Origin of the sequence: Chitinilyticum piscinae, assembly GCF_015223195.1 — a bacterium.
Lineage (GTDB): Bacteria > Pseudomonadota > Gammaproteobacteria > Burkholderiales > Chitinibacteraceae > Chitinilyticum > Chitinilyticum piscinae.
In genome coordinates this window covers 113,238-169,376 of the sequence record NZ_JADFUA010000006.1, presented here as the reverse complement: position 1 = coordinate 169,376, position 56,139 = coordinate 113,238, and the positions used below count along the sequence as shown (strand labels likewise).

At 62.0% G+C, this 56,139-nt stretch carries 57 protein-coding genes and 1 tRNA gene (2 of these 58 running past the window's edge); 27 read left to right on the top strand and 31 right to left on the bottom strand.

All coding sequences use genetic code 11. From position 1 onward, the window contains the following. The 8 genes from INR99_RS11790 to INR99_RS11755 all read left to right on the top strand — a co-directional run. Positions 1-861, top strand: partial view of an FAD/NAD(P)-binding protein gene (locus tag INR99_RS11790; RefSeq protein ID WP_194116537.1) — the 3' portion only. Its footprint begins 18 nt before the window's first position; 861 of the gene's 879 nt are visible here — the last part of the coding sequence; its start codon lies beyond the left edge, outside the window; it ends in the stop codon at positions 859-861. After that, complete coding sequence (locus tag INR99_RS11785; RefSeq protein WP_194116536.1) at positions 858-1,373, top strand: hydrogenase maturation protease; 516 nt, start codon at positions 858-860, stop codon at positions 1,371-1,373. Before INR99_RS11790 ends, INR99_RS11785 begins: the two co-directional genes overlap by 4 nt. Further along, the gene (locus tag INR99_RS11780; protein ID WP_194116535.1) at positions 1,374-3,236 is read left to right on the top strand and encodes a proton-conducting transporter transmembrane domain-containing protein; all 1,863 of its coding nucleotides are present in this window, start codon (positions 1,374-1,376) and stop codon (positions 3,234-3,236) included. Positions 3,237-3,250: 14 nt separating this feature from the next. Then, entirely contained in the window at positions 3,251-4,957 is a 1,707-nt protein-coding gene (locus INR99_RS11775; protein WP_228098265.1) for a hydrogenase large subunit, read from the top strand. 3 nt (positions 4,958-4,960) lie between these two features. Further along, entirely contained in the window at positions 4,961-5,887 is a 927-nt protein-coding gene (locus INR99_RS11770; RefSeq protein WP_194116534.1) for a respiratory chain complex I subunit 1 family protein, read from the top strand. 13 nt (positions 5,888-5,900) lie between these two features. Continuing rightward, positions 5,901-6,443: a 4Fe-4S binding protein gene (locus INR99_RS11765; protein ID WP_194116533.1), complete on the top strand. Its 543-nt coding sequence runs from the start codon at positions 5,901-5,903 to the stop codon at positions 6,441-6,443. Positions 6,444-6,545: 102 nt separating this feature from the next. Continuing rightward, the gene (locus INR99_RS11760) at positions 6,546-7,073 is read left to right on the top strand and encodes an NADH-quinone oxidoreductase subunit B family protein (RefSeq protein ID WP_034639288.1); all 528 of its coding nucleotides are present in this window, start codon (positions 6,546-6,548) and stop codon (positions 7,071-7,073) included. Between the two features lie 24 nt (positions 7,074-7,097). Beyond that, a complete protein-coding gene (locus tag INR99_RS11755; protein ID WP_194116532.1) occupies positions 7,098-7,499 on the top strand; it encodes a response regulator transcription factor in 402 nt (133 codons plus the stop codon). Positions 7,500-7,723: 224 nt separating this feature from the next. Here the strand turns inward: INR99_RS11755 and hypE are convergent, their stop codons facing one another. The 8 genes from hypE to hypA form a co-directional block, all read right to left on the bottom strand. Further along, on the bottom strand, positions 7,724-8,767 hold the full coding sequence (gene hypE / locus INR99_RS11750) for a hydrogenase expression/formation protein HypE (RefSeq protein ID WP_194116531.1): 1,044 nt from the start codon (positions 8,765-8,767) through the stop codon (positions 7,724-7,726). 267 nt (positions 8,768-9,034) lie between these two features. Beyond that, entirely contained in the window at positions 9,035-9,472 is a 438-nt protein-coding gene (locus tag INR99_RS11745; protein ID WP_194116530.1) for a hypothetical protein, read from the bottom strand. 74 nt (positions 9,473-9,546) lie between these two features. Then, positions 9,547-10,077: an REP-associated tyrosine transposase gene (locus INR99_RS11740; RefSeq protein ID WP_194116529.1), complete on the bottom strand. Its 531-nt coding sequence runs from the start codon at positions 10,075-10,077 to the stop codon at positions 9,547-9,549. A 72-nt stretch (positions 10,078-10,149) separates the two neighbouring features. Beyond that, complete coding sequence (gene hypD, locus INR99_RS11735) at positions 10,150-11,271, bottom strand: hydrogenase formation protein HypD (RefSeq protein WP_194116528.1); 1,122 nt, start codon at positions 11,269-11,271, stop codon at positions 10,150-10,152. A 7-nt stretch (positions 11,272-11,278) separates the two neighbouring features. Further along, complete coding sequence (locus INR99_RS11730) at positions 11,279-11,524, bottom strand: HypC/HybG/HupF family hydrogenase formation chaperone (protein WP_194116527.1); 246 nt, start codon at positions 11,522-11,524, stop codon at positions 11,279-11,281. A gap of 664 nt (positions 11,525-12,188) precedes the next feature. Beyond that, positions 12,189-14,489 (bottom strand): carbamoyltransferase HypF, encoded by a 2,301-nt coding sequence (gene hypF / locus INR99_RS11725; protein WP_194116526.1) that lies wholly within the window; start codon positions 14,487-14,489, stop codon positions 12,189-12,191. Position 14,490: 1 nt separating this feature from the next. Then, positions 14,491-15,387, bottom strand: coding sequence for a hydrogenase nickel incorporation protein HypB (hypB, locus tag INR99_RS11720; protein WP_265588337.1), 897 nt, complete (start codon positions 15,385-15,387; stop codon positions 14,491-14,493). 41 nt (positions 15,388-15,428) lie between these two features. Then, complete coding sequence (gene hypA / locus INR99_RS11715) at positions 15,429-15,770, bottom strand: hydrogenase maturation nickel metallochaperone HypA (RefSeq protein WP_194116525.1); 342 nt, start codon at positions 15,768-15,770, stop codon at positions 15,429-15,431. Positions 15,771-15,968: 198 nt separating this feature from the next. On the opposite strand from hypA, the gene INR99_RS11710 reads away from it, so the two are divergent. Both INR99_RS11710 and INR99_RS11705 read left to right on the top strand, forming a co-directional pair. Further along, positions 15,969-16,241, top strand: a complete 273-nt coding sequence (locus INR99_RS11710) for a hypothetical protein (protein WP_194116524.1) — start codon at positions 15,969-15,971, stop codon at positions 16,239-16,241. A 189-nt stretch (positions 16,242-16,430) separates the two neighbouring features. Further along, the gene (locus INR99_RS11705; RefSeq protein ID WP_194116523.1) at positions 16,431-16,589 is read left to right on the top strand and encodes a hypothetical protein; all 159 of its coding nucleotides are present in this window, start codon (positions 16,431-16,433) and stop codon (positions 16,587-16,589) included. Positions 16,590-16,662: 73 nt separating this feature from the next. On the opposite strand, the gene ssb is transcribed toward INR99_RS11705, so the two are convergent. Together ssb and INR99_RS11695 are read right to left on the bottom strand one after the other, a co-directional pair. Then, positions 16,663-17,184, bottom strand: coding sequence for a single-stranded DNA-binding protein (gene ssb, locus INR99_RS11700; RefSeq protein WP_194116522.1), 522 nt, complete (start codon positions 17,182-17,184; stop codon positions 16,663-16,665). Beyond that, complete coding sequence (locus INR99_RS11695) at positions 17,185-18,567, bottom strand: MFS transporter (protein WP_194116521.1); 1,383 nt, start codon at positions 18,565-18,567, stop codon at positions 17,185-17,187. A gap of 246 nt (positions 18,568-18,813) precedes the next feature. Here INR99_RS11695 and INR99_RS11690 point away from each other — a divergent pair, with 246 nt between their 5' ends. Then, positions 18,814-19,437 (top strand): hypothetical protein, encoded by a 624-nt coding sequence (locus tag INR99_RS11690; RefSeq protein WP_194116520.1) that lies wholly within the window; start codon positions 18,814-18,816, stop codon positions 19,435-19,437. 651 nt (positions 19,438-20,088) lie between these two features. On the opposite strand, the gene INR99_RS11685 is transcribed toward INR99_RS11690, so the two are convergent. Together INR99_RS11685 and INR99_RS11680 are read right to left on the bottom strand one after the other, a co-directional pair. Continuing rightward, a complete protein-coding gene (locus tag INR99_RS11685) occupies positions 20,089-20,514 on the bottom strand; it encodes a hypothetical protein (protein ID WP_194116519.1) in 426 nt (141 codons plus the stop codon). 106 nt (positions 20,515-20,620) lie between these two features. Further along, complete coding sequence (locus tag INR99_RS11680; protein ID WP_194116518.1) at positions 20,621-21,172, bottom strand: NUDIX domain-containing protein; 552 nt, start codon at positions 21,170-21,172, stop codon at positions 20,621-20,623. A gap of 99 nt (positions 21,173-21,271) precedes the next feature. Here INR99_RS11680 and INR99_RS11675 point away from each other — a divergent pair, with 99 nt between their 5' ends. The 4 genes from INR99_RS11675 (at position 21,272) to INR99_RS11660 (ending at position 26,271) form a co-directional block, all read left to right on the top strand. Further along, complete coding sequence (locus INR99_RS11675) at positions 21,272-23,965, top strand: cation-translocating P-type ATPase (RefSeq protein WP_308431485.1); 2,694 nt, start codon at positions 21,272-21,274, stop codon at positions 23,963-23,965. A gap of 84 nt (positions 23,966-24,049) precedes the next feature. After that, positions 24,050-24,841: a HesA/MoeB/ThiF family protein gene (locus tag INR99_RS11670; protein WP_194116517.1), complete on the top strand. Its 792-nt coding sequence runs from the start codon at positions 24,050-24,052 to the stop codon at positions 24,839-24,841. 1 nt (position 24,842) lies between these two features. Next, positions 24,843-25,844, top strand: coding sequence for a gluconate operon transcriptional repressor GntR (gene gntR / locus INR99_RS11665; RefSeq protein WP_194116516.1), 1,002 nt, complete (start codon positions 24,843-24,845; stop codon positions 25,842-25,844). A 22-nt stretch (positions 25,845-25,866) separates the two neighbouring features. Further along, entirely contained in the window at positions 25,867-26,271 is a 405-nt protein-coding gene (locus INR99_RS11660; RefSeq protein WP_194116515.1) for a hypothetical protein, read from the top strand. A 107-nt stretch (positions 26,272-26,378) separates the two neighbouring features. Here the strand turns inward: INR99_RS11660 and INR99_RS11655 are convergent, their stop codons facing one another. Next, positions 26,379-26,708: a YbjQ family protein gene (locus tag INR99_RS11655; RefSeq protein WP_194116514.1), complete on the bottom strand. Its 330-nt coding sequence runs from the start codon at positions 26,706-26,708 to the stop codon at positions 26,379-26,381. 316 nt (positions 26,709-27,024) lie between these two features. On the opposite strand from INR99_RS11655, the gene gntK reads away from it, so the two are divergent. Further along, positions 27,025-27,564, top strand: a complete 540-nt coding sequence (gene gntK, locus INR99_RS11650; protein WP_194116513.1) for a gluconokinase — start codon at positions 27,025-27,027, stop codon at positions 27,562-27,564. A gap of 2 nt (positions 27,565-27,566) precedes the next feature. Continuing rightward, the gene (gene gntU / locus INR99_RS11645) at positions 27,567-28,904 is read left to right on the top strand and encodes a gluconate transporter (RefSeq protein WP_194116512.1); all 1,338 of its coding nucleotides are present in this window, start codon (positions 27,567-27,569) and stop codon (positions 28,902-28,904) included. A 406-nt stretch (positions 28,905-29,310) separates the two neighbouring features. Here the strand turns inward: gntU and INR99_RS11640 are convergent, their stop codons facing one another. Next, positions 29,311-30,195 (bottom strand): helix-turn-helix domain-containing protein, encoded by an 885-nt coding sequence (locus INR99_RS11640; RefSeq protein WP_194116511.1) that lies wholly within the window; start codon positions 30,193-30,195, stop codon positions 29,311-29,313. A 218-nt stretch (positions 30,196-30,413) separates the two neighbouring features. On the opposite strand from INR99_RS11640, the gene INR99_RS11635 reads away from it, so the two are divergent. From INR99_RS11635 to INR99_RS11615, 5 genes are all read left to right on the top strand, one after another. Beyond that, complete coding sequence (locus tag INR99_RS11635) at positions 30,414-31,037, top strand: 4'-phosphopantetheinyl transferase family protein (RefSeq protein WP_194116510.1); 624 nt, start codon at positions 30,414-30,416, stop codon at positions 31,035-31,037. Positions 31,038-31,276: 239 nt separating this feature from the next. Continuing rightward, complete coding sequence (locus INR99_RS11630) at positions 31,277-33,115, top strand: adenylate/guanylate cyclase domain-containing protein (protein WP_194116509.1); 1,839 nt, start codon at positions 31,277-31,279, stop codon at positions 33,113-33,115. Continuing rightward, entirely contained in the window at positions 33,112-33,735 is a 624-nt protein-coding gene (locus INR99_RS11625) for a hypothetical protein (protein WP_194116508.1), read from the top strand. The genes INR99_RS11630 and INR99_RS11625 overlap by 4 nt, the downstream gene beginning before the upstream one ends. Beyond that, positions 33,732-35,414 carry an SUMF1/EgtB/PvdO family nonheme iron enzyme gene (locus tag INR99_RS11620; protein ID WP_194116507.1) on the top strand — a complete coding sequence of 561 codons (1,683 nt, stop codon included), beginning with the start codon at positions 33,732-33,734 and terminating at the stop codon, positions 35,412-35,414. The genes INR99_RS11625 and INR99_RS11620 overlap by 4 nt, the downstream gene beginning before the upstream one ends. Before the next feature lie 205 nt (positions 35,415-35,619). Beyond that, entirely contained in the window at positions 35,620-36,213 is a 594-nt protein-coding gene (locus INR99_RS11615; RefSeq protein WP_194116506.1) for a hypothetical protein, read from the top strand. A 500-nt stretch (positions 36,214-36,713) separates the two neighbouring features. Here the strand turns inward: INR99_RS11615 and INR99_RS11610 are convergent, their stop codons facing one another. From INR99_RS11610 to INR99_RS11570, 9 genes are all read right to left on the bottom strand, one after another. Further along, positions 36,714-38,339, bottom strand: a complete 1,626-nt coding sequence (locus tag INR99_RS11610) for a M10 family metallopeptidase (protein WP_194116505.1) — start codon at positions 38,337-38,339, stop codon at positions 36,714-36,716. Between the two features lie 345 nt (positions 38,340-38,684). Further along, a complete protein-coding gene (locus tag INR99_RS11605; RefSeq protein ID WP_194116504.1) occupies positions 38,685-41,141 on the bottom strand; it encodes a PEP-utilizing enzyme in 2,457 nt (818 codons plus the stop codon). A 212-nt stretch (positions 41,142-41,353) separates the two neighbouring features. Next, entirely contained in the window at positions 41,354-42,289 is a 936-nt protein-coding gene (locus tag INR99_RS11600) for a TIGR01777 family oxidoreductase (RefSeq protein WP_194116503.1), read from the bottom strand. Between the two features lie 63 nt (positions 42,290-42,352). Continuing rightward, positions 42,353-42,820 (bottom strand): DUF2269 family protein, encoded by a 468-nt coding sequence (locus tag INR99_RS11595; protein WP_194116502.1) that lies wholly within the window; start codon positions 42,818-42,820, stop codon positions 42,353-42,355. 13 nt (positions 42,821-42,833) lie between these two features. Beyond that, on the bottom strand, positions 42,834-44,102 hold the full coding sequence (locus tag INR99_RS11590) for an SDR family oxidoreductase (RefSeq protein WP_194116501.1): 1,269 nt from the start codon (positions 44,100-44,102) through the stop codon (positions 42,834-42,836). A gap of 58 nt (positions 44,103-44,160) precedes the next feature. Continuing rightward, the gene (locus INR99_RS11585) at positions 44,161-44,571 is read right to left on the bottom strand and encodes a thiol-disulfide oxidoreductase DCC family protein (RefSeq protein ID WP_194116500.1); all 411 of its coding nucleotides are present in this window, start codon (positions 44,569-44,571) and stop codon (positions 44,161-44,163) included. Next, on the bottom strand, positions 44,568-45,116 hold the full coding sequence (locus INR99_RS11580; protein ID WP_194116499.1) for a GbsR/MarR family transcriptional regulator: 549 nt from the start codon (positions 45,114-45,116) through the stop codon (positions 44,568-44,570). The genes INR99_RS11585 and INR99_RS11580 overlap by 4 nt, the downstream gene beginning before the upstream one ends. 89 nt (positions 45,117-45,205) lie before the next feature. Next, complete coding sequence (locus tag INR99_RS11575; protein WP_194116498.1) at positions 45,206-45,607, bottom strand: hypothetical protein; 402 nt, start codon at positions 45,605-45,607, stop codon at positions 45,206-45,208. A gap of 122 nt (positions 45,608-45,729) precedes the next feature. Further along, a complete protein-coding gene (locus INR99_RS11570) occupies positions 45,730-46,128 on the bottom strand; it encodes a hypothetical protein (protein WP_194116497.1) in 399 nt (132 codons plus the stop codon). Positions 46,129-46,246: 118 nt separating this feature from the next. On the opposite strand from INR99_RS11570, the gene INR99_RS11565 reads away from it, so the two are divergent. Then, positions 46,247-46,321: transfer RNA gene (locus tag INR99_RS11565), tRNA-Thr, on the top strand. Here INR99_RS11565 and INR99_RS11560 read toward each other — a convergent pair. Then, positions 46,300-46,848 (bottom strand): GNAT family N-acetyltransferase, encoded by a 549-nt coding sequence (locus INR99_RS11560; protein ID WP_194116496.1) that lies wholly within the window; start codon positions 46,846-46,848, stop codon positions 46,300-46,302. The two genes, INR99_RS11565 and INR99_RS11560, sit on opposite strands and share 22 nt — an antisense overlap. A gap of 148 nt (positions 46,849-46,996) precedes the next feature. On the opposite strand from INR99_RS11560, the gene INR99_RS11555 reads away from it, so the two are divergent. After that, the gene (locus INR99_RS11555) at positions 46,997-47,416 is read left to right on the top strand and encodes a globin family protein (protein WP_194116495.1); all 420 of its coding nucleotides are present in this window, start codon (positions 46,997-46,999) and stop codon (positions 47,414-47,416) included. A 26-nt stretch (positions 47,417-47,442) separates the two neighbouring features. Here INR99_RS11555 and INR99_RS11550 read toward each other — a convergent pair whose 3' ends face one another. Then, complete coding sequence (locus INR99_RS11550; protein ID WP_194116494.1) at positions 47,443-48,237, bottom strand: TatD family hydrolase; 795 nt, start codon at positions 48,235-48,237, stop codon at positions 47,443-47,445. Between the two features lie 95 nt (positions 48,238-48,332). Here INR99_RS11550 and INR99_RS11545 point away from each other — a divergent pair, with 95 nt between their 5' ends. Then, on the top strand, positions 48,333-49,286 hold the full coding sequence (locus INR99_RS11545; protein WP_194116493.1) for a TerC family protein: 954 nt from the start codon (positions 48,333-48,335) through the stop codon (positions 49,284-49,286). A gap of 163 nt (positions 49,287-49,449) precedes the next feature. Then, a complete protein-coding gene (locus INR99_RS11540; RefSeq protein WP_228098264.1) occupies positions 49,450-49,914 on the top strand; it encodes a methyltransferase family protein in 465 nt (154 codons plus the stop codon). On the opposite strand, the gene INR99_RS11535 is transcribed toward INR99_RS11540, so the two are convergent. Beyond that, positions 49,915-50,337, bottom strand: coding sequence for a hypothetical protein (locus INR99_RS11535; RefSeq protein ID WP_194116492.1), 423 nt, complete (start codon positions 50,335-50,337; stop codon positions 49,915-49,917). It abuts the gene before it with no gap. Between the two features lie 115 nt (positions 50,338-50,452). After that, on the bottom strand, positions 50,453-51,514 hold the full coding sequence (locus INR99_RS11530; protein WP_194116491.1) for a DUF475 domain-containing protein: 1,062 nt from the start codon (positions 51,512-51,514) through the stop codon (positions 50,453-50,455). Positions 51,515-51,675: 161 nt separating this feature from the next. On the opposite strand from INR99_RS11530, the gene INR99_RS11525 reads away from it, so the two are divergent. Further along, a complete protein-coding gene (locus INR99_RS11525; protein WP_194116490.1) occupies positions 51,676-52,533 on the top strand; it encodes a PIG-L deacetylase family protein in 858 nt (285 codons plus the stop codon). Positions 52,534-52,795: 262 nt separating this feature from the next. Here INR99_RS11525 and recQ read toward each other — a convergent pair whose 3' ends face one another. The 4 genes from recQ to fliR form a co-directional block, all read right to left on the bottom strand. Beyond that, positions 52,796-54,583 carry a DNA helicase RecQ gene (gene recQ, locus INR99_RS11520; protein ID WP_308431484.1) on the bottom strand — a complete coding sequence of 596 codons (1,788 nt, stop codon included), beginning with the start codon at positions 54,581-54,583 and terminating at the stop codon, positions 52,796-52,798. 73 nt (positions 54,584-54,656) lie between these two features. Beyond that, a complete protein-coding gene (locus INR99_RS11515; protein ID WP_194116488.1) occupies positions 54,657-54,884 on the bottom strand; it encodes a hypothetical protein in 228 nt (75 codons plus the stop codon). Positions 54,885-54,950: 66 nt separating this feature from the next. After that, complete coding sequence (gene folE2, locus INR99_RS11510) at positions 54,951-55,736, bottom strand: GTP cyclohydrolase FolE2 (protein ID WP_194116487.1); 786 nt, start codon at positions 55,734-55,736, stop codon at positions 54,951-54,953. Between the two features lie 102 nt (positions 55,737-55,838). Further along, a protein-coding gene (gene fliR, locus INR99_RS11505; RefSeq protein WP_194116486.1) for a flagellar biosynthetic protein FliR crosses the window boundary here: on the bottom strand, positions 55,839-56,139 show its 3' end. It continues 488 nt past the right edge of the window; the window shows 301 of its 789 coding nt (coding positions 489-789); its start codon lies beyond the right edge, outside the window — the gene reads right to left on this strand; the stop codon is at positions 55,839-55,841.

Here is a 56,139-nt window from a genome sequence, read left to right as displayed (position 1 = left end):
AATCACGAGCACGGCAACTGCAAGACCACCGGCCTGTGCCCGATTGTGACCTTCCCCGAAGTGGTGAACATCGACGAGATCCGCGACGAGATCCCCGAGGTCAAAACCTTTTACCTGTCCTTTCCCAACAAGGATGTCGAGCGCGAGTTCCGCATCAAATCGGGCCAGTTCATCATGTGCACCGTGTTCGGTGCCGGTGAATTTGCCGTGTCGCTGCCACCCAGCCCGGAAAACGATCGCTTCCACATCTCGGTGCGCGCGGTGGGCAAAGTGACGCACGCCCTGCATGCGCTGAAGCCCGGTGACAAGCTGGGCGTGCGCGGCCCGTTCGGCAACGGTTTTCCGTTTGACGAGATCAAGGGCAAGAACATCATCTACGTGGCCGGCGGCATCGGCCTGATTCCGCTGCGCAGCTCCATCGTGCATGCACTGCAGCACCGCGAGGATTTCGGCCGCATCATCCTCTTGTACGGCGCGCGCAGCAGCAAGGACCTGATGTACCAGCCGGACATCCGCGAATGGCAGCAAAACGCCGGCTTCGAGACCTTCATCACCATCGATCGTCCCGAGGAAGGCTGGACGGGCGAAGTGGGCTACGTGAACCAGCTGATCGAAAAGGCGAATGTGCCGGTGGACAACAGCGTGGCCTTTGTCTGCGGCCCACCGGTGATGTTCAACAGCGTGATCGGTGAGTTCCTCAAGCGCGGCATGAGCGAGGACGCGATCATCTCGACGCTGGAACGCCAGATGAAATGCGGCATCGGCAAATGCCAGCATTGCGCGGTAGGCCGTACGCTCGTCTGTACCGACGGGCCGGTCTACACCTACCGCCAGATCAAGACACTGGGCGAGCAGATATGAGCCGAACAGATTCAAGCTTTTCGGCCGGTCTCTCGCACATTTTCACGCGGCCAACCGGCATCGTCGGCATCGGCAATACCCTGCGCAGCGACGATGCCGTGGGCTGCTACATCGCCGACCAGCTGGAAGCCTGCCTCGCTGACGGCACACCGCATCAGGTGCTCAATGCCGAGGACGTCATCGAGAACTACGTGTTCCGGCTGGCCGAGAGCCCGGTCGAGCACATTCTGGTCGTCGATGCCGTGCAGGGCAGCGGGCAGCCGGCGGGGTCGCTGGTACTGGGCCGGCTGACCGAGCTCGAAACAGGCAGCGGGGTCTTTCTTGGTCAAAGCACCCACAAACTGGCGCTGTCGATGGCGAGCAGCATTCTGGAACAGCACGGCAAGCAGGTGTATCTGCTGGGCATTGCCGCAGAAAACATCGATTTTGGCATGCAGATGAGCCCGGACATCCAGGACAGCGCCGAGATGGTCATCGCATTGCTGGCGGGACACGCAGGAAGGAGTCACTAAATGGATCAGTCAATTTACCAGAGCCTGCAGACCGGAATCGGGCTACTGCTCGGCTGCGCCGTCATCACCCCCTGGCTTTCCGGCAAGCGCCAGTGGGCCGGCGCGCTCAATTTTCTCGCCACCCTGGCCGCCGGCCTCGTGTTTAGCGGCCTGGCCATCCAGGTACTCAACGGCAACAGTGCACCGGCAAGCTTTGATCTGCACCTGGGCGGGCTCGCCATCCCGCTGCTGATCGACGGCTTTTCCGCAGTGTTCATCGTCCTGATTTCGCTGGTCGCGGCCGTGACCGCGTTTTACTGCATCGGCTACATGGAGATGGATCATTACCGCCATTACAGCCTGCGCAGCTTCCATTTCTGCTACCCCGTCTTCATCGCCGGCATGATCGCACTGGTCACGGTCGATGACCTCAGCACCGGCTTCACGATTGCCTGGCAGATGATGACGCTCGCGTCCTTCTTCCTGATCCGCTTCGACCACAAGGACCCGGTCATCGTCAGAAGCGCCAACAAATACCTGATCCTGATGGAACTGGCCTGGGCAGCGGTACTTGCTGCCGGGCTGATGATTCCGGGCTGCGGCTGGGGTACGCCGCTGCACCAGATTGCCGATCAGCTCGGGATGCTGGATACCGGCCTGCGTACGCTGATGCTGGCGCTCGTGCTGCTGGGCTTTGGCATGAAGGCCGGCATGTTCCCGCTGGGCCAGCTCTGGCTGCCCGATGCCCACTCGGTGGCCCCCTCGCCGATCAGCGCACTGCTCTCGGGCGTGATGCTCAAAACCGGCATCTACGGCATGATCCGCACGCTGTTCTGGATGACCCCGGAGAGCATGCCGGCCCGCGAGCTGCAGTACTGGGGGCTGGCCGTGGCACTGATCGGTGTGGTCACACTGTTCATCGGCACCTCCCAATCGCTGAAACAGGTCGATGCGAAGCGCCTGAATGCCTACAGCTCGATCGGCCAGATCGGCTACATCATTCTGGCGATTGGCGCGGCGCGCTTCTACCTCGGCCCCGATGCCGCGCTGCATACGCTGGCGCTGCTGGCCATCCTCGGTGCCTTCCTGCATGTGCTCAATCACGCCATCTTCAAGAGTCTGCTGTTCCTCTGCGTGGGCAGCGTGCAGTACACCACCGGCACCAAGGATCTGGACAAACTCGGCGGTCTGTTCGCACTGATGCCGGTCACCGCCATCATCGCCGGCATCGCCGCGATTGCGGTATCGGGCGTTCCCGCCTTCTCGGGCTTTACCAGCAAGTGGGCCATCGTTGCCTCCACCCTGCTGTCGGGCAAGGCAGCCGGCATCTTCGTGATCTTCGGCGTGGTTGCGCTGGTCACCAGTGCGATGACGCTCGCCACCTACGTGAAGCTCTACGGCATGACCTTTACCTCGGTCGGCGTGGAGTGGAATGAAAAGAACAATGTGCATGAAGTCAGCAAGGCCATGCTCGCGCCCAAGGCCATTCTTGCTGCGGTCTGCCTGCTGCAGGGCTTCTTCCCCTGGCTGTTCGTGGCCCTGTTCGGCCGCGTGCTGGCGACATCGGAAGGAACCCTCTCGCAGGCACTGGGCACGCCCGCCGTCTTCGACACGCTGGCACAGAGCTATTCCGGCATCCGTTTCCTGGGCAGTGCCGGGACACCTGTGGCCTTCTCGCTGCCGCTGGTGATGGTGGCCATGCTGCTTGTGGCAGGACTCGTCGCGCTGTGGCTGCGCCGCGCCGGTGGCGCCGAAGAGCGCAGTGCGCCGGTCTGGCTGTGCGGCTACCAGACGCTGAACAACGCCAACCGCTATCTGAGCAGCCACATCTTTGATGCATTCAAGAAATTCATGAAGTGGACCGGCGGCAACGTGCGCGCTTGATTGGGAGCAAGGTGATGTCAAAACGAAAAGAACTCGAAGCCAAACTGATCGCCCACCTGCGTGACGATGTGGTGTGTGTCGAGAAAACCGACCCGCGCACGATCTTCATCGACGTGAAGCGCGCCGGAATCCGCGAAGCCAGCAAAATCATCACCACGGCAGGTGCGCGCTATCTGTGCAGCGTCGGCTACGACAACATCGAGCGTGACGGCACGCTGGGCATGATCCACACTTTCGCGCTGGACGACAGCGACCAGTTTGTCTGCTGCCGCACCAGCGCACCGGTGGGCGACCCGGTGATCGAATCGATCACCCCCGATCTGCCCTCGGCCGGCTGGTCCGAGCGCGAAGTCACCGATCTGCTGGGCCTGCGCTTTGCCGGCCATCCGAAACCGAAAAAACTGGTGCTGGCGGACGACTGGCCGGACGGCATCTACCCGCTCAGAAAGGATGTGCCGCACAACTTCGTCCCCAAGGGCGCCGAGGATGTCGCCTACGAGCTTGACGAAGCACCGCCTGGAACCAAGATCGTCCCCGTGGGCCCCTTTCACCCCAGCCTGCACGAGCCCGAGCACTTTGCCGTGTATGTCGACGGTGAAACGATCAAGGGCTGCGACTATCGCGGCTTCATGACCCACCGCGGGATTGAAAAGCTCTGCACCACGCAGATCAGCTACAACGAAGTGCCCTTCATTGCCGAGCGCATCTGCGGCATCTGCGGCTCGGTGCATGCCACCGCATTTTCGCAGGCGGTGGAATCAGCCGCCGGGCTGGTCATCCCGCGCCGGGCCGAATTCATCCGCACCATGATGCTGGAATTCGAGCGCATCCACTCGAATCTCTTGTGGCTCGGCGTAGCCGGCCACCTGATCGGCTTCGACACCGTGTTCATGCAGGCCTGGCGCGTGCGCGAACAGATCATGTGGCTGTGCGAGCGCCTGACCGGCAACCGCAAGACCTACGGCATGATTCTGGTCGGCGGCGTGCGCCGCGACATCACGCCGGAAATCGCCGACGACATCCGCCGCGTGATGAAAAACATCGAGGATGACCTGACCATCATCCACCGTGCGATCGAGAAAGACACTTCGATCCACAAGCGCACCAAGGGTGTGGGCACCATCACCAAACAACAGGCGCTGGACTGGAGCCTGGTGGGGCCGGTAGCCCGGGCGCGCGGCGTGGATATCGACGCGCGGCGTGATCACCCCTATGCCGCATATGACGAAATGAAATTCGAAGTACCGGTGCTCGATAGCTGCGATGTGTGGGCGACACTGGTCATCCGCGTGGTGGAAACCTTCGAAGCCATCAAGATCGTGCGCCAGTGTCTGGACAAGATGCCCGGCGGCGAATTCTTTGTGGAAATGAAGGACAAGATTCCGGCGCAGCGCCATGCCATTACGGTCGTCGAAGCGCCGCGCGGCGAATCGGTGCACTACGTGATCACCGGCGAAGACAATCGCCCCGAACGCTGGCGCGTACGGGCCCCGACCTTCCCCAATCTGCAGGCCGTACCGCTGATGCTGCTCGACGAACAATTCGGCGACTTCCCCATCATCATGGGCAGTATCGACCCCTGTTTCTCGTGCACCGACCGGGTGGCGGTGGTCGATCTGCAGACCGGGCAATCAAGCTCGATCACCAAAGCCGAGCTCGACGCGCTGTCGCGCCGAGCGCAATCACCGTCGCACTCACTGCAAACCATGCTGAGGGGCTAAACCATGACCTCCACCCCGCTCCCCACATTGCTATCCATCCTGCAGGTGTTTCTCAACCTGCTGATTTTCCTGGCACTCGCGCCGCTGTTTGACGGTATCGTGCGCCGCGTCACCGCACGCGTGCAAAACCGCCAGGGGCCGCCGCTGGTGCAGTCGCTGTATGACATCCTGAAACTGCTGGGCAAGGAAAACATCGATTCAACCGGCATCCTGCCGTTCCGACTCGCGCCGCTGATCGCGTTTGCCTCGATGCTGTGCGTAATCGCCATCCTGCCGATGGCCGGCCGCGCCACCGCACTCACCCAGTATGCCGACGCGATCTCGCTGGTGTATCTGCTCACGCTGGGCGGTGTGGCGGTGCTGCTGGGCGCGTTTGCCAGCAAGAACATCTACGCCCTGATCGGCGCCAGCCGGGAAATGACGACGATGATCATGGTCGAGCCGATTCTGTTCATGATCCTGCTGCTGGGCGTACTGAAAACCGGCAGCCTCGATCTCGGCGCCGTGATCTACGGCACGCCGATGGCGGCATTCGGCCTGCCCGGCGTGGTGATGATCGTGGTCAGTCTCTTTGGCCTGCAGGCCTTTGTCGCCCGCCAGCCCTTTGACATGGCCGAGGCCGAGCAGGAACTGCTGGGCGGCCCCTTCATCGAGTACAGCGGCCCGAACTACGCGCTGTTCAAGTACTACATGATGCTCAAGCAGATGTTCTACGCCTATCTGCCGATCGCCATGTTCGTACCGCTCCTGGGCACCGGCTTCTATCTCGCCGACCTGGCGCTGCAGCTGGCGCTGACTGCGCTGGTGTTCCTGCTGATCGGGCTCTTGTCCGCCACCCACCCGCGCTACCGCATCGATCAGGCCATCCGCTATTTCGGCGTGCTGTTCCTGATTGCGCTGGGCGCGATTGCCGTCGCCGTCGTCCTCTGATTGGGAGATCATCATGTGGCTAACCAGCAAAATCAAACAGATCCTGATGGTGATGAAGCCGGGCGTGGTCACGCTCGACTACCCGAACGAGCGCCCGCCCGTGCCCGCCAACCTGCGCGGCCAGCCGGTATTTGATCACCAGAAATGCATCGGCTGTGGCGGCTGTTCGGATCACTGCCCGGCGCGCTGCATTCTGGTCCGCGACGTGTGTCAGGAATTGCGCGTGATGCTGTATGACGGCTCGCGTTGCACCTACTGCGGCCGCTGCGCCGACATCTGCCCGGAAAAAGCGATCACGATGAGCAACAGCTTCGAGATTGCGTGTGACCAGAAGGAAGACATCACCACGCGGATGGAGCTGTTCATGATGACGTGCCAGCGCTGCGGGCGCTGCTACGAGATGGAAAAGACCAACGCCATCGACCGCATCAACCTGAAGGGCTTCCGCTACGACAACCTCGAACAGCGCGCGCTGATCCGCAAAACCAGCGAAACCTTCGATCCCGCGCTGCTGAAGGAATCCGACAACTACCAGCGCCCGAGCGACAAGGAGTAAATCATGTTGAAAAATCTCTGCAAACGCATGTTCGGGGCCATCAATTTGACGGTGCATCACTGCAACATGCTGGATCGTTGCGTGTGTGACGAGGAGTAAGCCATGCTCAAAAATCTCTGCAAACGCATGTTCGGGAAATCGATCTGGGTTTATCACTGCAACACCGGCGCGTGCAACGGCTGCGACATCGAAATCCTGAACATCCTCACGCCGTTCTACGACGTCGAGCGCTTCGGCATCAAGCTGGTGGCCTCGCCGCGGCACGCCGATGCGATGCTGATTTCCGGCGCGGTCACCCGCCCGACACTGCCGCTGGTCAAGCGTGCCTACGAGGCGATTCCGAACCCGAAACTGGTGTTCGCCATCGGCTCGTGCGCCACCGGCGGTGGCGCGTGGTTTGATACTTACAACGTCACCGGCGGTGCCGATAAGGTATTGCCGGTGAATTACTATATCCCCGGCTGTCCGCCCCGCCCCGAGGCGATTCTGTATGGCGTGGCGCTGGCACTGGGTCTGGTCGACAAGCAGGCCGCGCCGGTGGAACTCAAGCAGATGGAATTCCCCATCGACATGTACGAGCGCAACGAAGCCTGGGAAAAGCGCAACGTGATCTACGAACTGCTGAAGTAAGCCGCCAGCCGAGTGACCATCACCATGAAAAAAATTCTGTTGATCGACAACGACAGCGCGCAGTGCGAACAGCTTGCCGCCCAGCTGGGCGAACAGGGCTACACGGTGTGCTGCGCGCACTCTTCTGTTGAAGGCCGCAAACTGGCGCTGGCCGAAAAGCCCGACGCCATCGTGACGGAAGCCATGCTGGAGACCGACACCGCCGGCTTCGAGCTGGTCTACCAGATCCGCGACGAACGCCCGGATTCCCGCTACCGCGAGATTCGCCACACGCCCATCCTGCTGCTCACCGGCATCGACCAGCACACGCACTTCCGCTTTTCACTGAACGAAAAGCAGAGCTACCTGCCGCCAATTGCCGGCATGCTGAGCAAACCGGCGCAGCTGGACACGCTGCTGGAAAAATTGCAAGAGATGGTGGGCTGAAACAAAACAGACCGGCGCAAGCCGGCCTGTTACTGTGCAGGTTTGCCGATATATACACGGCATCCCATATAGCCGCAGCCATTTACACAGAAAGGCTACAGAGCAATACCCAAATAAACCAGGTCTTTGGGGGTTGAGTAAAGCGAAGCCCAACGCACAAGAGATGCCATATTGGACTTCGCACTCGCTCAACCCATGCCACGCAGTCGAGCTCCTGAATACCCTCAGCAAATCCGCGGCAGCTGCTCGCCGTTGATCCAGTCGACCATGCGGCGGCCGCCAAATACCGTTTCCATCTGCACGAAGGCATTCGTGTCCGCGATCACCTCACCGATGATGGCCGCGTCGCGACCCAAGGGATGCGCGCGCATCGCGGCCAGCAGGGTTTCCGCATCCTCCGCCGCGCAATAGGCCACCAGCTTGCCTTCATTGGCCACATACAGCGGATCCAGCCCCAGCAGCTCGCACGCGGCGGCAACCTGGCTGCGCACCGGAATCGCCTTTTCATGGATCAGCATGCCGTGCCCGCTGGCCTGGGCGAATTCGTTCAGCACCGCGGCCAGGCCACCGCGGGTCGGGTCGCGAAGTGCATGAATATTTGGAACCGCATCCAGCATCGTCGCCACCAGGCCATTCAATGCCGCCGTGTCGGACTGGATGGTGGTCTCGAAGGTGAGATTCTCGCGTTGCGACATGATCGCCACGCCGTGATCGCCCAGCATACCCGACACCAGTATCTTGTCGCCCACTTTGATATTTGAGGGCTTCAGATCAATACCCTCTGCAACAACGCCAATACCGGTGGTGGTGATAAACACCCCGTCGCCCTTGCCGGCCTCGACCACCTTGGTGTCGCCGGTGACGATCGGCACGCCCGCCTCGCGCGCGGCCTGCGCCATGGATTGCACGATGCGCAGCAAATCCGCCAGCGGAAAGCCTTCCTCCAGAATAAAGGCGGCTGACAGATACAGCGGCTTCGCGCCCATCATCGCCACATCGTTGATCGTGCCGTGCACCGAGAGACAGCCGATGTCGCCACCGGCAAAAAACAGCGGCGAGACGACGTGCGAATCGGTCGCCATCACCATCTTTCCTGCGCCCACCGGCAGTGCAAAACACGCGCCATCGCCCTGTTCGGCAAGGATGGGGTTAGTGAAGTGGCGGGCGAACAGCTCGTCGATCAGCTGTGCCATCGCCCGGCCGCCGCTGCCGTGGCTCATGTCCACGCGGCCGTTTTTCAGATCAAGGGGGCGGGTGTAGGTTTTCATGGAAGAACCTAATGAGTTGTAGATCGGTGTGTAGTGTGGGTGGCGCGCAGCGCCGTTGGTGATAAATGATGGGTATCGCTGCGCTCCACCCATCCTACGGGCTGGTTTTATTGTTGTAGGGCGTATTCGCCGCAAAGCGGCAATACGCCGGAGGGATGTCATGCGGCGCAATGCCTGCGGCGATTGCGCCCTACTTGCTACGGCTCGATTACGCCGTACGCGGTGCACAAGCCATAGCCTACAGAATTTCCAACTTACCGCGTTGATTTATGCAACAAGGCCCATGAGAACTCTATATTCACTTGGTGGATAATATATCTTCTGTGGCGATCGGTATTCAATTCTAAAAAGCACTCCATCCACCAGGATAAATTTTACCTCAATGCGCCCTTCGAAAAAAACAACTTCAGCAGTTGCTAATACTCCATCCGAGGAAGTAGATTTAAAATGCTTAACCTGTCGTTTTTTGGCCAAATTAATCCCGAATCGGCATGTATAAAAATTTGTATATCCGTGCGATCTTGGGTCATTTAAAGGCTTAATAAAACGCCGAACAATCGTGAAATTAGACATCTGAAAATCAAGTATTTTTTGTCCATCTTCATCTAGTGACTTTCTTAGATGCTCAAGTAAATTTTCTTCAAACGGAGTAAGTACATACAGGCCAAAGAAGGACTTAATTTTAATACTTAGTGGTATACCCATATGATTCTTGACTCTATTGACACTGAAAGTTATTTATGCCAGAACGTAGGATGGGTTGAGCGTAGCGATACCCATCATAGCTCCCCAAACTCACCATCAGCATCAAAACCATCACCCCAATTGACCGGCAACAACCCCAGTTTCACATAACGATGAAACGAAGACCAAGGCCAGTCGCAAACGTGTTGTACGTGGCGATGCTTCACCGGATTGAAATGCAGATAATCCAGATGACGGGCAAAATCGTTGTCATCGCGAATCAGGTGTTCCCAATATCGCCGCTGCCAGATGCCCCGCTCGCCTTTGCTGCGCCGACTGGCCGAAATGCGTTCCACACGCGCAAGCGAACGGGAGAACCCGGTTTTGATCAGCCGCCAGCGCAAAGCGTAATCCGCATCGCCTGCCGGTAAAGTGAGGATGGCATGCAAATGCTCGGGCAATACCACAATGCCGTCAATCCTGAATGGATAAACCCGCATCACCTGCCGGAATGATTCGCGCAATACCTCAATCTGCTCCACCAGCAACTGCCGGTTACGCTCGGCGAGATTGACGGTGAAGAACCAGGTGCCACCGCAGGTACGATCACGACGATAGTTGGTCATGAAAGCTCACAAGGAATATTGGCCAGATTGGCGATGGGTATCGCTGCGCTCCACCCATCCTACCCGATTTGTTCAAGCCTCAACCCTGAACCGCCCATACGTATAGTGCGCCGCGCATGCGCCTTCGGATGACACCATGCATGCGCCGAGCGGGTGGTCGGGGGTGCAGACGGTGCCGAACACCTTGCAGTCCGCCGGGCGCTTGTGGCCTCTGAGAATCGCGGCGCATTCACAGGCCTTGTGGTCGGGCACTTGCGCGTAGCCGACCCGGTAGCGCAATTCGGCGTCGAATGGCGCGAATTCGGGGCGGATTTTCAGCGCGCTGAGTGGCACTTCACCCAGGCCGCGCCAATCGAAGGTTTCGCGCAATTCGAATACCTGTTCGCACAGGACCTGCGCCTTGCGGTTGCCCTCGCGCGTTACCGCGCGGGTGAATTCGTTTTCCACCTCCGCGCGGCCGTCGTTGATCTGGCGGATCAGCATCAGGATGGCCTGCATCACGTCCAGCGGCTCGAAGCCGGCGATGACCACGGGTCGTTGGTAGCGCGCGACAAAGCCTTCGTACTGCCCGGAGCCGATCACGGTGCTGACGTGCGCGGGGCCGACGAAGCCGTCAATGGCGACTGCTGCGGGATCGTTCTGGCTTTCCATGATGTGCACCATCGCCGCCGGCGTCAGCACGTGGTTGCACAGCACGCTGAAGTTAGAAAGCTGCAGGCGCTGCGCCTGCAGGATGATGGCGGCGGTGGGCGGCGTGGTGGTCTCAAAACCAATGGCGAAGAACACGACCTCGCGCTGCGGGTTGTCCTGCGCGATGCGCAGCGCGTCGTCACAGGAATACACCATGCGGATGTCCGCCCCCTGCGCCTTGGCCTTCAACAGCGACAGGCCGTTGCTGGCCGGCACGCGCAGCGTGTCGGCATAGGTGCAGAGAATCACGTCGTGCTGCGTCGCCAGTGCAATCGCGCTGTCGATGCGGCCGATCGGCAGCACGCACACCGGACAGCCGGGGCCGTGGATCAGCCGCACGTTACTGGGCAGCAAATCCTGCAGGCCATAGCGCGAAATGGCGTGGGTATGGCCGCCGCAGAACTCCATCAGCCGGTACTCGCGCGCGGGGTTGACAGCCGCGGCAATCGCTTTCGCCAGCCCGCGGGCCAGCTCGCCATCACGAAATTCGTCGATGTATTTCATGCCGGCCTCACTGGTAGGGGGTGGGATTGGCGGGGTCAATCTTTGCCATCTGCGCGAACAGCGCGAGCGTTTCCTCGGCCTCGACCGGATCGAGCTTGCCGATGGCAAAGCCGACGTGGACGATCAGGTAGTCGCCAACCGCGACCTCCTCGACCAGCGCGATGGAAACGTCCTTGTGAACGCCGCCCAGTTCGATACGCGCCCGGTCGCCGTCAAGCAGCTCGGTGACACGCGCGGGGATTGCCAGGCACATGGGGATACCTCGTTTGCATGATTGAATGGTTCTGACAGGGCAACCAGCGCGGCCAGAACGATGTTTGCAGGAATTGCAGCGCCTGCGGCGCGGAATTTGAGTGCCGGGGGTGCCCGGCGGCACGTCAGGGGGCTTGTCTTGCCAAGCCCCCCGACACCCCCAAGTCGCGCCCGCTCCGTCGCCCCGCTACGCGGGGTACCCTGTGATGCTCGTTGCTGGCAGCGACGGGGGGCAACTCGGGCTTCGCCCTCAAACACTCCCCCCGTCGAAACCCTGCCAGCAACTGCGCTTCTCGGCGACTGCGAGGGCACTCGCGCTCTTAATACGAGCGGTGGTTTAACAACCGTTGATAACAGCGAACCATGATTAGAAAGCGAACACCCTGAAAGCCGCCGAGAAGCACAGCCATGACCAGGGTTTCGGCGTGACGAGTGTTTGAGCCCCGCGGGGGCGAGTTGCGGCACGCCGCTGGGCATGGCGAGCATCGCAGGCCACCCCGCGCAGCGGGGCGGCTGACCGGGCTCGCCTTTCTTTGGGTACTTTCTTTGGCGAAGCAAAGAAAGTACCCCGTGGGCGCGGCGGAAGCGCGCATGCAAACCCCGCGCCGCAGGCGCTAAACCGCCATCCACCATCGACAAGAGCGAGCCGCAATTGCACAAAGTGCTCATACCAGGCTCCTCTGCGCCACCCACGCCTGCCCCAGCGCCAGCCCGCCATCGCCGCAGGGCACCAGCTGATTCGTGTAAAAGCACAGTCCACGCGCCTGCAGCTTCTGCCGCACGCCGCGCAACAGGATCGCGTTGAGGAAACAGCCACCGCCACCGGCCACCGTGCGGATGCCGGTACGTTCGGCAGCCTCTGCCACCCAGTCCGCCAGCGCATCGAGCAGCACAGAATGAAACAGCGCCGCGCCGTGTGCCGGATCGGGGCTATCAGCCAGCACCGCCAGCAGCGGCAGCAGATCCAGCACGCCGTCAGTAATGCGGTACAGGCCAGACACGGACGCACACACGCCATGCCGCGCGGCCAGCCCTTCCAGCTGCATGGCAGCCTGCGCTTCGAAACTCATCACCGGCGCAACACCGAGCAGCCCTGCGGCGGCGTCAAAATAGCGGCCCATGCTGCTGGTGGCCGGCTGCGGGCGGCTCAAAAGCTGATTCAAAAGGCTGGCGGCAGGCTGCGCGGCAAAGCGGCTGGCGATCTCGTCGCCGCGCCCCAGCTCGGCCAGCACGCTGGCGGCCATCCGCCACGGCTCGCGCGCGGCCTTGTCCCCGCCGGGCATGGGCAGCGGGCGCAGATGGCCAAGGCGTTGATACGTCGCGCCGTCGACCAGCAGCAGCTCGCCGCCCCAGGCGGTGCCATCGTCTCCTAAACCGACGCCATCGAGCGCCAGCCCCAGCACCGGCTCGTCGAGCTGATGCTCGGCCAGCACCGCGGCGATGTGCGCGTGATGGTGCTGCACTGCGATGCACGGAATCTGCCATTGATCGGCCAGCTGCAGCGCCAGCTGACTGCTGTAGAAATCGGGGTGTTTGTCGTGCGCGATGCATTCCGGTTTCACTTGCAGCAGGTGCAGCAGGTGAGTGCTGGCCTCCTGCAGCGCCGTGCAGTTGGCGACGCGGTCGAGGTCGCCGAGGTATTGCGACAGATAGGCCTGACTTCCTCTGGTCACGCACAGCGTGTTCTTGAAAAAACCGCCCAGCGCCAGCACCGGCGGCAAAGCATGCGCCAGCGGCACCGCTTGCGGGGTATAGCCACGCGCCCTTCGGATGAATTGGCCTGCATCGTCATACCCGACTCGCAACACACTATCGTCGCAGCGAATCACGATATCGCGGTCGTGCATGAGGAAGGCATCGGCAATGCCGGCCAGCTGCACCAGCGCTTCCGCGTTGCCGGTCACCAGCGGCTCGCCCCTGGCGTTGGCGCTCGTCATTACCAGCAACAAATCCTGCGGCTCTGCCAGCCAGTCCGTGCCCGCAGGGCGGCCGGCGACCTCATGAAACAGCAGAAAATGAATTGGGGTATAGGGCAGCAATACGCCGATTTCAGCAAGCCCCGGCGCGATACCCGGCAAGGCATGCTCAGTCTGCGCGGCTTTCGGCAACAACACGATCGGCCGCGCCGCCGATTCGAGCCAGCGCTGCGCGCCCTCGTGCAGCTGTGCAATACCGGCGAGCGAGGCGGCATTCGCCGCCATCACCGCCAGCGGTTTTTCCTCGCGGTGCTTGCGTTCCCGCAGGCGTGCAACGGCGTCGGGATTACGGGCATCGCAGACCAGATGAAAACCGCCCAGTCCCTTGATGGCGACAATCTGCCCGGCCTGCAACAACGCCAGCGTTTCGGCAATCGCATCGCCGCCGATTTCGCCGCCCTCCCCGTCAAGCAAGCGCAGCGCAGGGCCGCAATCCGGGCAGGCGTTCGGCTCGGCGTGAAAGCGCCGGTGCAGCGGATTGCGGTACTCCATCAGGCACGGCACGCACTGGGCAAACGCCGCCATACTGGTCGAAGCGCGGTCATAAGGCAGGTGTCTGACCAGCGTGTAGCGCGGGCCGCAGTCGGTGCAGTTGATAAAGGCGTAGCGGTAGCGGCGATTGGCCGGGTCGAACAGCTCGGCCAGGCAGGCCGGGCAGACTGCGGAATCCGCGCCGATGCTCGCGCTGACGACGGATGCAGCGGTCGCGTCGCTATCGAGAATTTCAAACCCCCAATGCGGCTCGCCTGCCGCCACCATGATCATGTCGCAGGTGTCGATGCGCGCCAGCGGCGGCGCCTCGTCCTGCAGTCGCCGGGCAAAGTCCCGCAGGCGGGCCGGATCTCCGTCGATTTCCAGTGTTAAGCCCTGCCCGTCGTTGCGCACCCAGCCGGCCACGCCCAGATCGTGCGCCAAGCGATACACGAAAGGCCGAAAGCCAACACCCTGCACAATGCCACGAACGGTGAGGCGCAGGCGCTGGCGATCCATCTCAGCCCCGCTGTGCTTTGGCACAGCCGGCAGCAAGCCAGGCCAGCCAGTCGTCAAAACCCTCACCGCTGCGGGTCGAGAGCCGGATCACTTCCAGCCCCGGGCGCACCTGCCGCGCCATGCGAATTGCGGCATCCACATCGAAATCCAGATACGGCAGCAGATCGATCTTGCTCAGAATCATCAGGTCGGCAGCACGGAACATGTCGGGGTATTTCAGCGGTTTGTCCTCGCCCTCGGTAACCGACAGGATGGCAACCTTGTGCGCCTCGCCCAGATCGAACGCCGCCGGGCAGACCAGATTGCCGACGTTTTCGATCAACAGCAGGCTGTTGTCCTGCAGCGCATTCTCGGCCCGCAGCGTCGCCAGGGCACCGGCGACCATGTGCGCGTCCAGATGGCAGCCCTTGCCGGTATTGATCTGCACCGCCGGCGCGCCGGTCGCGCGGATGCGCTCGGCGTCGTTCGCCGTTTGCTGGTCGCCCTCGACCACCGCCACTGGCGTTTGCTGCGCCCAGCGCTGGATGGTTTCGACCAAGAGCGTGGTCTTGCCCGAGCCGGGGCTGGACACCAGATTCAGCGCGAAAATACCCTGCTGAACCAGCTGCCGGCGGTTGGCCTCGGCGAGTGCGTCATTGCTGGCGAGGATGTCGTGTTCGAGGCGCAGCGTGCGCTCGGGATCGACTTCGGGCGCATGCACCGCGCCCAGCGGCGCTGCTTCAGCTGCGTGCGCCGCGCCCTGCTCCAGCCGCCGGTAGGCGCCCAGCGGCCCGCTGGCGTGGCGTTTCCTGACCGGCGCAATGCCGTTGATCGTCGTTTCACCGTGACCGCAACCGCAAGTGGTGCACATAAGCCGCTCCTCGCCACCATCCGGCAATACATCAGCATGTATTGCCATGAAATCTTTTACATAAAAAGCCTAGCGCAACATACCCATCATCAGACAATCGCAATATCCAGCACCTGCATTTCCTCGCCCGCCGTCACGCGCAGCGCGAATCCGCCGCACTGCGGGCAGGGGAAACCGATGCGCTCCAGCGCCACGTCCTGCCGGCAATCCGCACAGTATGCTTGCCCCGGCGTTTGCTCGACCACAAATTCCGTCTCGGCCAGCGCCGTCTGGCGTGCCGCCAGCGTGCAACAGAACTGCAGTGTCTCCGGCTCGACATGCGCCAGCGCCCCCACCGCAAGCCGCACGCGCGTCACCCGCTGCGCGCCGGCCTGGTGCGCGGCATCCTCGACGATGCGGATCACATGTTCGGCAAGCGACAGTTCATGCATGACGCGGTTTCCTGATGGGCATACATCCCCAGACTAGCACCGCGCCATGGCAAAACCGTTGAGGCAAATCAGGGATGGGCAGCGCTGCGTCAACCGCCTGCGCAATGGTATCCCTGCCGCCGGGTTGACGCACTGGCTATGGCCTCGCTACGCAGCTGGCACCGCCGCAAGCGCTAGCGTCCTTTTCCGGCAAAGACCATGAACCAGCTTACCGAATCCACACCCGATGCTCCCCTAAAGACCCTGGGTCAGATCCTGATTGCTGAAGTTCGCGATGCCACCTTGCGCCGGATGGAGCTGATTATTGGCGGCAAGCTGAAATCAGCGACGGCACAGATGCTGCATCAGCAAATCACCGAAGGCTGCAGCCCCGAGCTGGCGCAACGCATTGCGACCGAAGCGATCGATGCGGCGCTCTTCCGCCTGCTGAATCTGCTCGATGAAAATGCCGCATTCAGCCTGCGCTGCTAGGGCGCCGAGGTAGCCAGCCTTAGCGATGGGCTGGGCGGCGAGCTGTTCGGAGACGAAGGCTGGATTGCGATGTTCAGCCAATACCCCGCAGCACCGCGCTGAGCGCCCCCCTGAATCTGCGACACCTCATGTCAGAATGGGTGGCACCAGCCGACCAAACACCATTATGCCGCTTCAGCGAGATCTGCCATGCTGCCACCGCGCTTCCTGCATCAACTGCAGCAATCCCGTGCTAGCGGAGATGACCCTGAGCTGCAGTGGGTTTGCCGCAGCTATCTGTGCGGAACCTGTTCCCTGCTGGGCCTGCTGGGGCTGCGGCTGAAACGCCTGCTTCACCGGCACCATTGATTGCGCTTACACCGCACCTGAGACAACAAACCCCTCGCAAGGAGGGGTTTGAGTGTGTGCGGCCAGCGGGCGATCAGAACGGGATATCGTCCTCGAAATCGTCGAAGCTGCGGGCAGGCTTGGCAGCCGGGGCCGGAGCCGCCTGGCGCGGTGCGGCCTGTTGCGGGGCCGGCGGTGCGCTGTATTCCTGGTTGTAGTCATTGCCGCCACCGTAGCCGCCCTGACCACCCCCCATCCCGCCGCCCATGCCGCCGTCACCGCGGCCACCGAGCATCTTCATTTCGTCGGCGACGATTTCTGTGGTGTAGCGGTCAGCGCCGGTCTGCTTGTCCTGCCACTTGCGCGTCTGCAGGCGACCTTCGACATACACCGAGCTGCCCTTTTTCAGGTACTGGCCGGCGATTTCCGCCAGACGGCCGTACATGGTGATGTTGTGCCACTCGGTTTTTTCCTGCTTCTGGCCGGTCTGCTTGTCCTTCCAGCTCTCGGTGGTGGCAATGCTGAAATTGCACACGGCGCCGCCGCTGGGCAGGAAACGGGTTTCCGGGTCGCGGCCGAGGTTGCCGATCAGCAGCACTTTGTTCAACGATGCCATTTAGTTTGTCTCCGCAATAAGCTGTTCTGCGGCCGCCTCGTCCCAGCCATCCTGCAGGACCTTGAGCAAGGCAACGCGCTCGTCTATCAGTACGACGGCTTCTTTCACGCCGTCAATGGCCGAGAGTTTAGCAGAGAGCTGCGCTGCATCGCCCTGCCATTGTTCGCCGATGTGGAACATTTGTGTACGCACCGGCAGCGGTGCGCGCATGCCCCAGGACACCAGCAGCCAAACCGCCATCAACAGCGCACACAGCGCAAACACCGGCTGCGGGCTGCCGTAATGCTGGAACAGCCAGCCCGCCAGCGCCGAGCCCAGAAACATGCTGGCCGACTGGCAGGTGTTGTACACGCCCATGGCCGTGCCCTTGGCCGCGGTCGGGGCGATCTTGGAAATCAGGCTGGGCTGGGTGGCTTCCAGAATGTTGAAGGCGATGAAATACAGTCCCAGCCACAACACGATGGCCGTGAGGCTGGGCAGCCACAGCGTCATGCCCAGCTGCGCCACCAGCATCAGCGCGATGGCAAACAGGAATACCCGCTTGAGCTGACGTTTTTTCTCGCCGTAGATGATGGCGGGCACCATCAGCACAAAGCCCGCCAGCACCACCGGCAGATACACCCACCAGTGATGCGCGACATCCAGCCCGCCCACGCGGGTCAGCAGCAGCGGCATCACGGTAAACATCGCCATCTGCGCCGCGTGCAGCGCAAAGACACCGTAATTCAGCCGCAGCAGCTGGCCATCACGCAGCACCAGCGGCAGGCGGCTGGAGCTGGTTTCGGCGTCCGAGTGAAAGCGTGTCACGGTCGGATCGGGAATGATGCGCCACACGCCGATCAGCCCGGCCAGCCCCAGCACGGCCACCAGCGCAAAAATCCCCGGCAGGCCCAGCCACGCCGCCAGCTTGGGCGCGGCGACCAGCGAAATGGCAAACGTGGTAGCAATGCTGCCGCCGATCATCGCCATAGCCTTGGTGCGGTGTTCTTCGCGGGTCAGATCGGCCAGCAAGGCGGTAATCGCCGCCGAAATCGCCCCCGCGCCCTGCACCGCGCGCCCGACAATCAGCCAGACAATGTGCTCGGACAGCGCGCAGATCAGGCTGCCGATGATGAACAGCGCCAGCCCCAGATAGATGACCTTCTTGCGCCCGATGCGGTCACTCCACATGCCAAAGGGCAATTGCAGCAGCGCCTGCGTGAGGCCATATGCCCCGAAGGCCAGCCCCACCAGCGCATGATTGTCCCCGCCCGGCAGCTGGCCGGCATACACGGCGAACACCGGCAAAATCAGGAACATGCCCAGCATGCGCAACGCATACAGACCGGAGAGGCCCAGCGTGGCGCGCAGCTCGAGTGCGGAAAGTCGGGGTGCAGCAGCCATGGTTAACTGAGAGAAATTCGCAAAGACGCGATGGTAACAGCTTGCGCTGCCGGTATGTCGGCGGCAAAACGGGTCCACCTATACACTGCAATGTATACCTTCAGATGCTTTTATATTAAAAGCGCTAAAGCATATACCCTTAAGGCAATTAGCAAACATTCACCAGAACTGCACCCTGTAGCCGCGCTCACAGCCCGTCGCAGTATCGGCGGATTACACTGCGCCCTCTGCCAGAGGAACCCCGACATGCCCCGCTTGCTGCGTACCGCCCTGCTTGCCCTGCTGCTACCGCTTGGCCCATCCATGCTGCATGCCGCAGACACTGCCAGCATGGCCGAGGTCGCGGCCAGCCTGCCCGCCGAAGAAGCCTACCCGGCCGACTACCTGCGAGCCCGCGACCTGCCCAGCCATGCCCCCGCCTTTGCCGACTATGCCGTGCCCGTGTATCGCGGCAAGCTGGCCACGCCGGACGTGCGTACGCACCCGCGCTCAAAGCTGTTTCGCACCAGTATCCGCCAGGGCGCCAAAGCCGGGCCGAATTTTGCCGGGCATTACACCCTGGTCTTCTGGGGCTGCGGCAGCAATTGCCTGGAGCTGGCGATCGTCGACGCCCAAACCGGCCAGGTGTTTCACCCGGAAAACCTGCAGGCGGTCGACAACCTCAACGTTGCGTTCGAGGATTTCGACGTTCTCCCGCCAGCGGACAGCTTCGCCATGGTGAAATACCGCCCGGACAGCCGCCTGCTGCTGGTGATCGGCGGCATCAACGAAGACGAACGCCTGCGCGGGATTTCGTATTTCGTCTGGGATGGCAAGGCGCTGCAGCGCAGCCTGTTTGTGCCCCGGCCGCTCGAATCGAGCAATGAGTAAGGCATCAATGTTGGGCTTCGCTGTGCTCAACCTGCCTACGAATCACCACCAGCCCCCAATAAGCACGCCACGCCCTGAAGCCGCCGAGAAGCGCAGTTGCGGCCAGGGTTCCGGTGCGACGAGTGTTTGAGCCCGAAGGGCGAGTTGCGGCGCGCCGCTGGACGTAACGAGCCCCCCAAGGGGATTTCCTGCGGGGCACATCGCAGGGCAGCCGCCGCAGGCGGCAGGCTGACCGGGCTCGCCTTTTCTTTGGTTCATTTCTTTTGGCGAAGCAAAAGAAATGAACCCGTCCGCCGGGCGGAACCGGCATGAAAACATCGTGCCGCAGGCACAAAAACGTCGGTTCAATTCATGCGGCGCAATGCCTACGGCGATTGCGCCCTACCGTACTGGGATTTATTGGATAAACCTGAGGGTTTGGACACCGCAAGGAGAACCCCGATAAGTATCACCAGACCACCCACCAGCAAGTGCCCAATTTCACCAGTCTGGAAAAATTGATACATCAGAACACAACCAACCAAAACGAAGGCCCCGGCAACCACTCGTCTACCCAGAAAATTAAACAGCCTCCAGAACATTTACCTCAAGCTCCATGCCATCAAAACCATCAAGCGGATATTTGGTATTTCCATCAGAACCTGCAACTATCTAAGGATACAAAACACAAGCCTCACAGACAGGATCAACAACCACAAGTTGATTATCGTAAACCCATTCAAACACCCGTTCCATTTCGCAGAAAAGCACTGAACCCACATCAACATGCAGCCACCCAATGCATCGACCGAATGACAAATCAATAAATCTGGCCGCCACCTCTTCATCAATCGAATCCACATTGATTTCATGAGTCAGGCAGTAAGCATGTAAATCGGCGATTGAGACCTCGCCCTGTTCGAGACAGAATTTTAAAATCTCAGCGTCAACGCGACCGAAACACCAATAAAGCCCATAAAACTTGATCGCCTTGCAATCAAAATCCCGAGCAAAGCCATTCTCGATTTCCTTCCCAAAACATTCTGGTGCTTGAACACCAGGTCTGGACCAGATCTCCAGCTCAAGAATTGATTCCATTCCAGCTCCGATGCCAATTATTATTTCAGCAGGCATTAAGTTGGGCTGAACAGCGCGAAGCCCAACATTATTACAACGCCAGACTTCGTCCCTCACCCCAGCCCGCTCAGCGCCCCGCCAACTTCTGCTGCAGCCAGAAAATCCCGCTGATGGTCTTGCCATCGGTAATGCGGCCATCGAGCACGGCGGCAGTCAGTTCGTCCAGCGTCATGGCAATGCATTCGACAAATTCGCCCTCGTCAAGCTGCGCCTCGCCCGCCTTCAGGCCCTGCGCGAGGAAGACGTGGATTTCCTCATTGGTGTAGCTGATCAGCGGGTGGATCACGCCCAGGTAGTCCCACGATTCGGCGGTGTAGCCGGTTTCTTCCAGCAGCTCGCGCTGGCCGCAGGCCAGCGGGCCTTCGTTTTCGTCCAGTTTTCCGGCGGGGAATTCGATGAACACGCGGTGCAGCGGGTAGCGGTATTGCCGCTCCATCAGGATGCGGCCGTCAGGCAGAACGGGCAGGATCATCACCGCGCCGGGGTGAACGACATATTCGCGTGTTGCGAGCGAGTCATCGGGCAGGCGCACGGTGTCGCGGTTGATGTGCAGCAGATTGCCGTCAAACACGCGAACGGATTCGATGGGATGTTCGGCGAGATGCAGGTCTTCGGTCATGGTGTGTAATCGGTAAGCAGACAGACAGCCAGTCTACCTCTTGTCCGTGCCGCATGGGGATTGCGCCGTGCCATGCAGCCACTGCCGGATACAGTGGAAGTGTCCCTAGCCACCGCGATCCGCTGCATGCACGTTTCCCATCTTGCCGATGCCGAGGCGCTGGCCGGCCTTGGCAGCACCGCCACAGGTCTGGATAGCACCACGGCCGCGCTGCGGCTGGCCGAATATGGACCGAACCGGGTCGAAGACATGGCCAGCGCACCGCTGTGGCAGCGGCTGCTGCAGGAATTCGGCCATTTTTTTGCGCTGATCCTGTGGCTGGCGGCCGCGCTGGCCTTCTTCGCGGAATGGCGGGTCCCCGGCGAGGGCATGTGGCAGCTTGGCGTGGCGATTGTGCTGGTCATCCTCATCAACGGTGCGTTTTCCTTCTGGCAGGAATACCGGGCCGAGCAGGCGCTGGCCGCCCTGCGCCAGCTGCTGCCCCTGCAGGTCAAGGTGCTGCGTGATGGCGTGCTGCGCACACTGCCTGCCGAAGCACTCGTGCCGGGCGACCTGATCGAGCTGGAAGAAGGCGATCAGGTGCCCGCTGACTGCCGGCTGATCGAGGCCCGCGGTGTACGGGTGAATCTCTCCACGCTGACCGGCGAGGCGCAGGCACAAAGCCGCAATGCCGGCAGCGACCAGCCCGGCCATGTGCTGGATGCCAGCAATCTGCTGTTTGCGGGCACGGCGCTGGTCGCCGGAGCATGCCGCGCCATCGTGTTTGCGACCGGCATGCGCACCGAATTCGGCCGGATCGCACATCTGACCCAGACCGCGGGCGAAACCGGCTCGCCACTGCAGCGCGAAATCGGCCGGCTATCCAGGCTGGTGGCGCTGTTCGCGCTGACGCTGGGCACGGTGTTCTTTGGCATCGGCATGCTGCTGGGCCTGCCCTTCTGGAGCAATCTGATGTTTGCCATCGGCATCATTGTGGCAAACGTGCCCGAGGGGCTGCTGCCCACCGTGACCTTGTCGCTGGCGATGGCCACGCAGCGCATGGCCAGGCGCAATGCACTGGTGCGCCACCTGCCGGCGGTGGAAACACTGGGGTCAACCACTGTCATCTGCAGCGACAAGACCGGCACACTCACGCAAAACCGCATGCAGGTGCGGCAGATTTTTGCCGGTGGCCGGCTGCTGGCCGCCACGGAAGCGGGCGCCGCCGGTTTGCTGCGGCTCTATACCGGCGCGCACTACGGCCATCAGCTCAAGCTGGTGGTGCAGGAAGGCCAGCCACGCTGGCTGGGCGAACCGATGGAGATCGCGCTGCTGGAATTTTCTGCCGCTGCGCCGATTCCTTCGGCGCAGGTGCTTGATGAAATCCCTTTTACCGGCGAACGCCGGCGCATGTCGGTGATTGTGAGCCATGACGCGGCCGACTGGCTGTACTGCAAGGGCGCGCCGGAAAGCGTGCTGCCGCTGTGCGCGACCTGGGAATCAAGTGCAGGCTTGCAGCAACTGGATACGGCGACGCGTCAGCAGATCACCGCCGCACAGGAGGCCATGGCCGCACAGGGGCTGCGCGTGCTGGCCTTTGCCTGGCGGCGGGTGGACGACGCGGCAGACCGGGAAGAATGCAATCTGGTGTTTTCCGGCCTGATCGGCCTGGCCGACCCACCGCGCCCGGAAGTGCCCGCCGCGATAGCCCGCTGCCATAGCGCGGGGATCCGCGTCATCATGGTCACCGGCGACCACCCGCGCACGGCCACCGCCATCGCGCGCGAAATCGGGCTGATCCGCGGCGAGGCGCCTGTGGTGATTCTCGGTGATGCGTTGCGGCTGATGACACCCGCACAGCTGCAGATTGCGCTGGATGCCCCGGAAATCCTGTTTGCCCGCATCAGTGCGGAACAGAAAATGCTGGTGGTCGAGGCGCTCAAGCGCAAGGGCGAGATCGTGGCCGTCACCGGGGATGGCGTGAACGATGCGCCCGCACTGAAGGCGGCCCACATCGGCATCGCCATGGGGCAAAGCGGCACCGATGTGGCCAAGAGCGCGGCCGATCTGATCCTGCTGGACGACAATTTCGCCAGCATCGTCAATGCCGTCGAGGAAGGTCGCGCGGTGTTCGAGAACATCCGCAAATTCCTCACCTACATCCTCACCTCCAACATCCCCGAGCTGCTGCCCTATCTGGGCTTTGTGCTGCTGGATATTCCCTTGCCGCTGACCATCATCCAGATCCTTGCCGTTGATCTGGGCACGGACATGCTGCCGGCCCTGGCGCTGGGGGCGGAAAGGCCACAGCACGCGCTGATGCGCCAGCCCCCGCGGGCGCGCGACGAGCGCCTGCTATCCTGGCCACTGCTCGCGCGCGCCTACCTGTGGCTGGGGCCGCTGCAGGCGGCGGCCTCGCTGGCCGTGTTCTTCACGGTTCTCAGTGTCTCGGGCTGGCATTATGGCGACGCACTGGGCCGGCTTGAGCCGCTGTACCTGCAAGCCACCAGCGCCTGCTTTGCCGCCATCGTGATCGCGCAAATGGTCAATGTGTTTCTGTGCCGCCATCCGCAACAACCGGTCTGGCATTTCAGCCTGGGCAGCAATCCGCTGCTGCTGGCCGGCCTGCTCTTCGAGCTGGGGCTGCTGCTGGCGATCATCTACCTGCCCATCGGGCAGGCACTGTTTGCCACCGCACCGTTTGCCGCTGGATTCTGGCTGATGATGCTGGCGCTGGCGCTCTTGATCGGGGCTCTGGAAGAAGCGCGCAAAGCCTGGCTGCGACATCGGTCAGCACTGCGCCACCACCCTTGACCCAGCGCAGCAGACTTGCACCCCGGTCGGCTGGCGTGCCGCTTTTCTGCAATAATGCCCTGCCTGTTTTCGGTTCACGCCATCATGACATTCTGCTCCACCCGTTCTGCCACGATCGATCTCGATGACGACAGCCTGCTGCGCTACAGCCGGCACATCCTGCTCGACGAGCTGGGGGTGGAAGGACAGGAACGCATCTGCGCCGGCCATGCACTGATCATTGGCGCCGGTGGACTGGGCTCGCCGGCGAGCCTCTATCTGGCCAGCGCCGGCGTCGGCACGCTGACGATTGTCGACGATGACCACGTCGATCTGACCAATCTGCAACGCCAGATCGTGCACACCGAAGATCGTGTCGGGGTGAACAAAGCCGAATCGGCCAAGGCAACGCTCGCGGCACTCAATCCGCACATCACCATCAATGCCATCGGCACACGCGCCACAGCTGCGGAACTGGCCGGGCTGGTTGCCAGTGCCGACGTGGTGCTCGACTGCTGCGACAATTTCGCCACGCGCCACGCAGTGAACCGCGCCTGCGTGGCAGCCAAAGTGCCGCTGGTGTCCGGCGCAGCGGTGCGCTTTGACGGGCAGCTGACCGTGTTCGACCCGCGCCAGGACGATGCACCCTGCTACCACTGCCTGTTCGGCGAGGACGGCGAAGCCAGCGACAGCCCGTGTGCGACCTTCGGCGTATTCGCCCCACTGGTGGGCATCATCGGCGCGGCGCAGGCCGCCGAGGCACTGAAGATTCTGTCCGGCTGCGGCACCCCGCTGCTAGGCCGGCTGCAGCTGCTGGAAGCCCGCGAGATGCGCTGGCGCGAAATGAAGTACAAGCGCGACCCGGCCTGCCCGGTGTGCGGTAGCCGGCACGGCTGAGATGAGCGACAAACCGCGCCGCCCGACCTTGCAGGATGTGGCCGACCGTGTCGGCACGTCGAAAATGACCATCAGCCGCTACCTGCGCGATCCGCAGCAGGTGGCCGAGGCGACGCGCGCGCAAATTGCCGGTGTGATGGCCGAGCTGGGCTACATTCCCAGCCGCGTGCCGGACATGCTGGCCAACGCCAAGAGCCGTGCCATCGGCGTGCTGCTGCCATCAATTTCCAACCAGGTGTTTGCCAGCGTGGTGCACGGCATCGAGCGCATCACGCAGCCGGCGGGCTACCAGTGCCTCTACGCACACTACGGCTATTCGGCGCAGCGGGAAGAAGACCAGATCCGCCAGCTGCTGTCGTTTCACATCGACGGACTGATCCTGTGCGAAACCGTGCACACCGATGCCACGCTGCGCATGCTCGAAGTCGCGGCAATTCCAGTGGTGGAAGTGATGGAGCTGCCCGCGCAGCCGATTGATCAGGCCGTGGGGCTGGATCACACTGCCGCCGCCCGCGCGATGGTCGAGGCCATGCTGGCGCGCGGCAAGCGGCACATTGCCTATCTGGCCGCACGGCTGGATCGCCGCACGCAGCTGCGCGAGGCAGGCTATCGCGCCGCGATGCTTGCTGCCGGGCTGACGCCCTGTGTGGTGGCCAGCGAGGCGTCGTCGAGCTTTTCGCTCGGCAGCGAACTGCTGCGTCAGGCGCGGGTAGAGCACCCGCAGCTCGATGGCGTGTTCTGCACCAACGACGACATCGCCGCCGGCGCCCTGCTCGCCGCGCAGGCCATGGGACTGACTGTGCCGGATGACCTGGCCGTCGCCGGCTGCAATGCGCTCGACATCGGCCGCGCGCTGGCCCCGCCACTGGCCAGCATCGTCACCCCACGCGAAGCCATCGGCGAACTGGCCGCGCAGCGCCTGCTGGCACGCATCAACGGGGAGCGCTTCAACAGCACCGTCATCGACGCGGGCTTTACGCTGTTTGCCGGCGGCAGCATCTGAAATCATCCGAGGAAGTGCACCAATGTCCTGGGCCATAAGCGCGGCAATTCTGTCCGGCAAGCTGGATTGGCCACTGGCCCCCGGCAGTTATCCCTATGAAGGCGGCTGGCAGGATCAATACGATCTGCCGGCATGGCTGAGACAAACCCGCCGTAGCGAAACACAGGATGACTTTCAGACCAATCTCGGCAGCTGGCAGCATTTCCGGGACTGGCTACTGCAGACCTTGCCCCCGCAAGCGGTATCGCAGCAAGGCTGGGCACTGCTGCTGTTTGCCGGGCAGATGGCGCAGGCATCTCTGGCCATGCTGAATCAGGCCGGTGGCCATGGCGATGCAGCGCTGCTGTCCTTCACCCGCCAGCTGCTGGAAGAGCTCAATGCGGATGAAACCGGAGTACTGCGCCTGTACGAATGGGGTAAATTCTAGACACGCGGGCATGCTGCCTGCGCACGAATTGAACTGAACCAGCCCCCCTTCGCCATCCTTGCCGAACGTGACAGGCTCTACGTTCTGCTGTTCGTACAGTTCGCTAATTACTCGCGTTCGACAATCACCGCAGTGCCATAGCACAGCACTTCGGTGAGCCCGGCCATCAACTCGGTCGCGTCGTAGCGCACACTGATAATGGCATTCGCTCCCATGCTGTCTGCGTGGCGGCACATCAGGCGGTAGGTTTCCTCACGTGCCTGCTCGCACAGCTCGGTATAGATGGTGATGTTGCCGCCGAACAGGGTTTGCAGCCCCCCGATAAAATTGCCGACAATCGAGCGTGAGCGCACGGTAATCCCGCGAACCATTCCCAGATTGCGCACTACACGATATCCGGGGAGAGTCAGTGCTGTGGTGATCATGTCCTGCTGCATCGCATTTTCCTTAAATTGATTGACAGTGATCGCTGCCCGCAAAACTCAAGGCATGGCTTCCACTTTAGCAGGCTCGCATAATTGCCAGCATCACTTATCGACACGCTCCTGTGCGCTTCTGAACCGCACAGAGTACGTAAGCCGCTCCACCATAACTACGCGATTTCCCGTACACAACCCTCTGCAAGCCTCGAAAAACCGTGGTGACGGTGATTTTCACCCGTAACTGCTCTTGCGTAACTCCGTAATTCGCCGCATGATGTTACCCGTAACAAGTTACCGGTAACAAGCCAACCAGAAACCCGGAGTCGATACCATGAGCACACCACAAACCCACAAGGTTTATGTCCTGATGGGCGTTTCCGGCAGCGGCAAATCCGCTGTCGCCAGCGCCATTGCCTGCCACACCGAATGCGCCTTTCTCGATGGCGATTTTCTGCACCCGCGCGCCAACATCCAGAAAATGGCCAGCGGCACGCCGCTTGACGACGACGACCGCGCGCCGTGGCTGGCAGCACTGAATGACGCCGCCTTTGCCATGCAGCGCACCAATGCCGTCTCGGTCATCGTCTGTTCGGCGCTGAAAAGGCGCTATCGCGACCGCCTGCGCGAAGGCAATCCGGGATTGTCCTTCATCTATCTGCGCGGCGATTTCGCGACCATTGAAGCACGACTGGCGGCGCGCCAGGGACATTTCCAGAAAGCGGGCATGCTGACCTCGCAATTTGCGGCACTGGAAGAACCGCAGCCGGATGAAGCTGGTGTGTTCGTGGTGGACATCAACCAGCCGCTCGAGGGCGTCATTGCGGATACCCTCTCCCATATCCGGTCACAAGCCAGCGATCAAGGAGCATAGCCATGGATACCCTTACTCTTGTCGTGACTGCACTGGGCTCGGTGCTGCTGCTGCTGTTTCTGGTGATGAAGGCGCGCATGCATGCCTTTCTGGCGCTGATGCTGGTGTCGATCGGCGCCGGCGTATTTTCCGGCATGCCGCTGGAAAAAATCGCCGACACCATGCAGAAAGGCATGGGTGGCACGCTGGGCTTTCTGGCGATTGTGGTGGCGCTGGGGGCCATGTTCGGCAAGGTGCTGCATGAAACCGGCGCACTGGACCAGATCGCGGTGAAGCTGCTGAATCGCTTCGGCGAACACCGCGCGCATTACGCGCTGGGCATTGCCGGGCTGGTCTGTGCGCTGCCGCTGTTCTTCGATGTGGCCGTGGTACTGCTGATCGGCGTGGTATTTGCCGTGGCACGCCGTACCGGCGGCAATGTGGTCAGACTGGCAATTCCCCTGTTTGCCGGTGTGGCCGGTGCTGCAGCCTTCCTGCTGCCCGGGCCGACACCGATGCTGCTGGCTTCACAGATGGGCGCCGATTTTGGCTGGATGATCGCCATCGGCCTGGCGGCCGCCATCCCGGGCATGCTGCTGGCCGGCCCGCTGTACGGCAACTTCATCAGCAAGCACGTCACGCTGAAGCTGCCCGAGGACGTGAGCGAACCGAGCCTGGGCCAGAACCAGATGCCGTCGTTCGGCTTCTCGCTGGCACTGGTGCTGTTCCCGCTGCTGCTGGTCGGCCTGAAAACCATCGCGGCACGCTTTGTCGAAGCGGATACCACGCTGTATCACTGGCTGCAGTTCATCGGCCACCCCTTCACCGCGATTCTGGCGGCGTGTCTGGTGGCGATCTACGGGCTGGCGATCCGCCGCGGCATGAGCAGCGACAAGGTGATGGCCGTGTGCAGTGCCGCGCTGCAACCGGCGGGCATCATCCTGCTGGTGACTGGTGCCGGCGGTGTGTTCAAGCAGGTGCTGGTCGATTCCGGCGTTGGCCCGGCACTGGGCAACGCGCTGATCGGCGCCGGCCTGCCGATTGCGCTGGCGTGCTTCGTCCTGGCGGCGGCGGTGCGCGTGATCCAGGGCTCGGCCACCGTCGCCTGCCTGACGACCGTCGGGCTGGTGCTGCCGGTGGTGGAAACACTGGGCTTCTCCGGTGCCCAGCTCGCCGCCTTGTCGGTCTGCATTGCCGGCGGCTCGATCGTACTGAGCCACGTCAACGACTCGGGCTTCTGGCTGTTCGGCAAATTCACCGGGGCCACCGAGTTGCAGACGCTGAAAACCTGGTCGGTGATGGAAACGATCCTTGGCACCACCGGCGCGGCGGTCGGGATGGCCGCGTTTACAATGGTCTGATCATCCATCCCGGGTATGCACCTACCGGCCCGATCAATAAATGGCTACATCGCCATACCCGCCAGGGAATACGGAGTCCGGAAACAACAACAGCAGCCCGCGGGCTGCTGTTGTTGTCTTGCTGCGCGGCTGTCCGTTCAGAAATACTCCAGAACATACCAGGCAATGGCGCAAAGGAGCGTCAGCCCGATCAGCATGCAGAGGTTGCGAAGAAAACTAATCCATCTTTCCATAATCAGAGCTGGAATTGTTTGTTATTGTGCGCACTTGGTTTTGGTATGGCTCTCTCGCCTGCCGCCTGCATCCATCCTGATCGAGTCCGGAGCGCGCACGGGCCTGAGCCGCTTTTATGTGGCCGGAATACTACAAGCGCAAGCCGTGACGGACTTGACGAAAAACGCGATGTTCAGGTGAGGCGAACCGGCAGTCGCAGCTCGCCTTCGATTCCTGCCGCGGTCTGGCGATAGACATTGAGGTGCGGCCGGCGGCCATCCAGCGTCCAGCGGTGCTGCCGCTCCAGCCAGTCTCCGTACAGCCAGCCCCATTGCGCTCCATTCCCCTGATAGCGCAGGCACAGGTAAAAGCCACCGGGAAGGACATCATCAAACCAGCCCGCCGGGGCCGGTGTCTGGGCGAGCACGGCCCAGTCATACAGCCAGTGCTCGCCGGTAATGAAAGCCGGATCCTCGCGCAGGATCGCACAGCAGAATGGCGCCCGGCGCGGAGTGTCCAGTTCGGCGGCACACTGTTCTCGGAACGCTTCGGCACGGCTGCCCCAGATGCCGAAACCGCGCGCCAGCCACACCGGGTGCGCGCGGCAGTAACGGACAAGGGCTTGGCGGAGCACATCGGGTTTGCGGGCCGCCGCCGCCAGTGCCGCCTCACGCTGCTGACCGGCCGGATCCCGGGCGTGCAGGCTCTGCCACTGCGGGCAGACCACCTCGTCGTGATGCGCTCGCCAGGCCCCCTCCCGCCAGTCACGCGGGGCGTACCCGAAAGCCTGGCGGAAATTGCGCGAGAACACGCTATCCGAGGCAAAGCCGCTTTCGTGCGCCAGCTGCAGCATGCTGGTGTGCTCGTGACGCACCCGCAGTGCAGCCTGCTGCAGTCGCCGCTGACGCAGATAATCCATCGGCGTCAGCCCGGTCAGCTCGGCAAAGACTTTTTCGAAATGGTGGCGCGAATAGCAGGCGCGCTCGGCCAGTTCATCCAGCCGCCAGGCATGCGACAGCTGCGTCTCGACCAGACGGGCAACAGCGAGCAGGCGTTGGGAACGGGGAGCGGTATCCAAATGGCAACACCGGCACAAAGGGCCGGCCAGATCAGCAAGGCGCGCGATGGTAACAAAGTCTGTGGCACCCGCGTATTCGGGCTTACAGACGGTTTCGCTGGCGCAATGGCGCTCAAACGATGTGATCCGGCACGATTTATATTACTGTTGCTGTCTTGCTCTCAACGCACCTTCGCCCCACCCCGATGCCTGCAGCCAGCCCATCCCCCTGCCCTGTCATGCTGTACTGGTTGCAAAGCCGCCCCGACTGGCCGCTGCCACCCGATCTGATGCTGCAACTCAGCGATTCGACCCGCGCACGGCTGGCCGGCTTGCGTCCGGAGCGCGGCCTGCAGCTGCTGCTGGGGCGACTGTTGCTGCTGCATGCGGCACGGCAACAACTTGATCCGGCGCTGCAGCTGGCCGATCTGACCGAACATCCCGACGGCTACCCCTGGCTGCCTGCCTACCCGGAATGCCGGGGCAGTATCAGCCATACGGGTGAGCTTCTGGCAGTCGTCTTCAACCCGGCCGGGCGCTGCGGGCTGGATATCGAAATCGGGCGCCCGCGCCAGTTTGCCCGGCTGGCCGAAAAATTCTGCCCCGAGGACGCACGCTGGCTGGCCGCCGGTGGCGAGGCCACCGCCAGCGAGCGCTTTTACCAGCTATGGACCTTGCGTGAGGCGGCCTACAAGGGCGGCTGGCGCGAACACGTTGTCGGCGAGCCGCCGGCACGCTGCGGCACGGGCGGCCCGCTGCCGGGATGGGACAGCGTACTGCTCACGGATGAGGTACGCGCCACCGTGGTCTGGCCTACTACCTGCCGCATCGAGCCAGTCAGGCTGGATGCGGCAGGACTCTAAGCCCCAAAATATGCCACAGCCTATACACCCAGAAGCAATATATATCAACACATAGACGGATATACCCATACAAGTCAGCGTACAACAGTCTCGTGCTCCCTGCCTGCGCACACGGTCGCTGTGTGATCGGCACCACCGCGTGCACGAACAATCGGGCAAGGCTAAAGACATCCCGATGAAAGCAGGCTACAGTCAGCGCTCGTTCCGACTACCTGCCCTGCCTGACGCCCTTTCACGCCATGTCTGCCATCACTCCGCTGCCACTGGCGCGCCTGCTGCGCGTGCTGATCGTGCTGCTTGCCGTACTGGCCGGCATGCTGGTCAGCCGTTTCCCCGAGCTGGATGATATCTGGCAGGACCGCTTCATCCGGCATGCTGCATCAGCCCGCACCGCCAGTGACGTGGTGATTGTCGCCGTCGACGATGCGACGCTGGCGCGTTACCCCGATACACCGCTGGCATTCTGGTCGCCGCTGTTTGCCCGCGCCGGCCAGGCGGCACTGCAGGCCGGTGCCCGCGTGGTGGCGCTGGATTTCATGCTGAACATTTCCGCCGAGGAGTGGCTGGCAACCCAGAACAGCCCCGCCGCGCGCAACTACGATCAGCCGCTGCGCGAACTGATCGCCTCGGGCAAGCTGATGCTGCCCGCACTGCAACAGGCCGACCAGCTGCAGCTGCCTGCGCCAGCCTACAGCATCGCGGTGCCCGATTTCGACCTCACCCGCAGCGTCGGCCGCGTCGATATGCCGCCCGATGCCGATGGCGTCATCCGCCACCTGCGCACCCGCTGGCAGGGCGGCGATCCCGAATCACCGCGGCTTGCCATGCCCCTGCTGCTGGCGCGCCACCTGCAACCCGAGCTCAATCCGCCCGAGACGCTGCGCATTGCCTGGTCTGGCCCGCCCGGCAGCCTGCCGCGCCTGCCTATGCATCAGCTGCTGGCCAGCGATGCAGCAAGCAATCCGGCCGTGCGCCAGCTGGCCGGCAAGATTGTCATCATCGGCGGCGCCTATACCGGTCTGCAGGACTGGCATCTGACCCCCTACGGCGACGGTAGCGTGGCCGGTTTCATGAGCGGCCCGGAGCTGCTGGGACAAACCACGCAAATGCTGCTGGATCAGCGCAGCCTGCAACCGCTGTCACCGTCCGGGCTGGCGGGCTACCTGCTGCTGCAGGCCATGCTGCTGGTATTGTTCCTGCCGCGCCTGCCCACCCGCTGGGTGCTGTGCGCTTGCGCCATGCTGCTGGCCTCGCTGGTGCTGGCCGGTCTGCTGGCCAGTCGTGCCGACCTGATTTTCCCGGTATTGCCCGCACAGGCCGGCGTGCTGGTCTGCCTGCTGGGCGTGCTGGGGCTGCACCTGAATCTGGCCAATTCGCGCCAGCGCCGTGCAACCGAGCTATTCGGCAGGTATGTCTCGCCAGCCATCGTCAATCAACTGGTACACAGCAATACCCCGCTGGAGCTGGGAGGCGAACGCGTCGAGGCCACGGTGATGTTCTGCGATTTGCGCGATTTCACCCGCATGGCCGAGCAATTACCGCCCGAAGACGTCGTCGAGCTGCTCAATGGCTGGTTCGAACGCGCCACTGCTGTCGTGCTCGACGCCGGCGGCACGGTCGACAAGCTGATCGGGGATGCACTGATGGCCGAATTCGGCGCACCGGTACACCACCCCGACCATGCCCGCCGCGCCATCAGCGCCGCACTGCAATTGCAGGATGCTGCGCAGGACTATGCCCGCACGGTACGCCTGCGCTTTGCCGACGGGGATCTGCCTGCCTTTCGCGTCGGTATCGGGCTGCACAGCGGGCCGCTGGTGATCGGCCACATCGGCTCGAAGCGCAAGACCGACTACACCGCGATTGGCGATACGGTCAACGTCGCCGCACGGCTCGAAGCCATGAGTCGTGAACACGACAGTGGCATTGTCGCCAGCGAAGCCTGCGTCAGCCAGATCGCCGGCCTGCATCTGGGCCGCTGCAGCGAGCTGTCGCTGAAAGGCCGCAGCCAGCCCATCCGCGCCTATGCCGTGCTTGGCTGGCAATCCGCATCCCACCCGGAGGTCTCCCAGCCATGATCCGCGCCCTGTTTACCCTGCTGTTGTCGTGGTCAGTCGGTGCACTGGCCGCGCCACACATCGTGGCACTGCAAAGCGCGCGTACCGAGCTGCTGATCGATGCCAATCGTCGTGAAGCACTCAAGCCCTACAGCCGGCTCACCAGCGGCGACACGCTGGATATCGCCAGCGGCGGCAGCATGCAGATTGTGTGGATCGACGACGGCCATCAGGAACACTGGCAAGGTCCGGCACGCCTCACGCTGGGCGAAAACCGCGCCAGCGAAGCCAGCGGGCGCCAGCCAGCCAGCATCCGCACGCTGCCCCCCGCGATGCGCGCCGCGCTCGCACAGACCCGCAGTGATCTGCGCCAGATCCGCCAGCTCGGTGCGGTCAGCAATGTGCGCAGCAGCAAGCTGCCCGAATCCACGCTGGCGCTTTATCGTGACTGGCGCCGCGAGGCAGCCGCCAGCGACACAGGCCCCGAGCTCTACCTGTTGCACGAACAGCTGCGCCTGAACGACTGGGCGGGGCTTGGCGATACGCTGCGCCGGCTGCAGGCACTTGATCCGACCAACTCCGAACTGCAGGCCGCCAGCGCTGCGCTGGCGGCAGCACTTGCCGAGGCACCCACACCATGAGAACCCTGCTCACCCTCCTGCTTTGCACCCTGCTGCTGCCCGTGGCGCATGCGGGCAAACGGGTCGCACTGCTGATCGGCAATAGCCAGTACGCGCAGGAAGCCGCGCTGAAAAACCCCGGCAACGACGCGCGCTTGCTGGCCAGCGTGCTGCGTAACGAGCAGAAATTCGACACGGTGATCGTGCGCGAAAACCTCGGCCGGCGCGAACTCGTCCAGCAATTGCAGGAACTCGCCGCGCTGGCGAAAGATGCCGACACCGTGCTGGTCTATTACAGCGGTCACGGCATGCAGAACGCACAGAAGCGCAACTACCTGCTGCCGGTGGATGCGGCAGTCAATGCACAGGCCAGCGTCGAGAGCGAAGGCGTTCCCGCTGATCTGCTGCTGGAAACGCTGGAAAGCGCCAATGCCAAGCTCAATATCGTGATTCTGGATGCCTGCCGCAACAACCCGCTGGCCGCCAAAGCGCGTTCCGGCAACAAGGGGCTGGCGCGCATGGAAAGCGAGCGCAGCGGCTTCCTGATTGCCTACTCGACGCGGGACGGACAGGTAGCGCTCGACGGTGACGGCCAGAATAGTCCCTACGCCAGCGCGCTCGCCCAATGGCTCGGGCGCAAGGATCTGCCGGTACGCAGCCAGTTCGACGAAGTATTCGAAAGCGTGAAGCAGGCCACCGGCGGCAAGCAGTTGCCGGTGCAATACGGTGACATCACCGGCAAGGTCTACCTCGACCCGAACCGCAGCGGCCAGGCAACCACCCAGCTCGCCAGCACCAAGCCCGCCAGCGCACTTACCCGCAGCACCATGAAGTTGCCCGCCTATGCACCGGGCAAGGAATTCCAGGAGTGCGAAGACTGCCCCGCCATGGTCTGGCTACCCCAGGGCAGCGGCATCATGGGCAGCCAGCCCGGAACCGATATCCGCAGCGAAGAACAGCCACAACACGCGATCCGCATTGCCTACCCGCTGGCAATGGGGCGCAGCGAAGTGACACGCGGTCAATGGGCGGCCTTCGTCGAGGAAACCGGCTACGACGCCCCGCTGGGTTGCTGGGTTTTCAACGGGCGCGAGCCGCAGAAACAACCCGACAAATCCTGGCGCAACCCCGGCTTTGCGCAGAGCGAGAACGACCCGGTGGTCTGCGTGAATTATGAAGATGCCGAGCGCTACCTGGCCTGGCTCAGCCGCAAGACCGGCGGCAAATACCGCCTGCCCAGCGAAACGGAATGGGAATACGCCGCCCGCGCCGGCAGCAAGACCAGCCGACCCTGGGGCGACAGCCCGGACGAATCCTGCCGCTACGCCAACGGACTGGACCAGAGCAGCATCGGCAAGCTCGCCGGCACCGCCGCCGAGTCCCGTCCGGCCTGCACGGACAAGGCGATCTACACCAACGCCATCGCCAGCTACCAGCCCAATGCCTTCGGCCTGTACGACCTGATCGGCAACGTCAGCGAATGGACGGCGGATTGCTGGTTTGCCGACTATGACAAAGCCCCGAGCGACGGCAGCGCACGCAGCGAAGGATGGGGCTGCGATGCCGCCAGCCTGCGCGGTGGCGACTGGCTGACCAGCAGCACCGAATTGCGCACGGCAGTACGCGACCAGCGCCTGCGAACCTACCGCGGCCAGTATTTCGGCTTCCGGGTGGTGCGGGAAATGGCAGAGACGAAGTAACAATGCCCTTACATACACTACTGGATATAAGCACCAGCACCCCATCAATCAAAGCGGCCAGGCACATACACTTGCACGTGATTTCTCTGCATCGCTTTCGGTTCCCCGCTACCGAACCCTCTCCCCTTCCGGAGCGCAAATCTGCGCCGTATCGGAGTTGCTGATGCGTGGTATGGATATGAGCAAAAACCGCCGCAGAACGCCCATGCGCAGGACACGCTTTGCCATGCCTTTTCGCCATGCACAATGCAAGCTGGCAGCCCTGCTCACCGTGCTGGCGCTGCTGGGGCATGCGCAGGCCGCGGAATCTCCTGCCTATCGCATCAGCTATTCCAGCCTGGCCGAGCGCAGCTGTACCCAAGCGGTAACGAAGCTGGGCAAATACGGCAGCGAGGATGCGTTCCGCTGCCCGGGGCACCGCGACTTCGGTGTCGCCATTGCCGTGAATGATGCCTATAGCTGGCCACTCCTCTACCGGAGCAGCAGCAGACAGCTCTGGGATCTGCAGCAACTGGCGCTGGCAGCACTGCCGGAGGGCAGCAGCTTTCCCGCCGTGCCCGCGAATGCCCGTCTGGAATGGCTCGATTTTGCCGATGGCCGGCTCGGGATCATTTTTCGCATTGAAGGCTTTCAGGCCGAGCGCGGCAATACGGTTTCCCGGCTGCTGGCCCTGGAATATGCCAGGGGTGAGCTTTCCTACTGCGGCAGCGCAGTCAGCAATGAGATGGCACGCCAGCGTCTGCAGCAAGGCAGCAACTGCTCCCGGCAGATTGCTTCCGAGCTGCTGTCGACGCAGTAAACGCCTGCGAGTGCGCACTCCCGATGCATTGCTCCGATACCTACCATTCCGCCAGACACTGCTACTCGCTTGGCATTGAGCAGCACTCCGGACGGCCTTACCTCGCGATTCCGGTCAGCAATGCGCTGGTCGATTACGAGGAGTATTACGCGCTCAGCCCGGCACAGTACCAGCAGTTTCTGGCCAGCCCAGAATCGGCTGCAACCTTTGCCGATGCCTGCCGTCACCGGCAAAACGATGCACTTTGCTCCAGCCCCCCGGCAAGCTACGCTGGCCGTAGCCAGTGTCCAGCCATAGAGGCGTATTGCCTAACGGCGTTGGGGCAATCCATCCCCCTGCTGTATAACAAAAGAGCCGGCAAAAATCCCCTGAATGCTCGGAGCAAACCGCGACCTGAAAAATCAATACCTTTCTCTTGGATTTCCATTCTTTTTTTCTGCCTTCGCCACGAAAAATGGCCAACAGGCTGTTTATCAACAGCCTGTTGGGTCTCAAGCGGCTTAAAGCAAGAAAGAACTCGAAGTCAGGCTGCCTACCCCTGTGAGCTGAATTTCAAACTCGGCACTACTATCCGCATCGGTATTACCGTACAAGATCCCGTTCGCAAATCGGATTTGTCCAGCATGAGTAAACGCATTAGTGCCGATGAAACTGAAGGCTTCGTTCACAACCGTGGCAGTATTGGCATCCAATGTTGAAAGATCGATTTTGTCCCCTTCCACCGACTTGAAGTCGCTTATCACGTCACGACTGCTGCCGCTCAGAATCTCCGAGAGTGCGTTGAAGTCGAAACGATCCGCTCCCGCGCTGCCGGTGAGGACATCCTTACCTGCCCCCCCAATGAGCACATCATTCCCCGCTCCACCGTTAAGTGTGTTGTTACCCGCATTGCCGGTGATGATATTGCTCAGCCCATTACCGATACCGGAAATTGCCCCAGTGAGCAGAGTCAAGTTTTCCAGGTTGCTGCTGCTACCCAAGGTGTAGCTAATAGCACTCAGGACTGTGTCGATACCCGTGACGCTGGTTTCGCCGATGATCATGTCAGAACTGGAATCGACATAATAGCTATCATTACCGGCGCCGCCATTCATGCTGTCCGAGCCTACCCCGCCATTCAGCGTATCGTTACCATTATTTCCGACCAGCAGATCATTCCCGGCATTTCCGGACAACAGGTTTGCGGCAGAATTTCCTGTTAAATTATCATCAAATACAGAGCCTCTGGCATTTTCAATAACGCACCCATAAGCAATAGCCAAGCAATCATTGACATATGCCTTCTCATTCCAGAAAGTTTTACCGATACTACTAAACTGACCAGCATTCAAATTGATCGAGACTGAACCCGATTGATTACCGGCATCGATCGTATCAACACCACCACCATCCCAGATGGTTTGATAAATCGAGACATCCTTCGCCCATGAATATGTAGTATTACCCGAGTTGAAACTCATGTTTTTCCCATACATGAGTTGAATAGCGGCAATATCATCAAGCATTGGTGTCGTAGGAAAAAACCCCGAACCTACACCGTCCTCCGCTGAATCGCCTGCATGATCGCGATAAGACATCACGCTATATTTTAGTTGATCATGCAGCTTGCTTCCCCAATACGCCCCATCATGAGGGTGCTTCAACCCCAACGCATGCCCCAGCTCATGCATATAAGTTTGTCCTGCATAGTTACCAGCAGCGGGTGATTTGTATACAGGATTAGGGCCAATCCAAATATCCCCCTCTTCCGCCCCGCCGGAATATGGGAAATATGCGAAAGCCGTAGGATTGTGGTCAGCACTATTCGAATTCAGCCAGCGAATATCGCCAGCGCCAGCTTTGCTGTCCGCAACTTGCGTAAATTTGATATCTGCCACGGACGACCATGCGTTCAAGGCCATCGTCGCCGCAGTTTTTTGTGCGCTGTTAAACGCAGGCTTTGTCACAAACTGATTCCCATAAGAAATCGCATCCGCGCTAGTAACAAAACTGTACGTCAGACTGACTCCCGTGCCCAAGGGGCCGCCCCACTTGCGTCCGAAAAGAAGCCAGTTATAGCCCAGTTCTCCCTCAGAGAAAGAGGACACATTACTGATTGAAGCATGAACACCATCACGAGCAGCCATTAATACCTTCCCCTTGCGTTTAGATGTTGAAATTTTCGTTGCGAAGCACGCTGACAATATTACTTACTCGCAGTAGAAATTTGCAAGAATTTACGCGCAAGAAAACACAAGAAAAATCCAGAACTAATCGCTTCGACAGTTCGGGGCAGGCGAGAAGTAACTCATCACCTCCAGCTGAACCTCCCAACTTGGCAGTGACATGCCCCGTTTACAGCGGCACGTAGTTCAGTCAATCCGAAGCGCACTACCTCAGGCGATCGTAGATCGCCGCCGCTCTAGTGGCACCGCACCATGCGAGAGCGGCCACCTCGACCTCCTGCTCCCTTGGTAGCGCACCGCTGGGAGCTACAGCAAAACCAGCCCGCCTGCGGTCAGCCTTACCCTTGCCCCTAGCCAGTTTTCCGGCACGTCCGCCCAGGCCAGCGCCGGGATTTTCAGCTCGCGCAGCATGGTCGCGCCGTGCGACAGCAGGCCGCCGCTGCGCGTGACCACGCCGCGTGCCTGCCGGTAGTACGCGAAAAGGCCAGGGTCAAGCGCGTCAACCAGCAGGATGTCTTCGCCCAGCACGCCTTCGACCTCGCCGGGCGACAGCTGCAGCGCGCCATCGGGGGTGTCACTGCGCCCGCCGTGCTGCCAGAAGCCGCCCAGCTCGCCGCGCACGGCGCTCACCGGTGCAAACCAGTGCTCGCGCTGCGACGCCGGAAAGGCATGGTGCAGACGAAAGAACAGCAGCATCAGCCGATCGCGAAACTGCTCGCGCGTTTGCAGGTAATAGCCGCGCATACCCGGCAGACCGAACTTGTGCGCGAGCCGCAGCGGCCACGACCAGCGCGGCAGCGTGGCGAGCTCAACGGCGGCCACTGCCGGGCGCGCTGTCGCCGGGTCGGTTTCCCAGGGCAGGCGGTGCGGCCCGTGCTGCTCATTCTGGGTTTGCGGGCGCCCCAGCCAGGCGCCGCCGCTGCTGGCGATCGCCGCGCCGATGCACAGGTTCTGCTGCACCAGCCAGGTGTAAAAGCGCATCAGCCAGTTCGCCAGCCGCTTGGCCTGTCCTTCATCGTCCAGCGGATTGGCGATCAGCGCGTCGAGTTCAGCCTGCCAGCGCACCAGACCGGCATCCAGACCATCGAGCGCGCGGCGGCTGGCGATGAGCATGCGCAGCAGCACCGGCAATGCGCGCAGCCAGCGCCAGGGCCGCGCCGGCAGGCGCGGCACGCTGCCGCCAATTTCGCGCGCCAGCGCGTCCCCCGGAATCCCCCAGTCCGCCAGCCGCGCCAGAAACAGCTCGGCGTTGATGTAGCTGGCATCGGCATGCAGCGCAGTGAACGGCTCGGCGTCGTCCAGTGCACGCGCATCCCAGCGCGCGTAAACCTGCGGAATGCTCGCCGCCGCCTGCCTTTGCGCGGCCTCGATCAGCCGGCTGGGCTGTAGCGGCAGAATTTCGCCGATATTGGCATTGGTCAGCCAGCGCCGCCAGCCGTAGCGTGTTACCGGGCGTGCCTGCAGCAGCCACAGCTGCCTGCCGTCCCACGCCCATTCGATGTCGAGCGCCTGGCCGTGAAAGCAGCGCACCACCGCCTGCAGAAAATCCCACAGCACGCGTTCGCTCAGTGCACTGCCGCCCAGCACGCGGCGCGATGGCCGTTGGCCCCACTCGCCGCCCAGCTTTGAAAAACGCAGCCGTTGCGGCTGCACGCGGCCATCGACCAGCGCGGACAAATGACCGTCCACCCAGTCGATTTCGGCCGCCAGACCGCGCGCGAAGGCTACTCCGGAAAGGGTTGGTTCGATCATGCACTGCACGACCACACTGGCCAAGCCTGCCGCGTGCAGGCGGTCGACGTGCTCGGGAACATCGGCAGCCGGCACGCGCAGAAAGCTGTCGTGGCGGCCGGCGTTGGCGCAATCGATGCCGTCTTCGTCGTCACCCGACGAGCGCACCGCCCAGCCCTGCGGCGCCTCACGATCCGCCAGCCCCAGCCACACCGCGAGCCGCGGCCGGTCAAAACCGGGGCGCAGCACGCGCAGCGCCGGCACCGGCAAGCCAGCGACTTGGGCCAGCAGCAAGCGCCCGCCCTTGCTGTGCGCGTTGAAACCCGCGTCTTCCCCTCCCCTCTCCAATTGCGCAACGAAGTCGGCCGGACATTGCCAGAACGGGTAGTGCCCCCAGTCAGGCTTGAAGGTCACGGCAAGCGTGCTGCGGCACAGCACCGCCTCCCAGGCGGCGGCGTGCTGCGCGCCGATCACGCCGTCTCGCCCGCCCCACAGCAGCTCGATCGGATCGCTAATCTGGTCGAATAGCGTCAGCGCATTGTCCGGGCGCACCCAGCGGAAATACGGCGCAAAGGCGCGGCAGCGCGCATAGCCATTGCCAATCCGCCGGTAATCGGGGCTAAAGTCCGGCAGGGCAAACTGGCGCGAAAACACGCGGGGGCATTTCGCCAGCGGCAAAAGGCCGGGCAACTGCATCAGCCTTGGCAGGCGGCGGCGCCACAGCGCGACGCCAACCGGCGACAAGAGCACCGTGCGGCTGAAATGGCCGGGCTGGCGCACCAGCAGGTGCAGCACCGGCAAGGCGCTGATGCCGGTGGCGACAATTGCGTGGCCGGGCTCGGTCTGCGCCGCCAGCGCGTCGGCCAGAGCGGACAGCGAATCCGGCAACTCGGAGGTATTGCTACCGAACCCAGGCAGTTCGATGGCTACCGCCTCATACTTGGCGAAGTATGGCAGCACGTCGTCCCACCAGTCGGCCGCGCTGCCGTTACCGGCCAGCAGGTAGAGCTTGGGGCGTGGATCAGCATTCATGATTGACTCCTTGTTGACGCATGCCGGCACAGCCGGCCCCGTCACCCCGGTCTCGGGGCTTCGATGATGTTCAGGAGAACTCAAGCGGCGATGCCGTGCCCGTCATGCCGGCGCAAGCCGGTATCCAGCGACCTTGTAAATGCAGCCACTGGATTGCAGCCAGCGCCGCAATGACGGGCCGCAGGGGATTCACCGGCCTGCCAGCCGAATGACTATCGGCTGTTCAGCTGATCGCGCAGCGCGCTTTCCATCTCGGGAAAGGCAAACCGGTAGCCGGCCTCCTGCAGGCGCTTGGGCACCACACGTTGGCCACGGGTGAACAGCGCCCCCATTTCGCCGGCGAGGCCATCAATCAGCCACGCGGGGGTGACAAACCAGTTCGGCCGGTGCAGCAGCTTCGCCGCCAGCGCAGCGAATTCACCCTGCGTCAGCGCCTGCGGTGCAGTGAGGTTGTAGGCCCCCTGCAGGGTACTATCGGCGATCGCGCGGGCAATCACCGCCAGCACGTCGTCGCGGTGCACCCAGCTCATCACCTGCCTGCCGTCGCCCATGCGCCCGCCCACGCCCAGTTTGAAGGGCAGCAGGAGCTTCGGAAACGCGCCGCCGGGGCCGAACACCAGACCAAGGCGCAGGCGCACCACGCGCACGCCAAAGGCTTCAGCCTTGATCGCTGCGGCCTCCCACTCACGGCACAGCTGCGCCTGGAATTCACCGGTCGGTGAATCGGCGCTTTCATCAATTTCCTCATTGCCACGGCAGCCGTAGTACCCGATCGCCGAGCCATTCACCAGCACGGCCGGCTTGTGTCGCGCGCGGGCCAGCCAGCCAAGCAGTCCTTCGGTTGTACCGACGCGGCTGGCGAGCAGCGCCAGCTTGCGCGCGGCCGACCAGCGCGGCCCGACCACCGGAGCACCGGCCAGATTGATGATGGCGTCGAAATGTTCTTTCTCTCCCAGCTGATCCCAGCGCGCAAACGCTCCGACCCTCCCCGTGAACTGGGCGATGGCCTGTTGCGGGCGGCGGGAATACAGCATCACGGTATGGCCAGCCTGCAGCAGCAGCTCGACCAGTTCACGGCCGATGAAACCAGTGCCTCCAGTGACCAGAATGCGGGCAGCAGGCAAGGCGGTGAAAGGATTGCGGGTCATGGGCAGTTCTCCGGACAGAGGGTTTCCAGACATTACAGAATAGTGGGTTGCACGCCGTGGTGCTTACACCGGTTTGGCTACCATCAGCCAGTACACGATCAACAGGCCGCCAAAGGCTGGAAAACCCAGCAGCGTCCAGATTTTCTCATAGCGCCAGTAACGTGGCGGCAGCGCGGCACCGGCGGTATTCGCCTGCAGGGCCATGTCGCGCATCTGCAGTTGCAGCCACACCACGGGCAGCCAGCAGGCACCGGCCAGTGCGTACAGCGCCAATGCGGCAACAATCCAGAATGAATCCAGAGGGTAGCCGGCCAGCCGGATCATCAGCCATCCGGACAGCGGCTGGATGATGACGGCGGGCGTGGTAAACCACCAGTCGGCACGCACCACCCAGCGGCTGACCACCGCGATGGCCGCGACATTGCCGCTGCGGTTGGCAACAAACAGGTAAAACGCGGTGCCAAAGCCAGTGCCGAACATCAGCGTGGCCGAGAGGATGTGCAGCCATTTCACGAGCAGATAGTGTTCCATGATGGTCTCCAGCTTAGTGTGATTGGGAATTGGTTCGCCCCAGCACCGCCAGCAGCAGGCACAGCGCCAGCACCGGCAGGTTTTTCAGCAAGGGGCCAAAGGGATGCAACAGGAATTCGGGCAGGCGCAGCGCGATGATCGCGCTGTAGCCCAGCACCAGCGAACCTTGCGCCAGCCACAGGCCGCGTCGGGGATAAACGACGCTCGCCACGCCGAAAACCGTATCGAGCGCGACCGCGCCATAAAAGACCAGCGGCTGGACAGCGGCCGGCACGCCGGTGGCGCCCAGCAACTGATAACTGGCCTCGCGCGGCCAGCCCCACAGGCTCACCGCAGCGGTGCCCAGCCAAACGCTGGCCAGCGCCAGCCGCATGATCGGCAGCAGCCAGCGCAGTTGCGCGTTCAGCCGCACGGCATCGGGCTGATTCCAGCGGCACGCGCCCGGCTCGCGCCGCAGCAAGGCACGCAAGCCCGCCACATCGGCCGCACAGCCCTGGCGCAGCATGGCCAGGCTCTCCGGCCCCAGCAAACACCCAGGCAGGTATTGCCCGATAGCCGCTGTCCAATTTTGGCTCAAGGCCGATACCCTGATGACTCTTGCCTTCGGCAGGCCCATGTTCCGGCGCAGCAGCGCCAGATACTCGCCCAGGCCCAGCGCCTGCGGGCCGACGGCATCGACGCAGCGCTGCGGCGGTGCGTCGTTCTCAATCAGTTCAAGCAGTGCATCGACCACATCGGCAAGCAGCACCGGCTGCACCGGCCGGCAGCCAGCCAAATCTGGCAACAGCGGCAGGCTGGCCAGCGCGGCGAATTGCCTGCTGCTGCGCCCATCATCGGCCAGCACCAGCGACGGGCGAACGATGCGCCAGTCCAGCCCCCGCGCCTGCAAGACCTGCTCCGCCCTGCCCTTGCTGCGCCAGTACTCAGTCACCGCATCCGGCGCCGCGCCCAGCGCGGAAACCTGCACCACACGCCGTACGCCGGCTTGCGCACACGCTTCAAACAAGCAGGCCGGCGCGTGCTGGTGAATCTGCGCAAAGCTCGCGCCGGCCGACTCGCGGAAGATCCCGACCGCGTTGACTACCGCGTCGACACCTTCCAGCCAGGGCAGGCAATCGGCGGGCGAAGCCACCCGCGCAAAATCACCCGCCACCGCCTCGCAGCCGACAGGCACAGGGGCCGGGCGGCGCTGCAACAGCACCGGCCGATGGCCGCGCTCCAGCAGGCGCCCTACCAGCGCCGCACCGATCAGGCCACTTGCTCCACACACCAGAACCCGCATGGCGTTCTCCTTCATGCTTCTTGCATTCTTTTATTTCTGTCGAAACAGAAACAACAAATCACAAAAAATCGCCACGACACACACCGCCCTCGCAACGCGCGGGGGGATCGCGGCGCATGCCTAACCAGCCGCTAACGCGCTGGCGGTTATTGGCCAGCAACAAATAGGCACGGCTCATCAGCGGGCGCAGCGGGCGCCACACCAGCAGTGTGGCCCACACGCGACCATGGCCGATGGCGCGGTAGATTGCCGCAATCGCATCAATGCCCACCAGCCAATTGCCGGAGGCGTCGCGCACATGCAGGCGCGTCAGCATGTCCTCGACGCTGACGCCGGCCGGCGCCACGAAATCCGCCGCGCTGGCGTCGACCAGCGTCAGCGCGCCCTTGCGGTCCAGGCGCTTCAGGCGATGGATTTCCGCGCGGCACAGCGGGCAGGCGCGGTCGTAATAGATGGTGTAATGCCTCATTTCTGCTCCTCGTCATTGCCAAACATCGCCGCCAGCTGGCCGAGCTTGCTGCCCATCTTCAGCAGCTTGAGCACAACACCGGGAGGCAAGTGCTTGAAGTCGTCATAACCGGACAGCAGCAGCTCCAGAAACTCGAGCACCTTGTCCATCTTTACGCGGGTGGCGGCTTCGATCAGCGGATCACTTTCGGCCTCGATCGCGCATTCGCGCAGCACCGAGAGCGTCGGGTCCAGCTCGCGGCGCTTGCGCTCCTCGGTGATCAACCGGAAGATTTCCCAGACGTCCTGCAAGGCAACAAAATGATCGCGCCGGTCACCCAGCACATGCTGCACGCGGATCAGCCCCCAGGACTGCAGTTCTTTCAGGCTGTTGCTGACATTGGAACGCGCCACCCCCAGCGTCTCGCAGATGTCCTCGGCATTGAGCGGCCGGTTGGCCAGATACAGCAGCGCATGGATCTGTGCGACGGTGCGGTTTACCCCCCAGCGGGTTCCCATTTCCCCCCAGTGGAGGATGTATTTCTGCATGGTAGGACTGAGCTGCATTGCCTTTCCTTAATTTCTGTCTTTACAGAAATTAAAATACAAAGTAGCGCACAATGCAAGCCTCACACACAATCACCCAACAACGTGAATCAGCCGTCGACTTCCAGTTCGAGCTCGTCCGGAGCCGCATTACCGGCCGGTGGCAGATCCTGCGCCAGGGAAATGACCGAGGCCACCACCAGACACTGGCTGCGCGCGCTTTGCAGTGTCAGTGTGTAATTCCCACTCTCATCCTCGAAAGCCCAGATGAAGTCGTCAACATCACGCCAGCCTTGCGCTCCGGTCTTGCGCTGCAGGGTTTGCACCAGTTCGTCCAGCGGTGTTGGCAGGAAAAAAACCAGCTGGTGCTGCCCACAGGCATTCGCCCCAGGTGTCTTGCCCTCGAACAGGTAATCCAGCCGCTGTTGCAGCCCTGCCAGATCATTGACCCGCCCAAGCCGCCGCATACGGGCAGCCTGCAGCTTCTGCCGTATCAGTTCCGCACTGCTCATTTTGACTCATCCTCATCCGCCTGGATCTGCCTTGGATCCAGTTTGTAAGGAAGTCTCTGGTAGACCCGCGGGACGGTCAATAGCCGTGTGTCCGATTTCACTTGCGGTGGATCAATGGCAGTCTAAGTGGTGGACAGCCCTTGTGCGTGCAGCCACGCCAGTGCTTCATCGATCGTGTGACTATTGCGGTAACGCGCCAGGCTGCCCGCCTTCTCCGCGATGGTGCGAACCATGAGCTCATGGACCAGCGAAGGCAGAATGTCCGTCACGGCAAGCAGGTCGTGTCTGGCGGCATCGGCAAAGAACGCCCACCACGCGTCGAGCGCGTCCGGGGTTGCCCCGCCCCACTCGCGCAGATCACTGAGCATGCCCCACGGCCGCCCGCCGCGCTGCTGCCACTGGCCACGGACACTGGCATGCAAGGCTTCGCTGGCCTGGCGATTCCACTGGCCGAAATAGCGCACCACCAGCACATCGCCTTGCCAGTAGAGATCGAATTGACCATGTTGCTGCATTTGCATGATGACACGGGGACTAATGAAAACAGATCGTGCTGCCAGCCTAGAACATGTGCTTTCGCTTGCCAAACCGCAGCAACCCCGTATAATCGCGGCCTTCTTGCAGTGTCACTGCAGTGTTGCCGTTGTAGCTCAGGGGTAGAGCACTCCCTTGGTAAGGGAGAGGTCGCGGGTTCAATTCCCGCCAACGGCTCCACTCCCCACGCTCGCATCCTCTGCGATGCGGCACCCCAGAATCAGCAAATCCCGCTCCAGCCCATCCAGCACCGCCACCCGCGGCAGCATCCCCCAAGTCGTAAACCCCGCCTGCTCGAACAACGCAATACTCGGCCGGTTGTGCCCGAAGATAAAGCCCAGCAGGGTATGCAGGCCCAGAGCCGGCGCCGCACGCAGCGCCTCATCCAGCAACCAGCGCCCCAGCCCCTTGCCACGGGCACGCTCATGCAGGTAGATGCTGACCTCGGCGGTCCCGGCATACGCGGGACGGCCGTAAAAGCTGGAAAACGACAGCCACCCCAGCAAACCCGCCCCATCCTCGACCACCCACAGCGGGCGCTCGGCGCACTGGTGCGCGGCAAACCAGGCCTCACGGCTGGCAACCGTGACGGGTTCGGTATCCGCAGTCACCTGTCTTGATGCCACCGTACTGTTGTAGATCGCGACAATCTCGACCAAATCCGCAGGTCTCGCTCCGCGCACTTTCAGGCGATCCCAGTCCCTCATCGTTTGCACACTCCATGGCAATCACACTTGTTCCACACGATCGTAACGTAGTAACTGATGCAACCGCAGTGCCGTTTACCCTGATCGGCACACGGCAAAGCCAGGTACGCTGGCTATAGTTGGAGCTCCGCACAAGGAGGCACAGCGCATGAGCATTTCACCGCGACAAATCGAGCTGATCAGGCACAGTTTTCATCAGGTCGAACCGATTGCCGACAAGGCTGCCGTCATTTTTTACAACAAGCTGTTCGAATATGCGCCGGAAGTGCGCCCCCTGTTCAAGCGTCCGATCCCGGAGCAGGGAAAAATGCTGATGGGGGCACTGAAGGCCGCCGTCAACGGCTTGAATGATCTCGACAAGCTGGTCCCGGTATTGCAGAGCATCGCCGCCAAACATGTGCAATATGGCGTCAAGCCCGAACACTACACCCCGGTCGGCAATGCCCTGCTGTATACCTTGAAAACCGGTCTTGGCGAGCAATGGACTCCCGAATTGCGCCAGGCCTGGGTGGATGTGTACCGGCTGATGGCCCACACGATGAAGCGGCACGCCTACGGCCATATCTGAACCCGCACAGCGAATTTTCGAGCGGCTCAGGGCAGCGCCAGCACCCGCCTGACATTGGCCGAGGTCACCCGGATAACCTCAGGCAACGCTAGCTGCCGCAATTGTGCCAGTTCGGCGGCAATGCGCGGCAGCTCGGCCGGCTCGTTGCGGGTAGGGGGCGGGCCAGCCAGCCAGGCAGGCGGGATGTCGGGCGCGTCGGTTTCCAGCACGATGGCATCGAGCGGCAATTCACTGGCCAGCTTGCGGATGCGCTGCGAGCCGCTATAGGTCATCGCGCCACCAAAGCCCAGCACAAAACCCAGCTTGAGAAATTCATCCGCCTGCTGGCGGCTGCCGTTGAAGGCATGCGCGATACCGCCTTTGACCCGCCATTTGCGCAAGGCCTTGAGCACCAGATCCTGGCTGCGGCGGATGTGCACGATCACCGGCAGATCCAGATCGCGCGCCAGTTTGAGTTGCGCTTCGAAAAACTGCAGCTGCCGTGCCATGTCCAGGCCGGGCACGTAGCCATCCAGCCCGATTTCGCCAACAGCCACGGGCAAGGGCGCATCATCGCGTCCGGCGAGCCAGTGCGCCAGCAACGCCAAGTCGTCGTCACGGTGCTGTTGGATATACAGCGGATGCAAGCCATACGCCGGCCAGGCGCCAAACCGCAACGCCATGGCCTGCGTCGTCGCAAAGCTTGCTGCCGTCACCGCCGGCACCACCCAGTGCCGGACCCCGGCCTCGCGCGAGCGGGCGATCACCGCGGCCAGATCGGCGGCAAACTCGGGAGCATCCAGGTGACAATGGCTATCGATTAACGTGTCGTTACAGGGCATCAGGAACCTTTCACGTTCTGGACTATCATTCGCAGTGGGCCGGCATGCCGCAGGCATCGCCGTGCCACAGACAACACAATACAGGAAATGAGCTAATGGATTTTGCACTGTACTTGCCATGGGTCGTGTTCGCCGTCGTGGTGATTACCCTGCTGGTCTTCGATCTGGGCGTGCTGCACAAGGACAGCCATGAAATCAGCGTGGCAGAGAGCCTGAAGCTGTCAGCCTTCTACATTGCCGCCGGTCTGGCCTTTGGTGGCTATGTGTGGTGGAGCAAGGGCGCGCAGGCCGGCATGGATTACTACACCGGCTTTCTGGTCGAAAAATCGCTGTCGATGGATAACGTCTTCGTGATTTCGCTGATCTTCACCGCACTGGCCATCCCGCGCGAATACCAGCACCGTGTGCTGTTCTGGGGCATTCTGGGTGCCATCGTGATGCGCGCCATCATGATCGGTCTGGGTGCCACGCTGGTGAACCAATTCAACTGGATTCTGCTGGTCTTCGGTGCGTTCCTGGTATTTACCGGCGTGAAGATGCTGTTCGCCAAGGATGAAGAACCCAGCGTCGAGAACATGAAGCTCTACCAGTGGCTGAAAAATCATCTGCGCATGACGCCCAAGCTGCACGGCAACCAGTTCTTTGTCGAAGGCAGCAGCATCGGCGAGAAAGCCGGCCGCGTCGCCACACCGCTGTTTCTGGCACTGCTGATGGTCGAAGGCGCCGATCTGGTGTTCGCGGTCGACTCCATCCCGGCGATCTTTGCGATCACCCAAGATCCATTCATCGTCTACACCTCGAACATCTTCGCGATTCTGGGTCTGCGGGCGCTGTATTTCGCGCTGGCCGCAATGGTGCACCGCTTCCACTACCTCAAATACGCACTGGCGGTGGTACTGGTGTTCATTGGCGTAAAGATCGGTCTGGTATACATGAGCATCAAGATTCCGTCGGTGATTTCGCTGAGCGTCACCTTCGGCCTGCTGCTGGCTGGCGTGCTGTACTCGCTGTACAAGACGCGCGGCGAGCCGATCCCGGAAAAGCACTGACCACATACACCTAGCCCCTTAACCCCGAAAGCCATGCGCTAGCAGGGTGAGGTGGCGATACCCACAAAGGGCCGGATTAATCCGGCCCTTCGTCATTTCGCCCCTGCCGGACAAGCCAGACAAACTCTGGCAGACTGACGCGCTCAACTCGGCGGAGCCACCCATGCTGCACGCACTGGAACTGAAAATCATGCCCATGCCGCTGACCGCAGTGGTCGGCCTGCTGATGTGGGGACTGGCTACCGCCCTGCCCGGCCTGCAGATCGTGCTTCCCATGCATGGCGTCACCGCGCTACTGCTGGCACTGGCCGGACTGCTGCTGGTGTTCGGCAGCGCGGTTTTTTTCCGTCGCGCCCGAACCACGCTGGACCCACGCCAGCCGGCCCAGGCAGACACGCTGATCACCAAGGGGCTCTTTCGCATCAGCCGCAATCCGATCTATCTGGGATTTCTGCTGCTCTTGCTGGCCTGGTTTGAATACCTGGCCAATCTGGCATGCCTGCCGCTGCTGCCGGCCTTTGTGTATTACCTGAACCGTTTTCAGATCATTCCGGAAGAGCGTGCACTGACCGCGCGCTTTGGCGCGGCGTATCAGGCCTATTGCCAGCAAGTGCGGCGCTGGCTTTGATCAGCACAGGCAACGCCCGACACAGAAACGGCTGGCGCTGCTACCCGGATACAGCAGCATGTCCACGGCAAACGACAGCACAATCCCCCCGAGCCGCCAGGCAATCTGCCGCCCATCCCGCGGCAACAACCACCCCGGCCGCTGCGGCACCATCAGCAAAGCCAGCAGCGACCACTCCAGCCAGCGCACCGGCACATAGATCAGCACATAATCCAGCAGCAGATCCCGCCCGGCCTGCGGGTGGTAAACCACGAAAATAGTCACGCCGAACACCACGCCCAGCGCCAGGCGCAGCAGGCCAAAGCCCAGCGCCCCCGATAGGGTCGCCCGACCGCGCAGCAAGCGCAGACCAAGCCCAGCCCAGGCGGCATACGCCAGCAGCTTGGCGCCCACATACAGCGCGAACTCCACACTCTCCGTCATTCCACATCTCCCGTCGCGGGACCACTGCCCCGCCCTCGATCAGCATGGCAGGCAGTAGCAGCCAAGACGGTTAGTTAGTGAATAAAGCGTGAGGCTATAAAGGCAAGCCAGGCGCCTAGCGATCCTCGCGCTGACGGTCGAGCTTGCGCTGCGGTCGTACCAGCCACGAATGGATACCCGCCAGGATGATCAATAGCGCCGCCACGCCCCCCGTGACCGCCTCGGGAATATGCAGCCGGCTGGACAGCAGCATCACCAGTGCCAGCGCCCCGATGGCCCAGAAAGCACCATGCTCGAGGTAACGGAAGGTCGCCAGCGTGCCCTTGTAGACCAGCAGCAAGGTGAACGAGCGCACGAACATGGCACCGATGCCCAGCCCGATGGCGATCAGGAAGATATTGCTGGTCAGCGCAAACGCCCCCAGCACGCCATCAAAGGAGAACGAAGCGTCAAGCAGTTCCAGATAGATGAAACCGCTCCAGCCGGTTTTCGCCGCGGCATTGTCATCCCCCATCAATGTTCCCAGACTATTGACGAGGGTATAGACCACCACCCCCCACAGACCGGCGCTTAGAAAGCGATACCCCTCACCATGTCCTTGCAGCCCGGCCAGCAGCAACAGGATCAGCAGCGTGAGCACCAGTGCGGCCATTTCCACGCGACCGAGTCTGGCCAGCACGCGCTCCAGCGGTACGAACCAGTGTTCGTCCTTGTTGGCGTCGATGAAAAAATTCCAGAACACCAGCAGCAGGAATGTGCCGCCAAAGGCCGTGACCTCGATGTGCGCCGATTGCAGAATCTGCGAATACGCCTGTGGCTGCAAAATCGCCAGCGACAGCACATCACTGCCGGACCAGCCGCCGCCTTGCAGCCAATGCCAGAGCGACACCGGCCCCGGCAGCGGCGCCATGCCGGCAATTACTGCCACAATCAGCAGCGGGAACAGCATGCGCATGCCGAATACGGCGATCAGCATGCCCCAGAGCAGAAAGCGGCGGCGCCATTTCTCGTCCCAGTGCTTCAGGACCGAAGCATTGACGACGGCATTGTCGAATGACAGGCTCGTTTCCAGCAGCGCCAGGTTGAAGGCAACCCAGACCCCGGCCAGACCGCCGACCCAGCCGGCCAGCGCCAGCCCGAGTGCGGTTACGATGAACGAAGAGCGGAAATAATGCATCAGCAAGACCAGACAGCAAAAACCGGATTATGCGCTGTCGCGGCATCGCACAGAAAGCTGATCTTGCGCAGGTCAGCGGCTTTTTAGTCCGGCAAGATACGCCTATACTCCCGAATGTTTGTTTGAACACGCTTCACGCGACCGAATACGGAGACTTCTGCATGGCCAACCCTTATCTCGCCCTAGTTGAAACGCACGCTGCCCTGCTGCAGAAAACCGATGCCCCGCTGTTTGCCGACCTCTCCAGCCTGAGCCCGGCCAAGGACAACGCCGCGGCCGATGCGCCGGTCGTGGTCATCTTCGCACCGCACCCGGACGACGAGTGCATCATCGGTGCCCTGCCGCTGCGCCTGCAGCGCGAGGCGGGTTTCCGCGTGGTAAACGTGGCCGTAACCCAGGGGTCCAACGTGCCGCGCAAGGCTGAGCGCTGGGCCGAACTGAAAAATGCCTGTGATTATCTGGCATGGGGGCTGCGCGAAACCATTCCGGGCGGGCTGGAAGCCGTCACCTGCAAGACCCGCGATGGCGATGCCGCTGCCTGGGCCGAGAAAGTTGATGTCATCGTCAAGCTGCTCAACGAGCTGAAGCCGGCCGTCGTGGTCTGCCCGAACGACAATGACGGCCACGCCGCCCACATTGGCACGCACTATCTGGTGGTCGATGCCCTGAAGAAGGCCGGTCATGCCTGCCAGCTGGTACAGAGTGAATTCTGGCGCGCGATGGCGACACCGAATACCCTGATCGGCAGCAACAGCGTCGACACCGCCGATCTGATTGCCGCTCTGGCTTGCCACGTGGGCGAAGTGAAACGTAACCCCTATCACCTGCGCCTGACTTCGTGGATGGCCGACAATGTGCGCCGCGGCGCGGAAGTGGTCGGTGGAGCGGGTGTGGCCGCTCCGACCTTCTCGTTCGGCACGATCTATCGCATCGACCGCTTCGATGGCCAGCAAATCGCGGCGACCGACAAGAAATACGTGCTGTCCGAAAACGACGACATCCGCGCGGTTCTTTCCTGACAGAGCGCAAGATCGTTGATCGCCGGCTGGGGTTTAATGAACCCCAGCCGGTTTTTTTTGGAAAAAAAAAACCGCCTCCCGGCTAGGGGAGGCGGATAAGAAAGCGTGTATTACACGCCAGCAGGTTACACTGTGAGCCCTCCGCGGGCAACTCGAAGCAATGTATGCGTCAGCCAGCAATCGCGTCAAATTGCGGCGTTAGTACTGCAACATAAATCCCGACAAATCCTGCACCTATAAGGTGTTTACCTTATAAAAAACCTCAGTGGCTCGCGGCGATGGCGCGCAAGAAGGCGTCGCCGTACTTGTCCAGCTTACGGTCACCCACTCCGTTCAGACGGCCCAGCTCGTAATGATCAGCAGGGCGTTGCCGCACCATTTCCTTCAGCGTCGCATCGCTGAAAATCACATAGGCTGGGACGTCCTGCGCGTCAGCCAGTTCCTTGCGCAAGCGACGCAGGGCCTGCCAGAGCTCGCGATCCGCCGCCGTAGCAAATTCGCTGTCGCGATCCTTGTAGCTGAACTTCTGCGTGCGCTCGCGCAGGTACAGCGGCTGCTCGCCACGCAGGATCGCGCGCGCGGCATCGGTGAGCTCCAGGCCGCCCATTCCGCCCGGCTTGAGCTGCAGTGCGCCACAGGCCAGCAGTTGCCGGTACACGGCGCGCCAGTCCGCTTCATGTACCTTGGCACCGATACCGAAGGTCGAGACGCGGTCATGAAACAACTCGCCGACCTTCTCGGTTTTCTTGCCGCGCAGCACGTCGATCAGATGGCCGACGCCAAAGCGGTTGCCGGTACGAAACACGCAGGACAGCGCCATCTTGGCCGCCTCGCTCATGTCGATCAGCTTGGGCGGATTCAGGCAATTGTCGCAGTTGCCACAAGGCTGGGCTGCTTCACCAAAGTAGGCCAGCAGCGTCTGCCGCCGGCAGGCGGTGGCCTCGCACAGGCCCAGCATGGCATCGAGCTTGCGCTTTTCCACCGTCTTCTGTTCGTCGCTGGAGCCCCCCTGCGCGATCATATCGGACAGCAGAATCACATCATTCAGCCCGTAGGCCAGCCAGGCATTAGCCGGCAGGCCATCACGCCCGGCGCGGCCGATTTCCTGGTAATAACCTTCAATCGACTTGGGCAAATCCAGATGCGCCACAAAGCGCACATCAGGTTTGTCGATCCCCATGCCGAAGGCGATGGTTGCCACCATCACCACCCCCTCCTCGCGCAGAAAGATCTGCTGATGCTTCGCGCGGGTGCTGGCATCCAGTCCGGCATGGTAGGGGAAGGCACGGATCTCCTGAGTCCGCAGCCAGGCGGCCGTATCCTCAACGCGCTTGCGCGACAGGCAATAGACGATCCCTGAATCGCCTTCGTGCTCACGACGCAGAAAAGTCAGCAGCTGCTCTTTCGACTTCTGTTTCTCGACGATGGTGTAGCGCAGATTCGGGCGATCAAAGCTGGTGATGAATTGCCGGGCCCCTTGGAGCCGCAGTTTTTCGACGATTTCCAGCCGGGTCGCATGATCGGCAGTGGCCGTCAGTGCAATGCGCGGAATTACGGGAAACTCGTCAGCCAGCACTGACAAACCGAGGTATTCGGGACGGAAGTCATGCCCCCACTGCGAAACGCAGTGCGCTTCGTCGATGGCAAACAGATTCACAGGCGCGTTGCGCAACAGATCAAGGAAATACTGCGTAACCAGCCGCTCGGGGGCGACGTACAGCAGCTTGAGATTGCCGGTGACGAAGTCGCGGATGACCTGTCGCGCCGCTTCGGCATCCAGCGTGGAGTTCAGAAAGGCGGCCTCCACGCCCAGTTCACGCAAGGCCTCGACCTGATCCTGCATCAGCGCGATCAGCGGTGACACCACCACACCGCAGCCCGGGCGCAATAATGCCGGCACCTGATAACAGAGTGACTTGCCTCCGCCGGTAGGCATCAATACCAGCGCATCCCCGCCTTGGGCGACATGGCCGACAATGGCCTCCTGCTCACCACGGAAGGCGTGGTAGCCAAAGACGTGCTGCAGGATGGAATGCGGGGTATCGATCACGGTGCGAGCCAGACAGGGGCAAGCCGGCATTCTAGACGAATGCGCCAGCGTATGCGTCGCGGACGTGCCCGCATCAGTGCGAAGTTTGATCGTTGCCTGCGGCGCCGGATTCGGCCAGTGTTTCCGCTGCCTTGCGCGCGCGGACAATTTGACCGCGGCGCTTGACCCAGAACAGCAGCCAGCTCGGCAGCACACCCAGCAAGACAAACACCAGCAAGCCGTAGATCACGCCCTTGCTGGCAATCAGCGCGGCGCTGAACATAAGGATGACGTACAGATAGCCGATCAGCAGGATATACATCGGATACTCATAAACATATGAGGCTGCAAGCCATTAATCGATTAGCCCGCAGCCACATACCCATACTTAGCGCTTGTCGCACTCGATCAGTGCGTAGGCCGAATGATTGTGGATGGATTCGAAATTTTCCGACTCGACCACGTACGCCACAATGCGTGATTCGGCATTCAGCTGCGCGGCCACATCACGCACCATATCCTCGACGAACTTGGGATTGTCGTAGGCACGCTCGGTCACGTACTTTTCGTCGGGGCGCTTGAGCAAGCCGAACAGCTCGCAGGACGCCTGCTTCTCCACCAGATCAACGATTTCCTCGATCCAGACATGCTCACCCAGCGTGGCCGTCACGGTGACGTGGCTGCGCTGGTTGTGCGCACCGTAATCGGAGATTTTCTTCGAACACGGGCACAGGCTGGTCACCGGAACCAGTACTTTCAGCCGCTGCTCGAACTGGCCATTTTTCAGCTCACCGATCAGCGATACGTCGTAATCGAGCAGGCTCTGCACCCCGGATACCGGCGCCGTCTTGTTGATGAAAAACGGGAAGCGCATTTCCAGGTAACCGGATTCGGCTTCGAGGCGTTCGCACATCTGGCGCAGGATGGTCTCGAACGATTCAACGGAAATCTGCTTTTCGTGGCTATTGAGGATCTCCACGAAACGGCTCATGTGCGTGCCCTTGAAATGCTGCGGCAGGAACACGTACATATCGAAGACGGCCACGGTATTCTGCACGCCATCACTGCGATCGGCCACCTTGACGGGATGGCGTATGGACTTGATGCCCACCTTGTTGATCGCGATATTGCGGGTATCCGGCGAGCTTTGAACGTCGGCAATCGCCACAGTCATGGCTGAATCTCCAGTCGAAAACAGGTGCCGATTATAGCCGAGCGGGATACCCGAGTAAACAAGTCGGGAATTAAGTCCGCCTATCGCGGTGACAGCCCCACCCTATCGCGCGCCCCAGCCTTTCAAGAGCAACAGTCCGGCACGGGTAAACTCGCCCAGCATGTGATCAATAAACGGCGCCACATAGGGTAGCGACAGGTACATGGCCACCAGCCCGATACCCAGCGTCAAGGGAAAGCCCACCGCAAATACATTCAGCTGCGGTGCGGCGCGCGTCATCACCCCGATGGCCAGATTGGTAATCAGCAGTGCGGCCAGCACCGGCAGCGACAGCATCACGCCGGAGCGGAAAATGGTCGATCCATACTCCGCCAGCGTCTTGAGCGCTCCACTGCCGCTTGCC

Coding starts and splice junctions, on each gene's coding strand:
- INR99_RS11655 (WP_194116514.1), bottom strand. CDS start 26,708: ATGCAGCAGGACATGATCACCACAGCACTGACTCTCCCCGGATATCGT.
- gntK (WP_194116513.1), top strand. CDS start 27,025: ATGAGCACACCACAAACCCACAAGGTTTATGTCCTGATGGGCGTTTCC.
- gntR (WP_194116516.1), top strand. CDS start 24,843: ATGAGCGACAAACCGCGCCGCCCGACCTTGCAGGATGTGGCCGACCGT.
- INR99_RS11630 (WP_194116509.1), top strand. CDS start 31,277: ATGTCTGCCATCACTCCGCTGCCACTGGCGCGCCTGCTGCGCGTGCTG.
- INR99_RS11780 (WP_194116535.1), top strand. CDS start 1,374: ATGGATCAGTCAATTTACCAGAGCCTGCAGACCGGAATCGGGCTACTG.
- INR99_RS11745 (WP_194116530.1), bottom strand. CDS start 9,472: ATGGGTATACCACTAAGTATTAAAATTAAGTCCTTCTTTGGCCTGTAT.
- INR99_RS11550 (WP_194116494.1), bottom strand. CDS start 48,237: ATGCCCTGTAACGACACGTTAATCGATAGCCATTGTCACCTGGATGCT.
- INR99_RS11685 (WP_194116519.1), bottom strand. CDS start 20,514: ATGGAATCAATTCTTGAGCTGGAGATCTGGTCCAGACCTGGTGTTCAA.
- INR99_RS11540 (WP_228098264.1), top strand. CDS start 49,450: ATGCTGCACGCACTGGAACTGAAAATCATGCCCATGCCGCTGACCGCA.
- INR99_RS11590 (WP_194116501.1), bottom strand. CDS start 44,102: ATGCGGGTTCTGGTGTGTGGAGCAAGTGGCCTGATCGGTGCGGCGCTG.
- INR99_RS11560 (WP_194116496.1), bottom strand. CDS start 46,848: ATGAGGGACTGGGATCGCCTGAAAGTGCGCGGAGCGAGACCTGCGGAT.
- hypF (WP_194116526.1), bottom strand. CDS start 14,489: ATGGATCGCCAGCGCCTGCGCCTCACCGTTCGTGGCATTGTGCAGGGT.
- INR99_RS11705 (WP_194116523.1), top strand. CDS start 16,431: ATGCTGCCACCGCGCTTCCTGCATCAACTGCAGCAATCCCGTGCTAGC.
- INR99_RS11670 (WP_194116517.1), top strand. CDS start 24,050: ATGACATTCTGCTCCACCCGTTCTGCCACGATCGATCTCGATGACGAC.
- INR99_RS11785 (WP_194116536.1), top strand. CDS start 858: ATGAGCCGAACAGATTCAAGCTTTTCGGCCGGTCTCTCGCACATTTTC.
- INR99_RS11770 (WP_194116534.1), top strand. CDS start 4,961: ATGACCTCCACCCCGCTCCCCACATTGCTATCCATCCTGCAGGTGTTT.
- INR99_RS11545 (WP_194116493.1), top strand. CDS start 48,333: ATGGATTTTGCACTGTACTTGCCATGGGTCGTGTTCGCCGTCGTGGTG.
- folE2 (WP_194116487.1), bottom strand. CDS start 55,736: ATGACTGTGGCGATTGCCGACGTTCAAAGCTCGCCGGATACCCGCAAT.
- INR99_RS11690 (WP_194116520.1), top strand. CDS start 18,814: ATGCCCCGCTTGCTGCGTACCGCCCTGCTTGCCCTGCTGCTACCGCTT.
- INR99_RS11555 (WP_194116495.1), top strand. CDS start 46,997: ATGAGCATTTCACCGCGACAAATCGAGCTGATCAGGCACAGTTTTCAT.
- INR99_RS11575 (WP_194116498.1), bottom strand. CDS start 45,607: ATGAGCAGTGCGGAACTGATACGGCAGAAGCTGCAGGCTGCCCGTATG.
- INR99_RS11710 (WP_194116524.1), top strand. CDS start 15,969: ATGAACCAGCTTACCGAATCCACACCCGATGCTCCCCTAAAGACCCTG.
- INR99_RS11535 (WP_194116492.1), bottom strand. CDS start 50,337: ATGACGGAGAGTGTGGAGTTCGCGCTGTATGTGGGCGCCAAGCTGCTG.
- INR99_RS11755 (WP_194116532.1), top strand. CDS start 7,098: ATGAAAAAAATTCTGTTGATCGACAACGACAGCGCGCAGTGCGAACAG.
- INR99_RS11570 (WP_194116497.1), bottom strand. CDS start 46,128: ATGCAAATGCAGCAACATGGTCAATTCGATCTCTACTGGCAAGGCGAT.
- INR99_RS11595 (WP_194116502.1), bottom strand. CDS start 42,820: ATGGAACACTATCTGCTCGTGAAATGGCTGCACATCCTCTCGGCCACG.
- INR99_RS11585 (WP_194116500.1), bottom strand. CDS start 44,571: ATGAGGCATTACACCATCTATTACGACCGCGCCTGCCCGCTGTGCCGC.
- INR99_RS11610 (WP_194116505.1), bottom strand. CDS start 38,339: ATGGCTGCTCGTGATGGTGTTCATGCTTCAATCAGTAATGTGTCCTCT.
- INR99_RS11740 (WP_194116529.1), bottom strand. CDS start 10,077: ATGACCAACTATCGTCGTGATCGTACCTGCGGTGGCACCTGGTTCTTC.
- INR99_RS11765 (WP_194116533.1), top strand. CDS start 5,901: ATGTGGCTAACCAGCAAAATCAAACAGATCCTGATGGTGATGAAGCCG.
- INR99_RS11615 (WP_194116506.1), top strand. CDS start 35,620: ATGCGCAGGACACGCTTTGCCATGCCTTTTCGCCATGCACAATGCAAG.
- gntU (WP_194116512.1), top strand. CDS start 27,567: ATGGATACCCTTACTCTTGTCGTGACTGCACTGGGCTCGGTGCTGCTG.
- INR99_RS11775 (WP_228098265.1), top strand. CDS start 3,251: ATGTCAAAACGAAAAGAACTCGAAGCCAAACTGATCGCCCACCTGCGT.
- INR99_RS11530 (WP_194116491.1), bottom strand. CDS start 51,514: ATGCATTATTTCCGCTCTTCGTTCATCGTAACCGCACTCGGGCTGGCG.
- INR99_RS11625 (WP_194116508.1), top strand. CDS start 33,112: ATGATCCGCGCCCTGTTTACCCTGCTGTTGTCGTGGTCAGTCGGTGCA.
- INR99_RS11525 (WP_194116490.1), top strand. CDS start 51,676: ATGGCCAACCCTTATCTCGCCCTAGTTGAAACGCACGCTGCCCTGCTG.
- INR99_RS11600 (WP_194116503.1), bottom strand. CDS start 42,289: ATGACCCGCAATCCTTTCACCGCCTTGCCTGCTGCCCGCATTCTGGTC.
- INR99_RS11620 (WP_194116507.1), top strand. CDS start 33,732: ATGAGAACCCTGCTCACCCTCCTGCTTTGCACCCTGCTGCTGCCCGTG.
- INR99_RS11660 (WP_194116515.1), top strand. CDS start 25,867: ATGTCCTGGGCCATAAGCGCGGCAATTCTGTCCGGCAAGCTGGATTGG.
- INR99_RS11515 (WP_194116488.1), bottom strand. CDS start 54,884: ATGTATATCCTGCTGATCGGCTATCTGTACGTCATCCTTATGTTCAGC.
- hypD (WP_194116528.1), bottom strand. CDS start 11,271: ATGAAATACATCGACGAATTTCGTGATGGCGAGCTGGCCCGCGGGCTG.
- INR99_RS11580 (WP_194116499.1), bottom strand. CDS start 45,116: ATGCAGCTCAGTCCTACCATGCAGAAATACATCCTCCACTGGGGGGAA.
- INR99_RS11760 (WP_034639288.1), top strand. CDS start 6,546: ATGCTCAAAAATCTCTGCAAACGCATGTTCGGGAAATCGATCTGGGTT.
- INR99_RS11680 (WP_194116518.1), bottom strand. CDS start 21,172: ATGACCGAAGACCTGCATCTCGCCGAACATCCCATCGAATCCGTTCGC.
- INR99_RS11605 (WP_194116504.1), bottom strand. CDS start 41,141: ATGAATGCTGATCCACGCCCCAAGCTCTACCTGCTGGCCGGTAACGGC.
- INR99_RS11635 (WP_194116510.1), top strand. CDS start 30,414: ATGCTGTACTGGTTGCAAAGCCGCCCCGACTGGCCGCTGCCACCCGAT.
- ssb (WP_194116522.1), bottom strand. CDS start 17,184: ATGGCATCGTTGAACAAAGTGCTGCTGATCGGCAACCTCGGCCGCGAC.
- hypB (WP_265588337.1), bottom strand. CDS start 15,387: ATGGCAATACATGCTGATGTATTGCCGGATGGTGGCGAGGAGCGGCTT.
- hypA (WP_194116525.1), bottom strand. CDS start 15,770: ATGCATGAACTGTCGCTTGCCGAACATGTGATCCGCATCGTCGAGGAT.
- INR99_RS11730 (WP_194116527.1), bottom strand. CDS start 11,524: ATGTGCCTGGCAATCCCCGCGCGTGTCACCGAGCTGCTTGACGGCGAC.
- INR99_RS11695 (WP_194116521.1), bottom strand. CDS start 18,567: ATGGCTGCTGCACCCCGACTTTCCGCACTCGAGCTGCGCGCCACGCTG.
- hypE (WP_194116531.1), bottom strand. CDS start 8,767: ATGAAAACCTACACCCGCCCCCTTGATCTGAAAAACGGCCGCGTGGAC.